The sequence below is a fragment of the Streptomyces sp. NPDC001137 genome, assembly GCF_040298885.1.
Taxonomy (GTDB): Bacteria; Actinomycetota; Actinomycetes; order Streptomycetales; family Streptomycetaceae; genus Streptomyces.
In genome coordinates, this window is record NZ_JBEPBA010000012.1 from 57,672 (window position 1) to 114,685 (window position 57,014).

Genomic DNA, 57,014 nt, shown 5'->3' on the forward strand with positions numbered 1-57,014 from the left:
AAGCCGTACGTCGACTGGCACTCCTCCGTCGTCCACCCCGACCTGAGGGACGGCGACACCCTGGTGACCGGCGAGGCCGGGACGCCGCCGGTCAAGGCGTACGACCGCCACGGCGGTGAGCTGACGACCGCGAAATACCCCTCGCTCGGCCCGGTCCTGGACGGTCTGCGGGAGAAGTACGGCAAGACCGCCGGCGGCAAGGCGGGCGTCGAGCTGGACGTGGTGCGGGGCAAGGCCTCACAGAAGGCCAAGCTGTCCGACAAGACGCTGCTGACGCTGACCAAGGGCACGCCGGGCAAGGTGAACACGACGCTGAGCCCGGTCTTCCAGGCCGCGGCCGAGAAGCAGGTCGCCGCCAAGGACCGGTCCTCGGTCGTCGTCATGCGCCCGTCGACCGGCGAGATCCTCGCCGTCGCGAACCACAACCCCAGCTTCAACGTGGCGTTCCAGGGCTCCCTGGCCCCCGGCTCCACGATGAAGATCGTGACCTCGACGATGCTGTTCGAGAAGGACCTCGTCCACCCCGACCAGTCGCACCCCTGCCCCAAGACGTACAAGCTCGCGGGCTGGACCTTCCACAACGACGACAACTCCGAGATCAAGCAGGGCTCGTTCAAGCTGGCCTTCGGGGCTTCCTGCAACAACGCCTTCATCGACTTCGCGCCGAAGCTGTCCAACAGCGACCTGACGCAGGAGGCCCAGCAGGTCTACGGCCTCGGAATGAACAACTGGTCCATCGGCGTCCCCACCTTCGACGGCTCCGTCCCCGTGATGAGCGGCGCGCAGATGGGCGCCTCGCTGATCGGGCAGGGCGGGGTGCGGATGAACCCGCTGAACATGGCGTCGGTCTCGTCGACGGTGGCGGACGGCACCTTCCACCAGCCGTACCTGGTCGCCCCGTCGGTGGACCACCGCACCCTGGCGAAGGCCTCCCGCACGATGTCCTCGAAGACCCAGGCCGAACTGAAGGAGGTCATGTCCTACACGGCCTCCTACGGTACGGCGGCCAAGGCGATGGCGGGCATGTCCGGCTGCGGCGCCAAGACGGGCTCGGCCGAGGTCGACGGCCAGAAGAAGCCCAACGGCTGGTTCACCGCCTACTGCGGCGACCTGGCGGCATCAGGCGTGGTCCAGGCAGGCGGCCACGGCGGCGACACGGCGGGCCCGATCGTGGCGGCACTGCTGAAAATGGGCGGCTGAGCGCCCGCGGGCGATCGAACTCATCGGGAGACAGGCGCCGCAGCCATATAGGTGCGGCGCAGAAACCGCAGCAGAGTCTTCGACTCGAACTGCACCACCGAGACACCCTCCGCCGAGTGGAACTCGACGACGGCCTGAACCCGCCCGCAGGGCCACACCCGCACCTCACCGCTGCCGGCAGGCGCCCGCAGCCCCTGTTCCAGCAGGGAACGCGAGAAGCTCCATTCGTCGGCCCCGGGCAACCCGACCCGCACCTCACGCGGGTCGACCTCGGGGTCGTAGCGCAGGACCACCGGCACCGTCTCGTCCTCCGGTACCGCCGCATCCGTGACCAGGTGGGCTCGTGCGTACTGCTCGACTACAGACATCGTGACGGCCCTCTCACGCTGCGTGTCCTGTGTGGAAGTCGTGCGTCCACCCCCTCCTAATGTCCCATATTTTCCCGATGACGCCCCTTGGCGTGGGACGACTCCCGTCACCACCCCCTCGCTCTTGCAAGTTGTTCGCAACAAGGCACTATTATCAAACGGTGCATGTGCCTGACGGATTCATCAACGCCCCCGTCTCCGCCGCGGCCGGAGTCGTCGCCGCGGGCGCCATCGCGGTGAGCCTGCGCGGCGCCCGCCGTGAGCTGGACGAGCGGACGGCGCCGCTGGCCGGGCTGGTCGCGGCGTTCATCTTCGCGGTGCAGATGCTGAACTTCCCCGTCGCGGCGGGGACCAGCGGCCATCTGCTCGGCGGTGCGCTCGCCGCGATCCTCGTCGGCCCCTTCACCGGCGTGCTGTGCGTGTCCGTCGTCCTGCTGATGCAGGGCATCCTCTTCGCGGACGGCGGTCTGACCGCGCTCGGCGTGAACATCACGGACATGGCGATCGTCACGACGGTCGTCGGGTACGCCGTCTTCCGCGGCCTGGTGAAGGTGCTCCCGCGGGGGCGCCGCTCGGTCACCGTGGCCGCCTTCGCCGCCGCGCTCCTCTCCGTCCCGGCCGCGGCGGTCGCCTTCACGCTGATCTACGCCGTCGGTGGCACCACGGACGTCTCCCTCGGCAAGGTCGCCACCGCGATGATCGGCGTGCATGTGCTGATCGGGATCGGCGAGGCGGCGATCACGGGACTGACCGTGGGCGCGGTGATCGCCGTACGCCCGGACCTCGTGTACGGCGCGCGCGGCCTGGAGCAGAAGCTCAAGCTGCGGGTGAACGGCGAACTCGTGGACGCTCCCGCCGCCCGCCCCGCGCCCGTGGCGGCGCGCACCTCCCGCCGCGCGCTGTGGGTCACCGGCCTGGTCACCTCCCTCGTCCTCGCGGGGTTCGTCAGCTTCTACGCCTCCTCGAGCCCCGACGGCCTGGAGAAGGTCGCCCATGACAAGGGCATCGACAGCAGGGCCCGGAAGCACGCCTCCGACGGCTCCCCGCTCGCCGGCTACGGCGTCAAGGACGTCGAGGACGCCCGCCTCTCCGGCGGTCTCGCGGGCGTGATCGGCGTCGGCGTGACCGTCGTCGCGGGCAGCACGGTCTTCTGGGCGGTGCGCAGGCGCCGTACGACCGACGCCTCTCCCGTCAGCACGGGCGTCTGACATGGGCGCCGGGCACGCGCACAGGCTCTACCGGCACGGGCACTCCCCCGTGCACGCCCTGCCGCCGCACACCAAGCTGGCCGCCGCGTTCGCCTTCGTGGTGGTCGTGGTGTCGTCACCGCGGGAGGCGGTGTGGGCCTTCGGTCTGTTCGCCGTGCTGCTCGCGGTCGTCGCGCGGCTCGCGCGTGTGCCCGCCGGGTTCCTGCTCAAGCGGCTGCTGATCGAGGTGCCGTTCGTCGCGTTCGCGGTGCTGATGCCGTTCGTGGCGGAGGGCGAGCGGGTGGACGTCCTCGGGCTGTCCCTGAGCGTGAACGGCCTGTGGGGCGCCTGGAACGTCCTCGCCAAGGGGACGCTGGGCGTCGCCGCCTCCGTCCTGCTGGCCTCCACCACCGAACTGCGTGAACTGCTCCTCGGCCTCCAGCGGTTGAAGCTCCCGCCGCTGCTCGTGCAGATCGCGTCCTTCATGATCCGCTACGGCGACGTCATCACGGACGAGATGCGCCGGATGCGGATCGCGCGCGAGTCCCGGGGCTTCGAGGCCCGGGGCGTGCGGCACTGGGGCGTGCTCGCCAAGTCGGCGGGCGCCCTGTTCATCCGCTCCTACGAGCGCGGGGAGCGCGTCCACCTGGCCATGGTCAGCCGCGGTTACGCAGGCTCGATGCCGGTGATCGACGAGGTGACCGCCTCGCGGGCGCAGTGGTCGTACGCCCTCACGCTCCCCTTCGCCGCCCTCGTCGTCTGCCTGCTGGGATGGACCCTGTGAGTACTGCTTCCCTGGAGGTCTCCGGCCTCGCCTTCGCCTACCCCGACGGCCACCAGGCCCTGTTCGGCGTGGACTTCTCCCTCGCGCGCGGCGAGCGGGTCGCGCTGCTCGGGCCGAACGGTGCCGGCAAGACGACGCTCGTGCTGCACCTCAACGGCATCCTGACCGGCGGTGCGGGCACCGTCACGGTTGCCGGACTGCCCGTCGGCAAGCAGCACATGGCTCAGATCCGCCGCAGGGTCGGCATCGTCTTCCAGGACCCGGACGACCAGTTGTTCATGCCGACGGTCCGCGAGGACGTGGCGTTCGGGCCCGCGGCGGCCGGGCTGAAGGGGCCGGAGCTGGAGGAGCGCGTCGACCGGGCGCTCGCGCGGGTCGGCATGGCGGAGTTCAAGGACCGGCCCCCGCACCACCTCTCCTTCGGGCAGCGGCGCCGGGTGGCCGTGGCGACCGTACTCGCCATGGAGCCGGAGATCCTTGTCCTGGACGAGCCGTCCTCCAACCTCGACCCGGCCTCCCGCCGCGAACTGGCCGACATCCTGCGCTCGTTGGACGTCACCGTCCTCATGGTCACCCACGACCTGCCGTACGCCCTGGAGCTGTGCCCCCGCTCGCTGATCCTCAGCGAGGGCGTGATCGCGGCGGACGGCAAGACGGCCGAGCTGCTCTCGGACGAGGACCTCATGCGCGCCCACCGCCTGGAGCTGCCCTTCGGTTTCGACCCGCGGTCCGTGATGGGGGTGCCCCCGCGCGAGCCGGGCGAAGCCGGTTCGAGCGTGGGGGAGGGCGCGTGACGAACGCGGACGACACTGCGGCCAGGACCGGCTCCGAGGGCTCGCTGCTGCTCGACGACCAGCTGTGCTTCGCGCTGTACGCGGCCCAGCGCGCGGTGACGTCCTCCTACCGCCCGCTCCTCGACGAACTCGGCCTCACCTACCCGCAGTACCTGGTGCTGCTCGTCCTGTGGGAGCGCGGCGAGATCCCGGTCAAGGAACTGGCGACCGCGCTGCGGCTCGACTACGGCACGGTCTCGCCGCTGCTGAAGCGGCTGGAGGCGGCAGGGCTGGTGCGCCGGGAGCGCGCGGCGCACGACGAGCGCTCGGTGCTGGTCGCGTGCACGGGGCGCGGCGAGGAACTGCGGGAGCGCGCGGCCTGCGTACCGGGCGCGCTGCTCGCGGCGACGGGGCTGGACGCGCCGGAGGTCGCACGGCTGCGCGAGGAGCTCTGGCGGCTGGCGGCGCGGGCCGAAGCGGCCGCGCACCCCTGATCTCGGGTTACCCCCGGTTGCCGCCCCCAGGCACCGACTGCTGACCTACCAGCCAGTATCTTGTGCACGATGTACTTGCGCGCACTTGTTATGGGGGGCCAGCCATGAGCGCCATGAGTGACGACCTGAACGACCTCGACGACCTCAACGCCATCGACACCCGACCGACGAAAATCATGTACGTCGCCGAGGCGACCGCACACGGCGGCCGGGACGGCTATGTCACCAGCCAGGACGGGCAGATCGAGGTCAGGGTCGCGATGCCGCCGGAGCTCGGCGGGGACGGCAACGGCACCAATCCCGAGCAGCTGTTCGCGGCCGGCTACAGCTCGTGCTTCCACAACGCGCTGGTGCTGGTGGGCCGCCGGTCCGGCTTCGATCTCACCGGTTCCACGGTCGCCGCGAAGGTCGGCATCGGCCCCAACAAACAGCGCGGTTACGGTCTCGCGGTCGCCCTCAGCGTTTCGCTGCCGGTCCTTGACCAGGACGTCGCGGCGAAGCTGGTGGACGCGGCGCACGAGGTGTGCCCGTACTCGAACGCGACCCGCGGGAACATCGACGTGACGATTCTGCTTGGGTGAGTAGGGAGTACCCACGGGCAGGAGGAGCACGGGCGTGGATGTGAACGGCACAGTGGCCGAGGGCTTCGAGCCGGTCAGGGAAGCGTTCGTACGGAACTTCGAGGCGCTGGGGGAGCGGGGCGCGGCCGTCACCGTCTACCGGGACGGGCGCAAGGTCGTCGACCTGTGGGGCGGTACGAAGGACGTCGACGGCACCGAACCGTGGCAGCGGGGCACCGCCCAGGTCGTGCGCTCGGCGACCAAGGGGGTCGCCGCCGCCGTACTCCTGTTGCTCCAGCAGCGCGGGGAACTGGACCTGGACGCTCCGGTCGGCGAGTACTGGCCGGAGTTCAAGGCGCACGGCAAGGAGCGGCTGCTGGTGCAGCACGTACTGAGCCACCGGGCCGGGCTGCCCGTGCTCGACCATCCGCTCACGCCGTCCGACGCGCTGGACCCGCACCGCGGCCCCGAGGCGGTCGCCGCGCAGGCGCCCGCGTGGGAGCCGGGCACCGATCACGGGTATCACGCGCTGACGTACGGCTGGCTGCTCGACGAACTGGTACGGCGCGTCACGGGCCGGTGGGCCGGGGAGTGGCTCGCGGCGGAGGTCACCGGGCCGCTGGGGCTCGACCTGTGGCTGGGCCTGCCGGAGTCGGAGGCGGGCCGGGTGGGCCGCGTCGGCCGCGTGGAGGCGCCCGAGCCCGTCGGTGGTCTGCACCTGCGCCCGAAGCGCTCGGTCACCGAGGCCTACGAGAACCCGGACTCCCTCACCCGCCGGGCCTTCGCCGCAATCAGCCCCTTCCCGGACCAGAACGACCCCTCCTACCGCGCCGCCGCGCTCCCGGCCACCAACGGCATCGCCACGGCGGAGGGACTCGCGCGTTTCTACGCGTCGCTGATCGGCGAAGTCGACGGCGGCACAAGGCTGTTCACCCCGGAGACCGTGGAGCTGGCCCGCACCGAACGCAGCGCGGGACCGGACCGCGTCCTGGTGGTGGGCACACGGTTCGGCCTCGGCTACATGCTGCACGGAGCGGCGTCCCCGCTCCTGTCCCCCACCTCCTTCGGCCACCCGGGCCGCGGCGGCGCCCTGGGCTTCGCCGACCCGGACTCGGGTATCGCCTTCGGCTATGTCACCAACGGCTTCCGCAAGTCGGTGACGGCGGACCCGCGTGCCCAGGCGCTGGTACGGGCGGTGCGCACCGCGCCCCGATAGGGGCGCGGTGCTGTGTCGATTTGCGGCTCCGCCGCGTGGGCGCGACCAGCCACGAAGGCGCAGCAGACAACCGACGTCAAACGTTGATGGAATGTGACGTCCGCCCAGACGCCGAGTCGATCTCCCCATGCGCCTTGGTGAGCAGCTGCATGGCGAGTTCGTTCAGGGCCCGCGCCCCCGCGATCTCCTCCCCCACCCTCGGCTGATTCGCGTCGGTGTGGTGGCGGCTCGCGTGACCGTGGGCCTTGACCTCGGTCCCGTCGGACAGCCGTACCAGCGCGACCGCACGCGTGTGCGTCTCGTCCTCCTGGAACTCCAGCTCGACGTGCCATCCCACTGCGGTGTGCATCATGACGATCACCTCCGGAAGACCTGCTTCCAGAGTGCTCCTACAGGCCCGCGGATGCACGCAGACCCCGGGCCGGTGTGACGTCGGCCCGGGGTCCGCGGCGCGCTGGGCGGGTGTCAGCCGTCGTTCTCGGCCGACGGCAGATAGGCGCCCGGCACGTCGGCGGGCGCGTACACCTTCTTGTCGCCGGGGTACGGCTTGGTCCAGTTGTGGGTCTGGTACCAGGTGTAGCGGTTCATCTGCTCGTTGTTGGCGTAGTCGGGCACGGCGTGCGGGCCGGTCAGCCGCTGGTGCGAGGCCCAGGTCTTCCACTGAGCGGCGAGCTGCCGCTGGGCCTGCGGCACCGCGGCGGAGGTAGGGGCGAGCGCCGCCTTGGTGTCCTGCGGGGCCGGGGTGTCCGAGCCGCAGGACGGCTGCGGGCTCACGCCGAGGGTCAGCGAGGTCCGGTTGGGCTCGGCCGTGAACGGGGTGTTGTCCGGCTTCAGGGAGAACGCCCCGTACATCGGGGTGGCCGCGCTGTCGAGCTGGTTCATCGGGTGGATCCCGAGGATCTGCTCGATGGTGCGGACCATCGTGATCTGTGAGTAGTAGTGGCTGTCGACGGTGTCGTGCCTGGCCCAGGGGCTGATGATCTGGACCGGCGCGCGGTGGCCGTCGACGTGGTCGAGGCCGTTCTGGGAGTCGTCCTCGACGACGAAGATCGCCGAGTCCTTCCAGTACTTGCTGTGGGAGATCTCGTCGACCATCCGGCCGACCGCGAGGTCGTTGTCGGCGACCTCGGCCGCCGCGTTGGCCGGGCCGCCGGTGTGGTCATTGGAGAACCAAAACATGTTCAGGTTCGCCGGGCCGTTCTTCTCGAAGTCCTGCTTCCAGATCTGTTCCTTGTAGATGTCCGGGACGTCGAGGTCGAACATCGGGAAGCCCTGCACGGACACCTTGTTGAGCGAGGGGATCGCCGAACCCGTCTGGATCGGGTACTGGGTCTGCGCCCCGGTCGCCTCCATGTTCTTGCTGTCGCAGTACAGGTTCTGCCAGGTCGCCCCGGCCGGCTTGGTCTCCAGCGACTGGAACTCGCCGAAGTCCTTGACCGACCTGCCGGCCGCCTGCGCGCCGCTCCAGATGAAGCCGGTCTTCTGGTGGCCGAGGGCGTCGTTCTCGGTGTCGTAGCTGCGCTGGTACTCGCCGGCGGAGGACTCGGTGTACTCCGGGTTGTCCGACTGCATCAGCCAGTTGTGGCCCTCGGCGGAATTCGTGCCGACGTCGTAGAAGTTGTCGTAGAGGCCGAACTGCTCGGCCAGGGCGTGCTGGTTGGGCGTGACGTTCTCGCCGAACGTGGTGAGCGACGGGTTTCCGTCGCCCTGCGGGAGGTCGCCGAAGACCTGGTCGTAGGTCCGGTTCTCCTTGACGAGCAGGAAGACGTGCTTGATCGTCGAGGGGTCGCCGAGCCGCAGCGGGACCGGGAGCGCCTTGCCGGAGGTCTTGCCGCCGGCCGTGGTGACCGAGCCGGGCGTCCAGCCGTTCTGCCTGAAGACCTTGGCGGTCTGGGCCTTGACGGTCTTGTCGTCCGGCAGCGTGAACTGCGTCAGGCTCGACGTCGTGTCGTGGGTGCCGTGGCCGGAGGCGGCGGTGGGGCGGCGGGCGTCGATGCCGCGGGTGTTGGAGACGACGACCGTCTTGCCGACGGTGGCGATCCCGGAGGGGAAGTAGTCGGTCGGGAGCAGGCCGACGTAACGGGCGGGCTCCTGCGGGGACTTGTAGCGGTAGACGGCGACCGCGTTGGCGCGGCCGAGCGTCACCAGCAGCCGGCCGTCGTCGGTGAGCGTCACGGCGTTCGGCTCGTAGCCGACCTTCGCCTCCGGCCAGGGCTGGGTGGCGATGGTCTGTACGACCTTGTCCTTGGCCGTGTCGATGACCGAGACGCTGTTGTCGGCGGTGTTGGTGACGAACACCGCGCCCTTGCCGGCGTACACCGCGGTCGGGTGCAGTCCTACGTCGATGCCGGCGACGGCGGCGGACGGGTCCGCCGTGTCGATGACGCTGACGGTGCCGGTGGTGGTGGCGCCGGTGTCCGGGTTGGCGGGCACCTGGGTGCCGTAGGAGTTGATGGTGGTGTCGCCGTCCTTGGCCGGGCGGCCGCCCTCGTTGCTGACGTACAGCTTGCCGCCGACCAGGGCGATGCCCCGGGGGGCGTTGCCGACGGTCCAGCTCTGCTTGACGGTTCCGGTCGCCGCGTCGATGGCGACGACCCGGTTCTGGCCGTTGACCGCCGAGTACACGGTGGAGCCGTCGGGCGAGAACACCGCGGCACCCACGAGCGCGTGCTTGGTGCCGTCGGCCGGGATCGGGACGGCCACCGGGTTGGAGAGGGTGCCGTCGGCGCCGACCGTGAACCTGGTGTAGCCGTCGGTCTGGCCGAGCCACAGCTGCTTGCCGTCCGGCGAGTACGTCGGGCCCTCCTGGCCGACCGAGCCGCTCTTGATGCGCAGGTCGTCCGCCACGTTGGTGCCGACCTTCTGGATCACCTGACCGGTGCTCAGGTCCGTGATCACCAGCGACGCGTCGCCGTCGGCGACCGAGGCCGCGAGCCGGCTGCCGTCGGGGCTGACCGCCGACGACATGATCTTGCCGTCGTTGATGACGGAGCGGGTGCCGTACGGCTTGATGTACTGGTCGCTGGAGATGACCTGGCCGTTCGCGGTCTCCTCGGCGACCTGCTGGGTGCCGAACTGCCACGTCGAGGCCACCGCGGTGCCCGTGACGCCGAGGGCGACCGCGATGCCCGCCGTGACCAGCACGGCGCGGCGGCCGACACGTCTGCCGAAGAGGTTGACCTGATTCTTCTCGTTGATCCGACGCTGGCGTGTTACCTGCACGGGTTGTCCCTTCAGTGGACCCTTCGCTGGAACCTTCAGTGGGGGGTGAGCAGCTCGACGTTGCCGTCGAACTGCCAAAGCGGATTCGGTGCGTCCCCGGTCGAGGTCCGCAGCAGGAAGTAGCCGTTGACTTCCTTCGGACCGTCGCCGTCGGCCACGAACCGCCCGTCCGAGGTGATGTCGAGCTGGTAGATCGCCGTGCCCGGGACCGGAACCCCGGGCAGATGCCAGGTCACGACGCACCGCCAGTCGTTGCCCGCGCCCTCCTGGTCCGACTGGCCGTCGCTCTTGGTGCACGCCGCCGAGACCCGCAGCTGCGCCTCGGTGACGGCGGGACGGTGCAGCTCCTGCGTCTGCATGCGGTAGAGATGGGCGAACGCCGTGGCCACCGACCGCTGGACCTTGTCCTGATCGATGCCGGATCCCATGGAGGGGGTCGCCACGGCGACCACGCCGACGGTGAGCGCGGTCAGCCCGGCCAGCGGCAGCGCGCCGACGGTGAGCGCCCGGCGCCCGGCACCGTCGTAGGCGAGGTTGGTGAAGTCGCGCCGCAGGAACAGGAGATACGCAAGCGCCGTCGCGAGCACGGCCCACAGCAGGCCGACCGCGATGCCGATCAGGAGCGGGCCGAGCTGGGCGGGGCTGGTGAACAGGCCGTTCCAGGCGATGAAGGCGTAGCCGGGCAGGGCGAGGCGCACGGCGACGGGCAGCGGCAGCATCTGTGCGACCGCCATCGCGAGCGCGACGAGCGGGGGCAGCAGCAGCCCCATCGGGGACCGGCCCAGCGCGACCGACCCGAGCAGTCCGATCGCGGCGAGGGCCAGGGTCGGCGCCAGGGCCGCCGTCCAGGCGAGCAGGACCCGCAGGGCGGCATCCCCCGGTGCCAGCAGATGGCCGTCGAGGCCGACCAGCGGCTGGTTGCCGACCGACACCAGCCCGCCGACCGCGCTGGACACGGCGAGACCGGCGACCAGCAGCAGGATGACGGTGAGGCCGGCGAGCGACTTCGCCACGAAGATCCGTCGCGGCGACCGTACGGCGACCAGCAGATGCCGCCAGGTGCCGAGCCGGTCCTCGGCGGCGAACACGTCACCGGCGACCACCGAGGTCAGCAGCGGCAGCGCCCAGGTCCCCGCGAACCCGAGCATGACCAGCGGTCCGGCCCACCCGGTGGCGTGCATCCAGCGCCCGAAGAGGGTGTCGGAGGGCAGCGTGCTCTGCCGGCTCACACCGGCGACGAAGAGGGCGGGAGCGATCCAGCAGGCGAGCACCAGCATCCGGATCCGCCACTGCGAGACCAGCTTGACCAGTTCGAAGCGGTAGCCGCGCGAGACGGGGACCCGGCGGGCCCTGACAACCTTGTCGGCGGTGACGGTCGCGGTCATCGGCCGGCCTCCTGCTGCTGCTCGGTGAGCGCGAGGAACGCGGCCTCCAGCGGCGATACGACGGGCGCGAGTTCGCGCACCGCGACGCCCGCCCGCACGAGGCCCGCCACCAGTCCGTCGAGGGCGGGCACCAGGGCGCGCACGAAGAGCAGTTCGTCGTCCTGCCGTATCCCGGCGTCGTCGACGACCCGGATTCCGGCCGAGGCCTCGGCCAGCCGTCGCGCGGCCCGCGGGTCGGAGGTCCGCACCCGGTAGTCGAGTTCACGGTTCTCGGCGGCCAGCTTGCCGAGCGGGCCGGAGAACACGACCCGTCCGGTGGCGAGGATGGTGACCTCCGAGCACAGGGCTTCGAGGTCGTCCATACGGTGGCTGGACAGCACCACGCTGGTGCCGTCCGCGGCGAGCCGGGTGAGGACGCGGTGCACGTGCCGTTTCCCCGCCGGGTCGAGGCCGTTGGAGGGTTCGTCGAGCACGAGCAGCCGGGGCCTGGTGAGCAGGGCGGCGGCGAGCCCGAGCCGCTGCCGCATACCGAGCGAGAAACCGCGGGCCTTGTCGTCGGCGACGGCGGTGAGCCCGACCTGGTCGAGCACGTCGTCGATGCCCGCGGAGCCCGCGTCGAGCCCGCGGAGCCGGGCCAGCGCGGCGAGGTTCTGCCGGGCGGTGAGCGAGGGATAGAGACCGGGGCCGTCGACGAAGCCAGCGACACCCTCGGGAGCGTCGAACGCCCGCCCCACCGGCGTCCCCAGGACCTCCAGCCGCCCGCTGTCGGCGACGGCGAGCCCCAGCAGCAGACCGAGCAGCGTCGTCTTGCCGGCGCCGTTCGGACCGACCAGACCATGGATCTGACCCTGCGTCACATCCAGGTCGACACCGTCGAGTGCGACGACGTCGCCGAAGCACTTGGTGACCCCGCGAGCCACCACCGTGTGGAGTGTCCCCATGGGCCCCCCTTCTCCCGATGTCCGCAGGGACCATAGGGACAACACACAACCCAGGCACAAACGCCGAGTTGAACTCCGGCAGAACGGATCGTCAAGGCGTAGGCAAATCGCGCGCGCGAACACCGACGTGAATCGGACAAGGGCAACGCAGGGTGCGCGAATGCCGCCGCGACGCGGGCAGCGCCCCGAAGGGGCGCGGGGCTGCATCGATATGCGGCTCCGCCGCGCGGGCGCGACAAGCCACGACGGCGTCGCACACGACCACGGCGGCGGAGCACCCCAAAGGGGCGCGGGGCTGCATCGATATGCGGCTCCGCCGCGCGGGCGCGACAAGCCACAGCGGCGCCGCAGACGACCACGGCGGCGGAGCACCCCAAAGGGGCGCGGGGCTGCATCGGCATGCGGCTCCGCCGCGCGGGCGCGACAAGCCACAGCGGCGCCGCAGACGACCATGGCGCCGCACGCGATACGGCCAAGCCCGGGCGCTCAGCCCGCCCGCAGCATCAGACCGATCCCCGCCACCAACAACACCGCCGCCGCGATCCGCGGCGCCCCGAACCGTTCCTTGAAGAAGACGGCTCCGATGGCCGCCCCCACGATGATCGACGACTCGCGCAGGGCGGCGATCGGGGCCAGTTCGGCCCTGGTCTGGGCCCACAGGACCAGGCCGTACGCGGCGACGGACATGGCGCCGCCCAGCAGGCCCACGCCCGCGAACGGGCGGAGAACGGCGAGGAATTCACCCCGCCAGCGGGTCAGCGCGTACACCGGGATCGCGAACCCCTCCACCGCCATCAGCCAGGCGATGTACCCGAGCGACGAGCCGGAAGCCCGCACTCCCAGCCCGTCGACGACCGTGTACGCGGCGATGGTCAGCCCGGTGGCGAGGGCCGCGCCGATGGCCGCCCAGTTGGGCCGGCTGCCGCGCAGTCCCCACAGGGCGACGCCGGTCAGGCCCGCGCAGGACAGCGCGATCCCGGCGGCCGCCCAGCCGTTCGGCACCTCGTGCGCGAAGAGGGCGGCGAGCACCGTGACGACCAGGGGCGCGGTGCCGCGGGCGATCGGGTAGGCCTGCCCGAAGTCGCCGAGCCGGAAGGACCGCATGAGCAGCACGTAGTACGCGAGGTGGATGACCGCGGAGGCGGCGAGGTACGGCCACGCCCCCGCCGCCGGGAGGGGGACGAACGGCACCATCGCAAGCCCGATCAGCATCCCGCCGCCCGCGATCAGCGTGAACCCGACCAGCTTGTCCGTGATGCGGTGGGCGATCGCGTTCCAGCCGGCGTGGGTGACTGCGGCGCACAGGACGGCCGTGGCGACCAGCGGCGTCACGAGTTGCGCTCGCGCACGTCCACGAGCGTGGCTCCGGCGCGGGTGACGAGCTCCTTGGGCTCCATGGGGAACACGGCGTGCGGATTCCCGGCGGCGGCCCACACGACGTCGTGCTCCAGCAGCGAACGGTCGGCCAGCACCCGGGTCTTCGTACGGTGCCCGAAGGGCGGCACACCCCCGATCGCGTACCCGGTGGTCTCCCTTACGACGTCCGCCTTGGCCCGCGTCACCTGCTCGGCGCCGAGTTCCTCCCGCACCCGCTCGACGTCCACCCGCGAGGCCCCGTCCATCAGCACCAGCACCGGGACCCCGTCCGCCGCGAAGATCAGCGACTTGCAGATCTCGCTCAGTTCGCACCCGATCGCGGCGGCCGCCTCGGCGGCGGTGCGGGTCGCGTCCGGGAAGCGGCGGACACGGCTGTGCAGGTCGTCGAGCCCCAGTTCGGCGAGGGCGGCGGCGAAACGGGGGCTGGCTCCGGAGCTGTCGGTGGCATCGGCGGTCGTCATGCACGGCACGCTAGCGCTGCGTGTACGTGGCACGCGACCGAGTTGTCCCCTGCGTGGGGTCAGTGTGCGGAGACGTGACCGAGGAAGTTCTCCCACGTGGTGGGCGTCACCGTGAGGTGGGCGGTGTCGGGGGTCTTGGAGTCGCGGATGTGGATGGTGGCGGGGGTGGTGGCCACCTCGACGCAGTCGCCGGGCTCGCTGCTGTCGCTGTAGCTGCTCTTGAACCAGCGGAGTTCTGCGCCGCTCATAATCTCCCCAGCACTTGCTCGACGAAGGCTTGCGACTCCCTTGGCGTGAGAGCCTGCGCCCGGATCATCCCATAGCGCAGTTCGAGGATCTGAAGATCACGCGGACTTGAAACCGGACGTCCGTTGAACGCGCCATCGGTTCCAGCGTCACCTGTTCCTGGACAAAGCCGAGCGTCGGCGCAGGGTCCCGGTCGAAGATCGCCTTACGGGACATGCGGGCAGCAGTCTCCCGTTCGACGATGTCGGGCGACAGCGCGGGCTGATGGGTCTCGAACAGCGCCTTCGCGTACTCCGGCGTCTGCAACAGGCCGTGGATGTTGTGGTTGCGGTAAAGGAGCACCTCGATTGCCCGCTCCTCCAAGTCCGCCAGCTCCCGAACCTTCTTGGGATGCCGGGCCTTCCGCATGTCCTCCATGAACGCCTTGAGATGACCGCCCGTGCGCAGCACGTCATCGGCCCTGTCCAGGAACTCCGGCCTGGGAATCCGCTGCCCGCGCTCCGTCTTCCGGATCATGTCCTCGCCGTAGCGCATGACCTCGGCGAAGTCGGCCACCCGCATCCCGGCTGCCTCCCGGCACAGCCTGAGCAGCCGCCCCACGGCCTCCACCAATGGTGCGATCTCGTCCCCCGGCTGAACGTCCCAACCCGCCTCATCCGCAGCCTCGTTCATGCCCCACCTCCACCGCGCTCCCGTACCCGATCAACCCCTGAGACAGCCAAGACAGCACGAGACAAAGCCGAGGCTGTCACGCTACGCACAGGCCACATCACTCACTCAGGGAAGCAGAACCGGCCACGCTGAGTGACATGAGTCAAGAAGCCGCCGAGCTCCGCCCCCACCTCGACAACCCCGTCCGCAACTTCAGCGTCCGCCTGCCCCCCCCACCCCTCGGCGCCCGCCTCGCCCGCCTCCTCGCGGAGGAGCAACTACGCACCTGGGGCCTCCCGTTCGAGAGCGCGACGCACATCGTCGCCGAGCTGGCGGCCAACGCCGCGACACACGGCCGCGTACCGGGGAGGGACTTCCGCCTGACCCTCTACGTCGTCGGGGAAGACCCTCCGTATCGAGGCGGCGGACACCCGTCCCGACCGGCTCCCCCGCCCCGCACCGGCGGACCCCGCGTCCGAGTCGGGCCGCGGCCTGCTCCTGGTGGACGCGCTTGCGGACCGGTGGGGCGTCGCTCCGGGGCCATATCCACGCAAAACAGTCTGGGCGGAGCTGCGCGTGCCGCTCTGATAAAAGTGTCGGATGGCGGTGAGCACGATAAACCCGAGAAAACTGCTGGGCAGGATGCCGGTGACGGCCGTTGCGAGGATCGCGGGGTTCCCGGCCGCGCTGCTCGGGCTGTTCTTGGCCGCGGTGGTGCCCAGCGGCTGGGCGTTCGCCGTGTTCGCGGCCGCGGACTACCTCGCCGAGCCCAAGGCACTGCGCCGGATCGCGGGCTCCATGCAGCCGCTCGGTCAGGTGTGCCTGAGCCTCACGGCGGGGTCGCTGCTGCGGGGCGCGGCGGCGCTCGTGCTGCTGGCACGGCTGGGGGACGCCGAGTCGGGCGCCTTCGTCCTGACCGCCCTCGGCTTCCTGGCGCTGCATGCGCTGCGCGGCGGTTGTGCGGGACTGCTGCTGTTCGCCTGGTGGTGCCGGCGGCTGCCGGTGGTGACCCGGAACGTGGATCTGTCCGCGCTGCGGATCCCCGACGCGCCGCCGCGGCTGCTGATGGACCTCCATCGGGGGCCGCTCGCGCTGGTGGACCTTCCGCTGGTCGTCGGTGTGGCCGTCGCTGCGGAGGCCGGGGCGAAGTGGGCGGCGATCGGCGCCGGGGTCGCGGTGCTCGCCGCCCTGGTCGCGGCCGGGTGGCTGGCCCTGCACGCCTGGCGGGGCCGGCACCTGGCCGCGAAGGGCAAGGTGCTTCAGGCGGTGAACGAGCAGGTGGAGGCGTACCGTCCCGAGGTCGTCGTGTACTTCTCCGGCGCCCTGGAATCGGCATACCAGCTCAACGGCTGGCTGCCGGTCCTCGACCGGCTGCGCCGGCGGGTGGTCGTCGTGCTGCGCGAGCGCGAGATACTCACCCGGCTCGATCCGACGTCCCGGCCCGTGGTGTGCCTGCCGCTCGGCAAGGACCTGACCGCTTTCCGGCTGCCCGAGGCGCACGTGGCGCTGTTCGTGGCCAACGCCGCCAACAACACCCACCTGCTGCGGCTGCCGCAGTTCCGCAGCGTCTACCTCGGTCACGGCGACAGCGACAAGCCCACCAGCTCCAATCCGTTCACCAAGGTGTACGACGAGGTGTGGGTGGCGGGGCCCGCCGGACGCGAGCGTTACGCGCGCTCGGGGTCCGGCGTGGCCGACGCGGACGTCGTCGAGGTCGGCCGCCCGTCGCTGGGGCGGCTGAACGCCACCGGCAGCCCCTCCTCCTCGCCGATGCCGACCGTGCTCTACGCGCCCACCTGGGAGGGCTTCCACGGCGACCCGGGTGCGGCGACGTCACTGACCGGTATGGGACCGCGGCTCGTGAAGACCCTGCTGGAGCACGAGCCGCCGGTCCGCCTGCTGTACCGTCCGCACCCGCTGACCGGCACCCTGGACCCCCGGGCGCGCGCGGCGCACGCCGAGATCCTGGCGCTGATCGACGAGGCGAACACCGCCCGGGACGCCCGCGAGGAGTTCCGGCGGCAGGACACACGGGAACAGGCCGCGCAGGCGGCCAGGCTCCCGGAGCTCGCCCACCGCCTCGACGAGCTGCGCCGGCCCGCACGCGGGGACGAGGCGCAGGCCGCGCGGGACGCCGGGGTGTCCGAAGAGCCGCCGTCGGCCGCCTGGGAGGCGGCACTGGCGGAGTGGAACGAGGCGTACTGGGCGGCCGAGGGCTGGTGGCGCCACCGCGTCACGGGCGGCTCGCGACCGGGCCTGTACGACTGCTTCGACCACGCCGACCTGCTCATCGCCGACGTGTCCGGCGTCGTCACCGACTACCTGGCCAGCGACAAGCCGTACGCCGTCACCAACCCCGCAGACCTCGCCCCCGACACCTTCCGCACCCGCTACCCGGCCGCCCGAGCCGCCCACCTCATCCCCCCGGACCTGACCGGCCTCACCGCCCTCCTCGCTGGCACCGACCCCCTGGCTGACGAGCGGAAACGCCTGCGCACCCACCTGCTGGGCCCGGTCACACCCGACCCCCTGGCCCCCTTCGAACGGGCCCTGGACGATCTCTTGGCCCGAGCCAAACGCGCCCTGTAGACGAAAGATCAGGGCTTCTCGCCGAGAAACACCCGCCGAACCACCCGCTCAGCCGCCCGCCCGTCATCAAACGCGCAGAACCGCCGCCGAAACGCGGCCCGAGCCTCGTCCGCCGCGCCGGAGGCGACCGCACCGGAGCGGAACACCTCGATCAGCTCCTCCTCGCTCTCCGCGACAGCGCCCGGCGGCTCGGCCAGCAGGTCGAACGTCACGCCCCGGGCGGCCCGGTACGTCTCCCAGTCCGGGGCGTAGATGACGATCGGACGGTCGAGGCAGGCGTAGTCGAACATGATCGACGAGTAGTCGGTCACCAGCACATCGGCCGCCAGGCACAGGTCCTCGACGACCGGGTACGACGAGACGTCGACGACCCGCGCGGCGCCCTCGGCCCGCCGCTCGGCCTCCGTCTGCGCGCCTTCGGCGTCGTAGTAGTGGGAGCGCAGCATCAGCACATGATCCGGTCCGAGGGCGGCCGCCAGGCGGGACGGATCCGGCAGCGGACCGTCGCCCCCGTACTCCCGGAACGTCGGGGCGTACAGCACGGCCCTCTGGCCGGGCTCGATGCCCAGGCGGGCCCGGATGGCGGCGATCTCCTCCGGGCCGGTGCGGAAGTAGCGGTCGTTGCGCGGGTAGCCGGTCTCCAGCAGCTCGTAGCTGCCGGGGTAGACGCGCGGCCACACCTCGGAGGAGTGCGGGTTGGCCGACAGCAGGAAGTCCCAGCGGGCGGAGTGCTCGCGCAGCCGCGCGAAGTTCATCCCCTGCGCACCGACCGGATAGCGCTGCTGGTCCAGGCCCATGGCCTTCAGCGGGGTCCCGTGCAGTGTCTGGACATGCACCGAGCCGCGCCGCTTGGACACCGTGTGCGGGAAGTTGACGTTGTTGACCAGGTATTTCGCCCGCGCCAGTACGCGCAGGGAGCGCAGCGAGCCCTCCACGGCATGGTCCACTCCGGGGGGCAGCGAGGCGACCGCGTCCTTGCGTACGATCCACACCCCGTGGATGTCCGGGGCGAGTTCGCGGGCCGCCTCGTAGACGGCGCGGGGGTTGCACGAGTAGCTGCGGTACCAGTACGCCGCGTAGACGGCGAGCCTGTCGTCGACGGGGAGGCGCTTGTACGCCTCGTAGTAGAGGACGGCGGGCAGGGCGCGGGCCCGCCGCGTCGCCGTCCGTGCCGCGCCGACCGCTCCGCGCACGCCCCGACGGGCGTTCAGGCGCAGCCGGTTGACCGGGCGCATCGCGGCGAACAGCCGGTAGTCGCCCCGCTCGACCAGGCGGAACTTCACGCCTCGCGCGCCGGGCGGGTAGGTGTGGTCCGCGGGCCGGAAGCGGGCGAAGTGCTCGGCCATCCGGCGGAAGAACTCCCGCTGCCGGGCCGCCGGGACCCGGCCGGGTTCGTCGATGATGGTCGTGTAGTGCCAGATCGCCCGGTCGAACAGCTGGGCCCGGAACTCCTCGGCCGCCGCGCCCCGCTCGTCCAGGAAGGCGAAGACCTTCTCGTACTGGCCGAACACATCGAAGTGGCGGTCGCTGACGGTGGTGGTGATCGCGCCGGTACGCCGCTCGCGGTACTGGTAGCAGACCCGGTCGAGGAGCGATATTCGCTCGGCGGCCACCAGGATCGGGTAGGTGACCGGCAGGTCCTCGTACAGCCCCTGCCCGAAGCGCACACCCAGACCGGTCAAGAAGTCACGGCGGATCGCCTTGTTCCACGCGGTCATCATCAGCTCGAGCACACTGGGCCGGCTCCGCAGGTCGAACGCCTCGGACGGCAGCGGCTCACGCAGCAGGTGAGAGCGGGGAGCGGGCTCGACCCCGCCCTCGGGGAGCAGTCGGGCGTAGTCGAAGAAGAGCACGTCAGGTCGGGTCGCGGTCAGTCTGTCGGCTATCGCGGCCAGCGATTCCTCGGCTATGAGGTCGTCGCTGTCGACGAACCAGACATACTCCCCGCGGGCATGTTCCAGCCCGGCGTTACGGGCCTCGCCGAGCCCGCCGTTGCGTTCCAGATGCACGACCCGGATCCGCGGATCCCTGCTCGCGTACTCGTCGAGGATGGCCCCGCACCCGTCGGGCGAGGCATCGTCCACGGCGATCACCTCGAAGGAGGTGAACGACTGGCCGAGCATCGAATCCAGACAAGGACGCAGATAGTCCTCCACCGCGTACACCGGGAGAACAAGGCTGATCAGCAACTGAGACGGGTTCACGCCCCACAGAGTAACGTCGCCTTCTCGGGCCCCGCCCTTTCCCCAGCGGTCGTCAGCTCCCGAACTCCACCTGCTTCGCCTCCTTCACCGCCGCCGTCCGCCCCGGTGCCGAGTGGTACTGCCAGTACAGGTTCGTGTGGGCGATGACCTGGTCCGGCGGCGGGGCGCCCCACTTGCTGTTGTCGTTCGTGGTGTGCGCGTCGGCGACCAGCGTCACGTCGTAGCCCCGTACGAACGCGCCGTGGATCGTGGAGCGTATGCAGGCGTCCGTCTCCGCACCCGCCACGACGAGGTGGCCGACGCCGGCCGCGGCGAGGACCTGCTCCAGGTCCGTGCCCTCGAAGGAGTCGCCGTAGTTCTTGTGCACCAGGGCTTCGGCGCCTTGGCGCGCCAGCTCGGGGACGTACTCCCACCCCTCGCTGCCCTTCTCCAGATGAGGGTCGGAGTGCTGCACCCAGACGACCGGCACGTCCGCGGCGCGAGCCTTGTCGACGAGGGCGGCGATGTTGGCGACGACGGCGTCCCGCTCGTGCGCGGACGCCACGACGTCCCGCTGGACGTCGATCACCAGCAGGGCGGTGTGGGGGCGTTCCTGAAGAGTGGTCATGCCGGCCACGTTAGACGGCGCCACTGACAATCGCCCGGCGCCTGCGGCGCCCGGCGACCGGACCGCCCGCCGCACGCAGGCGGACCAGGCCGCACGCCGCCGGCCGGAGGCTCAGGTCCGTACCAGCTCCCGGTCCTCGTCCGGGTCGCTGTCCTTCGCGTCGCCGTCGCCGAGGGTCTTCAGGCCCTCGCCCTCGACGTCCACGTTCGGCACCGCGCGGTCCAGCCACTTCGGCAGCCACCAGGCCTTCTTGCCGAGGAGGCCGAGGACCGCCGGGACGATCGCCATCCGCACCACGAACGCGTCGAAGAAGACGGCGATCGCGAGGCCGAAACCGATCATCTTGATCATGGACTCGCTGGAGGTGATGAAGCCTCCGAAGACCGCGATCATGATGGCCGCTGCGGCCGCCACGACCCGCGCGCTGTGCCGGAAGCCGGTCACCACGGCCTGGCCCGGCGTCTCGCCGTGGACGTACGCCTCGCGCATGCGGGTCACGAGGAACACCTCGTAGTCCATGGCGAGACCGAAGACCACGCCCACCATGAAGATCGGCATCATCGACATGATCGGGCCGGTCTGCTCGACGCCCAGCAGGCCGCCGAGCCAGCCCCACTGGAAGACCGCGACCACGGCACCGAGCGCGGCGAGCACGCTCAGCAGGAAGCCGAGTGCCGCCTTCAGCGGGACCAGGATGGAGCGGAAGACCGCGATCAGGAGCAGGAACGCGAGGCCGACCACCAGGGCCAGGTACGGGATCAGGGCGTCATTGAGCTTCTGCGAGAAGTCGATGTTCATCGCGGTGGTGCCGGTGACCAGCACCTTCGCGCCTGTGTCGGCCTTGATCTCGCCGCCCTGGTCACGGATGGCGTGCACCAGGTCCTCGGTCTGCACCGAGGAGGGCTTGGAGCCGGGGATGACGGTGATCGTGGCGGTGTCGCCGGCCTTGTTGAACACCGCCGGGGTCACCGTGGCGACATCCCCCAGGCCCTTGATCCCGTCGGTCACTCTGTCGGCAGCCGCCTTCGGGGCGTCGCTGTCCTTGGCATCGACCACGATCATCAACGGGCCGTTGAAGCCGGGGCCGAAGCCCTCCGAGAGGAGGTCGTAGGCGCGCCGCTGCGTCGTGGAGGTCGGCTGTGAACCGTCGTCGGGCAGGCCCAGCTCCAGCTGCGTGGCCGGGACGGCGATCGTGCCGAGGCCGACCACGCCGAGCAGCAGCACGGCGGCCGGGCGGCGGATGACGAAGCTGGCCCAGCGGGCGCCCAGACCGGGCTTGTCGGGGGTGCGGGCCGCGCTCCCCCGCCGCTTCTCGCCCGCCGCCCTGACCTTCCCGCCCGCATATCCGAGCAGGGCCGGGACCATGGTCAGCGCGATCAGGACGGCCACGACGACCGTGCCCGCCGCCGCGAGGCCCATCTTGGTCAGCATCGGGACGTTGACGACCGAGAGACCCGCCAGTGCGATCACGACCGTGAGGCCCGCGAAGACCACCGCCGAGCCCGCGGTCCCGGCGGCCCGTCCGACGGCCTCCTCGCGCTCGCGGCCCTCGGCCAGTTCGCCGCGGTAGCGGGAGACGATGAACAGCGCGTAGTCGATGCCGACCGCGAGACCGATCATCAGGGCGAGGGTGGAGGTGGTGTCGCCCAGGTCGAGCGTCTTGGCCAGGACGGTGATGGTGGAGACGCCGATCCCGACGCCGATGATCGCCGTCAGGAGTGGCAGTCCGGCCGCCACCAGTGAGCCCAGGGTGATGACGAGGACGACCGCGGCGATGGCGAGGCCCACGACCTCACCGGCTGCTCCCGGCTCGGCCCCGGCCTGCAGGGCGTCACCGCCGATCTCGACGGTCAGCCCGGCGTGGCGCGCGTCCTGCGCGGCCTCCTTCAGGGCGTCCCGGGAGGCGTCCTTGAGCTCCATGCCGGAGACCTTGTACTTCACGGACGCGTAGGCGACCGTGCCGTTCTTGCTGACGGCGTGCGCCTGGTAGGGGTCGGCGACGGAGACCACCTCGGAGCCGTCGGCCAGCTCCTTCACCGTCTTCTCGACGGTCGCCTTGTTGGCGGGGTCGGTCATCTTCTCGCCCGCGGGCGCCTTGAAGACGACGCGTCCGGTCGCGCCGTCGGCACTCATGCCGGGGAAGCGCTGTTCCAGCAGGTCGAAGGCCTTCTGCGCCTCGGTGCCGGGTATCGAGAAGGAGGTGGAGCCCGCGGCGGGGGCGTTGGCGGCGCCGACTCCCGCGAGGGTCAGCAGCGCCACCCAGAACAGGGCGACGAAGTGCCGTCGCCTGAAGGCGAACCGGCCGAGTTTGTAGAGGAACGTGGCCACGGAGGCGTACTCCCGGTCAGGTCGTGGGGTCAATCAGGGCAGGGGTGATCGCCCGGCGCGGAGGCAGGGGTGATCGTCCCGACGACTTGAGCGGTGACGTCAGGCAGTGGGGAGGGGGTGGGGAGGTGTCAGGCGCGGAGGGCGGGGAGGACCACCGCGTCGATGTACGAGAGGAGGAAGGCCTGGTTCGGCGGCCGCTCGTCGATCAGCGTTCGGGCGGTGAACCCGCCGATCATCATGTGGATCATGTAGTCGACCGCAGGGTTGTCCGCGCGGACCTCGCCCCGGTCGATCGCCCGCTGCACGACACGGCGGAACTCCGCCATCTCCGGCTCGATCAGATGTTCCTTGAACGCCTTCAGGAGATCCGGATTGCTGTGGATCGCCATGGCCAGACCCCGCATCAACGCGGAGTTCTGCTCCATCTCGCAGTCGTCCGACCGCATCGTGAGGGCATGCAGATCGCCCCGGAGGGACCCGGTGTCGATCTCGCCGAGGGCCAGAGCGCCCGGCTTGGTGTGCCGCACCGCCTTCGCGACCAGCTCGGCCTTGCCGCCCCACTGGCGGTAGAGCGTCGCCTTGCTGGACTTGGTGCGGGCCGCCACGGCGTCCATGGTGACCGCGTCGTAGCCCACCTCCCGGAGCAGGTCGAGCACGGCCTCGTACAACTCGGCCTCACGCTCGGGCGTGATCCGACTGCGACGCGCCGTTGCGACCTCAGTCATGCCACTCACCTTCCCGCTCGGGATGCGCCACCTCGGCGCCTGCTTCGTACGTTCACGAAGATACCCTGAACGCCTGCGAAACGAAACCGTTTCGTACGTGCGGTGGCTCACGTAGGTGAAGGACCCGTAAGTTCCCACGAGTTGCCCGGGCCCATCCGGCGGAAAAGCATGGGGAGGTGAGCTATCTGCGCCTGCCCCATCTCAGTGGTGACCTGTTGTGCTTCGTGGCCGAGGACGACCTCTGGCTCTCCCCCCTGGACGGCCCGGGCCGCGCCTGGCGCCTCACCGTCGACCGCACGAAGCTGGGCCACCCCCGCTTCTCGCCGGACGGGAGCACCATCGCGTACACGAGCTGGCGCAGTCTGGTCCCCGAGATCCACACCGTCCCGGTGGACGGGGGCCCGGGCCGGCAGCTCACCTACTGGGGCTCCGCGGACACCCAGGTCTGCGGATGGACACCCTTCCAAGGGGAGAGCGGGGGCACGATTCTCGCCGTCGCCTCCCACGGTGAGCCCTTCTCGTACTTCACCTGGGCCTACAAGGTCTCCCCCGACGGCGACCCCGGTCGCAAGCTGCCCTGGGGCCCGGTCTCCGACATCCAGGTCGCCGACATCGAAGGGGAGCGCAAGACCCTTCTCCTGACCGGGACCCCGCCCCACGAGCCCGCCGCCTGGAAGCGCTACCGCGGCGGCGCCATGGGCCGCCTCTGGCTGCACGGCGAACGCCTCCTTGCCGATCTGGAGGGGCATCTGCACTCCCCGATGTTCGTCGGCGGCCGGATCGCCTTCCTCTCCGACCACGAAGGCATCGGCAACCTCTACTCCTGCGCCTACGACGGCTCCGACCTGCGCCGCCACACCGACCACGACGCCTTCTACGCCCGGCACGCGTCGAGCGACGGCACCCGCGTGGTGTACCAGTGCGCCGGCGACCTGTGGATCGTCGACGACCTGGCCGCCGGCTCCGGGCCGCGCCGCCTGGACGTACGGCTGAGCGGTCCGCGCGCGGGCCGGCGCACCTACCAGGTCCCGGCCGCCCAGCACATCGACGGCATCTCGGTCGACGAGACGGGCCGCGCGAGCGCGGTCGTCGTACGCGGCAGCCTGTACTGGCTCACCCACCGGGACGGCCCGGCCCGCACGATCACCGACACCCCGGGCGTACGGGTCCGCCTCCCGGAGATGCTCGGTTCGACCGGCAGGGTCGCCTATGTGACGGACGCGGAGGGCGAGGACGCGGTCGAGATCGCCCACCTGCCGCGCGCGACCGGCGACCGCGAGCCGCGCCGACTGGCCTCCGGCGCACTGGGCCGCGTACAGGAACTCGTCTCCGACCCGCAGGGCGAGCGCCTCGCCCTCGCCTCGCACGACGGGCGGCTGCTGCTTCTCGATGTGACGGAGGATTCCGGGGACACCTCCCGGACGGAGTCCGGGGGAGGCGAGGTGACCGAGCTGATCCACTCGGTCAACGGCCCGGTGCGTGACCTCGCCTTCTCCCCGGACGGCGCCTGGCTGACCTGGTCCCACCCGGGGATCGGCCGGTCCCTCCGGCAGATCAAGATGGCGCGAATCTCCCCGAAGGGAGAAGGGGCCCGCCTGATCGTCGACGTGACCAACGGCCGCTTCGAGGACGAGAACCCGGTGTTCACGAGGGACGGCCGCTATCTCGCCTTCCTGTCCTGGCGCGGCTTCGACCCGGTGTACGACGTCCACACCGGGGACCTGTCCTTCCCGCTCGGCTGCCGCCCCTACCTGGTCCCGCTGTCCTCCGCTACCCCCTCCCCCTTCGCCCTGACACCGGAGGGCCGGCCGGCCGCCGGGGGCCTGGACCCGGTGGAGGACGAGGAGGAGGGCGGCGACGGCGCGGTCACCGTCGAGATCGAGGGACTGGAGAACCGGGTCACCCCCTTCCCGGTCACCGCCTCCAAGTACTCGGCGCTGTACCCCGTGGCGGGCGGCGGTCTGGTCTGGCTGCGCTGGCCGATCTCGGGGGCGCTCGGCGAGACCTTCGCCAACCCGGACGACACCACCGGCCGCCCGACCCTCGAACACTTCAACATCAGCAAGGCGAAGAAGTCCGAACTCCTGGAGCACCTGGACTGGTTCGCGCTCAGCGGCGACGGCACCCGTCTGGTCGTGGTCGACGAGGGCGACCTGCGGGCCGTCCCCTCCTCCGAGTCCGGCGACGGCGACACGACGGTCTGGATCGACCTGCGCCGCATCCTGCACCAGGTCGACCCGGCCGCCGAGTGGCGCCAGTCGTACGAGGAGGCCGGGCGTCTCATCCGCGCGTACTTCTGGGACCCGGGGATGTGCGGCATCGACTGGGACGCGGTGCTCGACCAGTACCGTCCGCTGGTCGAACGGGTCGCGTCCCCCGACGAGTTCGCGGACCTCCTGCGCGAGGTGCTCGGCGAACTGGGCACCTCCCACGCCTACGTCACCGCCGCCCGCCGCAACGAGGGCCCGCCCCACTACCAGCGCCTCCAGGGCCTGCTCGGCGCCAACCTCGTCCGCAGGCAGGAGGGTTGGGTGGTCAAGCGGATCCTGCCGGGCGAGTCGTCCGACTCCAAGGCCCGCTCACCGCTGGCGGGCACGGGCATCAGGGAGGGCGCCGTACTGACCCATGTCGACGGCCGCCCGGTGGACCCGCTGACCGGGCCGTACCCGCTGCTGGCGGGCGCGGGCGGCACGACCGTCGAGCTCACCTTTACCGCGGCGGAGGGCCAGGCGGGCCGCTCGCGCCGGGTCGCGGTCGTCCCCCTGATCGACGAACGCCCCCTGCGCTACCAGGACTGGGTGGCCAAACGCCGCGCCGTCGTACGGGAGTTGAGCGGCGGCCGCTGCGGCTATCTGCACATCCCGGACATGGGCGGCTCGGGCTGGGCCCAGTTCAACAGGGACCTGCGGATGGAGGTGTCGCGGCCCGCCCTGATCGTCGACGTGCGCGGCAACGCGGGCGGTCACATCAGCGAACTGGTCGTCGAGAAACTGTCCCGCACGATCCTGGGCTGGGACCTCACCCGGGACGCCCAGCCGGTCTCCTACGCCTCCAACGCGCCCCGCGGCCCGGTGGTGGCCCTGGCCGACGAGGCGACCTCCTCCGACGGCGACATGATCACGGCCGCCATCAAGCTCCTCGAGCTGGGCCCCGTCATCGGCCAGCGCACCTGGGGCGGAGTGGTCGGCATGACCGGCCGCCACCGCCTCGGCGACGGCACGATCATCACCGTCCCGATGAACGCGGCCTGGTTCGACGCCTACGGCTGGAGTGTGGAGAACAAGGGCGTCACCCCGGACCTGGAGATCCTCCGCACCCCCCTGGACTGGGCGGAGGGCCGCCACGCCCAACTGGACGACGCGGTCCAACTGGCGGTGCAGCTACTGGAATCCAACCCTCCGGCGACACCGCCGGATTACAGCAATGTCCCGGACCGTTCACGGCCGAAGCTGCCGCCCAGGACGAAGTGAGAAAGGGTGCCCCTCGTCAGGGGCACCCTTTCCATTCAGTGCAGGACGTCGACGTCAGACGTCGTAGTCCTGGTCGAAGCGGTCCTGCTCCTCGCGCTGCAACCGCTCCGTCTCCTCGTCACGCATGCGCTCGCCCGGCTTGCCGCGCTGCGGCTGCTGGCCGCGCTGCTGACCGTGCTCGCGGGCCTGCTGGGCCTTCTGCTTGGCCTGCTCCTGCCACTGCTGCGACTGGTCCTGGAACTTGTCCTTCATACCCATGTGGGTTCACTCCCGTAGTGGGTGGGGGGAAGGCCCTTGACCGGGCCTCGACCAGATTCACACGGCCCACCACGGAACGCATTTCGATCAACTACGGTGCGTAGCGCGGGCTTCCTCGTCGGCCGCCCCACCTGCACCGACGAGCCCCGACCGCATGCCCTCCAACCGTGACCCGAACCGCCGCATCTCCCGCTGCCCCACCGTCCCGATGAGGCCCGGCAGATACCCCCGCACGCCCTGCATCCCGCGCAGCCACCACTGCCCGTAGACATGGCTCGAACGCCGCTCGATCCCGGCGACGATCCGGTCGACGGCAGGACCCAGCGGATACGTCTTGTTGGACGGCCACGGCAGCCGCTGCCGCAGCTCCCGCATCACCTCGTCCTGGTCGGCGCCCCGCACCATGTCGGTGTCGGTCCACGACAGATACCCGACCCCGACCCGGACGCCCTTGTAGCCGACCTCGGCCCGCAGACTGTGGGCGTACGCCTCCACACCGGACTTGGAGGCGCAGTACGCGGTCATCATCGGCGCCGGAGTGATCGCCGCGAGGGACGCGATCTGCAGCAGATAGCCGCGGCTCTCCATCAGAACCGGCAGGAAGGCACGGGCAGTCACCGCGGACCCGATGAGGTTCACCTCGATCACCCGCCGCCAGGCCTCGGGGTCGGAGTCGACGAAGGGACCGCCGGTGGCGACACCGGCGTTCGCCACGACGATGTCGACCTTCCCGAACCGCTCCTTGACCTCCCGCGCCACCCGCGCCATCGCCTCATGGTCCGTCACATCGGCGTACCAGTGGTCGCTGTCGCTGTGCAGCCGCTCGGAGACCTGCTTGAGGGCGTCCGGCTCAAGTCCGACCAGCGCCACCTTGGCGCCCCGGGCCGACAACTTCCGGGCGAGCAGCTCGCCGACACCGCGCGCGGCGCCCGTGACGACGGCGACCTGTCCTTCGAGGCTGACCTTGCTCATGCGCCCTCCTTGATCGTTGCGTACGTCGTCACAAGCTCCCGGATATGGCCGCTGACCAGCTCCGGCGCCTCCACCGGGGTCATATGGCCGAGCCCCGGCAGCTCGGTGCTGCCCACGCAGTTCGGCAGCGCGGCCACCAGCGCCCGCGCCTGCACGGGCGGGGTGAGCCGGTCCGCCGTCCCGACGACGACGGCGGTCGGCACGTTCAACTCCCGTACGCCGTGGTCGAGATCGAGCAGGGTGAGCACCTGCGACCAGGCGTGACGCACCTTGCGCGGGCACGCGTGCACGATCCGTGCGCACGCCTCCACCATGTGCGGTGCCGAAGCGGGGCCCATCGTCCCGTACTTGAGGATCCGGCGCGCGAGAGGCGTGACCGGTCCGAGCGGTGCCCGCGCACCGAGGATGTGCCTGGTGAGCCAGGTCCGCAGCCGCCCGGGCCCGATGGGTACGACGGTCGACTCGGCGACCAGCCGCGAGGAGCCGGTGCTGCACAGCAGTACGGCCGCCGCATGCTCGCGGAAGCTCTTCCTCGTGGCCGCCGCCATCACCGTCATACCGCCCATGGAGTGCCCGGCGATCACGGCCTTCTCACCCGGCGCGAGGGTCGCCTCCAGTACGGCTTCGAGGTCGTCGGCGAGGGCGTCCGGACTGCACGCCGGGCTCGCCGGACTGCGTCCGTGGCCGCGCTGGTCGTAGGCGATGACGCGGTGGTCGGCGGCGAGGTCCCGTATCTGCGCGGCCCAGAAGGCGGTGGAGCAGGTCCAGCCGTGGGCGAGGACGACGGCGGGCGCGTTCTCGGGCCCGTGCACCTCCACGTGCAGCCGGGCGCCGTCGGCGGAGACGGCGACGAGTTCGCGGACGGGGGTGGGCGGGGCGTACGGCCCCGACTTGACGTGCATCAGCCGGCTCACGCGTCCACCTCCGTCTTCTGCCGGGCGGGAGCCCGGAGCAGTTCGAACTCGGCGAGGTCCACCTGGCGCGTGGCCCGCCGGAACTCGGTCGTCGTCCCCGGCCAGATGGTGGTGTTGCGGCCGCTCGGGTCGAGGTACCAGCTGGTGCAGCCGCCGGTGTTCCACACCGTGCGCCTCATGCGTTCCTGCACGCGCCGGTTCCAGGCGGCGACGGCGCCCGGCCGGGCGTCGAGGGCGGCACGGCCGCCGAGAACGTCCAACTGCCGCAGGAAATCGGCCATGTAGTTGAGCTGCGACTCGATCATCAGGATCATCGACGAGTTCCCGAGGCCGGTGTTGGGCCCGATGATCGTCATCCAGTTGGGGAATCCGGCGGCACAGGCGCCCCGCAGTGACTCCATCCCGCCCTTCCAGGTCTCGGCGAGGGTCTTGCCCTCCGCCCCGACCACCCGCTCGGCGATCGGCATGTCGGTGACATGGAACCCCGTACCGAAGATGATCGCGTCGACCTCGGCCTCGCTGCCGTCGGCGGCGACGACGGTGGAGCCGCGGATCTCGCTCAGCCCACTCGCCACGACGTCGACATTGGGCCGGGTGAGCGCCGGATAGTAGGTGCTGCTCAGCAGGATCCGCTTGCAGCCGATGCGGTAGTCGGGGGTGAGCTTGGCGCGCAGGGCCGGGTCCTTGATGGCCCGCATCATGTTCCGCTTGGCCAACTGTTCCACGAACCCGAGCTCATTGGGATGTTTGGTGAACGCCTGGACCTGCAGCTCGCGGATCCCCCACAGCAGTCCGCGGCGGGCCTGCGTGGTGAAGGGCAGCGTGCGGTGCAGGGCCCGCTCGGCGCCGCTGATGGCGCGGTCGACACGCGGCATGACCCAGGGCGGGGTGCGCTGGAAGAGGGTGAGCCGGCCGACCTCGGGCTGGATGGCGGGCACGATCTGGATCGCGGAGGCGCCCGTACCGACCATCGCGACACGCTTGCCGCGCAGGTCGTAGTCGTGGTCCCAGCGGGCGGAGTGGAAGACCTTGCCGGGGAAGGAGTCGAGGCCCGGGATGTCGGGCACCTTCGGGTCGGACAGCGGCCCGGTCGCGGACACGACCACGTCCGCGGACAGCGACCCGCTCGTGGTCTCGATCTCCCAGCGCAGCTTCTCGCCGTCCCAGGTCATCATTTTCACTTCGGAGTCGAAGCGGATATGGGGCCTGAGATGGAAGACGTCCGTGACGTGCTCCAGGTAGGCACGGATGTGCTCCTGGCCGGAGAAGGTGCGCGGCCAGTCGGGGTTGGGCGCGAAGGAGAAGGAGTAGAGGTGGGAGGGCACGTCGCAGGCGCACCCCGGGTAACTGTTGTCGCGCCAGGTGCCGCCCACGCTGTCGGCCCGTTCCAGGACGACGAAGTCGGTGACGCCCTCGCGCCGCAGCCGCACGGCGGCCCCGAGCCCGCCGAACCCGGACCCGATCACCGCCACCCGCACGTGCTCCCGCTCAGCCATGCCGTGCCCTTCCTCACGCGACTCCGCCAGTGAACACTGGCGCAATGGGACTGTAGAGCAGCTCCGTACCGATGGGTAGGGGTGGGAGGACAGGAATGTTACTGGCGGTACAACATAGGCTGCGCTCGTGACCGAGAAGCGCGAGTACCGCATGGAGGAACTGGCCCGCCTGGCCGGCATCACCGTACGCACCCTGCGCTTCTACCGAGAACGCAAGCTGATACCGCCACCCCGCCGCGAAGGCCGTATCGCCTGGTACGACGACCACCACCTGGCCCGGCTGCACACGATCGCGGCACTGCTGGAACGCGGCCACACCCTCACCGGCATCGCGGAACTGGCGGAGGCCCTCGACCACGGCCGGGACGTAGCCGACCTCCTGGGCGTCGAGCCGACCGAGGAGGAACCGGTCCGCCTCACCCCCGAGGAGCTCGCCGCCCGCTTCGAGGGCCAGGTCACCCCCGAGAACCTCGCCGCCGCCCTCGACCTCGGCTACCTCGGCACCGACGGTGACGAGATCGTCCACATCAGCCGCCGCCTCCTGGACGTCTCCTCCGCCCTGGTCGGCGAGGGCATCCCGCTCGCGGAGGTCCTGGCGGCGGGCAAACAGGTCCGCGAACACGTGGACGACCTGGCGGAGATGTTCGCCGAACTGGTCCTGCGCCACGTCGGCGAGGAGGACCTGCAACGCCTGCGCCCCCTGGCCCGGAGCGTGGTGGAGGCGGAACTTTCACTGGCGCTCGACCGCCGGCTGCGCAAGCGGGGATAAGGCCCCCTCGGGATCTCACTCGGCATACGACCGCCAGCTATACACACCGCGTATAGACGCCATGTATAGTCGTGCCCATGACGCTCAGCACAGCCATCCATCCGATCCTCGGGCCGGACCGGTGGTGGATATCCGCGCCACTGGCAGGAGTCGGCCTCGGCATTCTCACCAACCTCGCCCAGGGCGTGCTGCCGGGCGCCTCGAACCAGATCGCCAACTCCGGCGCGGTGTGGTGCGTCCCGGCATTCGCCGTCGGCGCACTGGTGGCGGGCGGACATCCGGCGCTGCGCAAGCCGGCGGGTGCCGGCCTGTACACGACGATCGGCCTGGTCGTCGGCTACTACGGCTACGCCGAATTCGGCCGCGGCGGCATGGGCAGTCCGTTCTGGCCGCTGGTGTGGCTGGCGATGGCGCTCCTCAGCGGCCCGCTGTTCGGTGCCGCCGGGGCGTGGTGGCGGCGCGGGCACACGGCACTTCGTCGGGTCGCCGGACTGGCCTCACTGGCGGCCGTGTTCGGCATGGAGGCCGTCCTGTACGTGCGGGTGCTCCATTACGCCGAACAGGCCTGGGCCTGCGCGGCACTCCTCGTCCTCACCCCGCTGCTGATGGGACGCGGGCACAGGGAGCGCGCACTGGCACTGCTCGTGGCACTGCCCCTGTCGGTGATCGCCTACGCCGTCGTCGAACTGCCGTTGCAGCACCTGTCGGCGTGAGACCGCCGCGGCCTCACCTCTCGAAGGTCACCGTCACGGGAGCATGGTCCGACCACCGCTCCTCATGCGTGGCCGCCCGCTCCACGACCGCCTTGACGGCCCGCGCGGCCAGCCCGGGGGTCGCGACGGCGAGGTCGATGCGCCAACCCGAATCGTTGTCGAAGGCCCGCCCCCGGTAGGACCACCAGGTGTACGGCCCCTCCACATCGGGATGCAGGGCGCGCACGACATCGACGTAACCGCCGTCCTCGGCGTCGAAGACCCGGCCGAGCCACTCCCGCTCCTCCGGCAGGAACCCGGAGTTCTTCTGGTTCCCGCGCCAGTTCTTGAGGTCGGCCGGCCGGTGGGCGATGTTCCAGTCGCCGCAGACGACGACTTCACGTCCGCCGGCGGCGGCGCGCTCCCGCAGGGCCTTCAGATAGGCGAGGAACTCGCCCATGAAGCGGATCTTCTCGTCCTGGCGCTCGGTGCCGACCTCGCCGGAGGGGAGGTAGAGGGAGGCGACCGTGACACCCGGCAGGTCGACCTCGACATAGCGGCCGCTGGTCTCGAACTCCGCCGCCCCGAAGCCGACCTGGATACGGTCGGGCTCGCGGCGGGTGTACAGGGAGACGCCGGCGCGGCCCTTGGCGGCGGCAGGGGCATGGACGACATGCCAGCCGTCCGGTGTGCGCACATGCTCCGGCAGCTGCTGCGGCTCGGCGCGCACCTCCTGAAGGCAGAGCACATCGGCACTGGTGCCGGCGAGCCACTCCACGAAGCCCTTCTTCGCGGCGGCGCGCAGTCCATTGACGTTGACGGAGGTCACAGTGAGCACGCGGGAACGATACCGGCACACTGGATCGCGACCGGACCCCCTCGATGCATAGGTGTACGATCCCCAACATGATTATTCGTCGCGTCTCCTTCGACCACCCGGACGCCGTCAAGCTGAACGACGAGGTCCAGGCGGAGTACCACGCGCGCTACGGCGACGGCGGGGACGCCACGGCCCTGGACCCGGCGGACTTCGAGCCCCCGAACGGCGTGTACTTCATCGCGTACGACGAGAACGACACCCCCGTGGCCACAGGCGGCTGGCGCGCCCAGGACACCAACGGCGAGGGCAACCTCGACGGCGACGCCGAGGTCAAGCGGATGTACGTGGTGGAGTCGGCGCGCGGCCTCGGACTCGCCCGGCGCGTCCTGGCCGCCCTGGAGGAGGACGCCCGCGCGGCGGGCCGGCTGCGGATGGTCCTGGAGACGGGCACGAAGCAGCCGGAGGCCATCGCCCTGTACACGTCCAGCGGGTACGAGCCGTGCGAGAAGTTCGGCTACTACCGGCATTACGAGAGCAGCCGGTGCTTCGCGAAGGAGCTGTGACAGGCGTGCCTGACAGGACGTCAGGCACAGCGTCAGGCACAACAAAGATCCCGCCCGATCTTCCGATCGGACGGGATCTCATCAACTGCCTCAGGTTTCCCTGACCAGTTGTTGCGGTGGACCTGAGGGGATTTGAACCCCTGGCCCCCTCGATGCGAACGAGGTGCGCTACCGGACTGCGCCACAGGCCCTTGCAACGAGTGAAACTCTAGCACCCCGATCGGCGTGCTTGGAAATCCGTTCCCGCACCGCCGCCGGGGGCAGCCGCACAGGTCGGGGGGCTACTCGTTGGCGGCGCGCGGCCGCTCGCCGTCCTCGTACTGGTCGAACAGCGGCGTGCGCCCCCGCTCCCGGGCCCGCCGTGCGGAAGCCGCCCGGCGGGCGTCACTGCGCCCGTCGTCGTCCGCCTTGTCCTCCGCGGGGGTGGCCGTGGCCGGTTCCACTGCGTCGGCGGCCGGCGTCTCCTGGCCCCGGGCCACGGAGCCCGACCGCGCCGAGCTCCAGGTGTCCGGCGCCCCGAGGTCGACGTCCGCGGTGGCGCGCGGAGCGACCGGCGCGGTCACATACGTCGGCAACGGCACCGGCACCGGGTCCCAGCTGTCCCCGTGTCCGGGCCGCCGCTGCCGCTCGCGCTGCTGGTCCACCCACTCGGCGTGGTCGGTCTGCTCGACGAGGGCGCGCCGGTCGGCGGCGAGCGCGGACAGCCCGGGGTCGGTGCCCTGGGCCGGTCCCTCGTCCGATTCGTCGGTGTCCGCCTCGGTGGCGGCCGTGCGGCGGCGCGGCTGGCGGGCGCGCTCGCGGAGCCGCTCGGCGGCGTCCTCGGCACGGCGCCGGTCCATCTGGTAGGCGAAACGGCGTCTCTCCTGCGAGCGGAGATACGCGATGTACGCGCTGAGCAGCACCGCGGGCACGCCGGGCGCCCAGAGGAACGCGAGCCCCCCGACCGCGGCGACGATCGCGCCGAGCGTGAACGCGATGAAGAGCATCACGGTGGTGCGCCTGCGCCGCGCGAGTGCCTTCATACGGCGGGCGCGCGCCAGGGCCGCTTCCTCCGAGGGGGACCGCCGCGCCGCGGGCACCCGCTTTCGCGCGGGGGCGGGGGCGGGGGCCGGTGCGGGCGCCGGGGCTTCCGCCTGTTCCCGCGCCGGTTGTGCCCGCCCGGGCGCCTGTGCCTGTGCCGGTACCTCCGCGCGCGCCTGGGGGCGGGTCGGAGGCATGGCGAAGGCCCGGACGTCCACCGAGTCGGTGACGACGTCCGGACGACCGGCGCTGGACTCCCCCTCTTCGGTGGAGCGCGCCTGCAGGTCCTTGGCGTACCGGCGCTCCATTCCCGCCCGTCCGGACAGCAGCCGGATGGCGGTGCTGAAGCGTTCCGTCGGACGGGCCTCGTTCAGCTCGTCCTGCCTACGGAGCCACATCGGCACCAAGTAGGCGGCCCAGGCCCCGACAATGACTGCGTAGATGAGGCCGCTGCTGCTCACGCCTCACACGGTAGAGGGGTTTGCGTGAGGCCATCTGCCAATTGAGCCGGTGTGTCGCACGATCTGGCTGATATTTCGAACTTTTTTTGTGACCGATGCGATCAGCACCCCACCGAGGGCGTGAATTTAGCGCCTTGAGGCGGTCACCGCTCGATCAATTTCGAACACATATTCAATTTTCGGGCTTCCCGGCTTCCTGGGCTTCCGCGCTATGCGGGATTCCCCCGAGTACGTGCCCGCTGCCAGCGGCGTAGCAACCCGTCGGGGACCTCTTCCGCCGTGAGGGCGAAGACGAGGTGGTCGCGCCAGGCTCCGTCGATGTGGAGATAACGCGGCCTGAGGCCCTCCTCGCGGAATCCGAGTTTCTCCACGACCCGGCGGCTCGGCCCGTTCTCCGGGCGAATGCAGACCTCGATGCGGTGCAGTCCGACGGTGCGGAAACAGTGGTCCACGACAAGCGCCACGGCGGTCGGCATCACTCCGCGTCCGGCCACCGACTCGTCCACCCAGTAACCGATGTGGCCCGAGCACATGGAGCCCCAGGTGATTCCGGCGACCGTCAACTGCCCGACCAGACGCCCCTGGTACTCGATGACGAACGGCAGCATCCGGCCGGAGTTCGCTTCGGACCGCAGATGCCGGACCATCTGGCGATAGGTCGGCCGGTGCGCTATCGGCCCGCTCGGAGTGGGCGGCGGAATGGTCGCCTCCCAGGGGCGCAGCCAGTCCCGGTTGCGCCGGTTGACCTCGCGCCAGGCCCGCTGGTCGCGCAGCTTTATCGGCCTCAGGACGATGTCGCCGTCCGTCAGCACGACGGGCCAGGATGGGCTGTTCAGCTCGCACCCCCACTGGTGGAGCCGGGTCTGGGGTGGTCGCCGCCGCGGATCTGGTCGACGGCGTGGACCAGGACGGGTTCCAGGACGGCGAGTCCGTCCTTCACCCCGCCGGTGGAGCCCGGCAGATTGACGATCAGTGTGCTTCCCGCCACTCCGGCCAGGCCCCGGGAGAGCGCGGCGGTGGGCACCTTGTCCCGTCCGAACGCCCTGATGGCCTCGGCGATGCCCGGCACCTCGTGGTCGATGACCGCGCGCGTGGCCTCGGGCGTGCGGTCGGTGGGCGAAAGGCCGGTGCCGCCGGTGGTGACGATCACGTCGTACCCGGCGTCGACGGCGGCGCGCAGGGCGGCCTGCACCGGATCGCCGTCGGGGACGACCTGCGGCCCGTCGACGGCGAAGCCGAAGCCCTTCAGGCCGTGGGCGATCAGCGGGCCGCCCTTGTCCTCGTAGATCCCGGCGGCCGCCCTGTTGGAGGCGGTGACGACCAGAGCGCGGTACGTCATGTCCGGCTCCAGTCGCCCGACTTGCCGCCCGTCTTCTCCTCCACCCGAACGTCCGTGATGACCGCTCCCTTGTCGACCGCCTTGACCATGTCGATCACGGTGAGCGCGGCGACGGAGACGGCGGTGAGGGCCTCCATCTCGACGCCTGTGCGGTCCGTGGTCTTGACAGTGGCCAGGATCTCGACGGCGTCGTCCGCGACCGACAGGTCCAGTTTCACACCGGACACCGACAACGGGTGACAGAGCGGGATCAGGTCCGGGGTGCGCTTGGCGCCCATGATGCCCGCGATGCGCGCGGTGGCGAGGGCGTCGCCCTTGGGGACCCCCTCGCCGCGCAGCAGCTCGACCACTCGGGGCGAGACAAGAACGCGTCCGCTGGCGCGGGCGGTGCGCGCGGTCACGTCCTTGCCGGACACGTCGACCATGCGGGCGGCGCCCGCGTCGTCGATGTGGGTCAGTCGATCGTCCGTACTCATTGGCTGTGTGGCGCTCCCGTCCGGGCCCTCGCGGTGCGGCGCGTGGGTCTGTTGTGCGCGACACGGTATCGCGGGCCGGGAGCACTCAGCCGAGCAGGACGACCTCGACCTCGGAGCCGGGCTCGACGGACTCCACGTCCTCGGGGACGACGATCAGCGCGTCCGCGTGCGCGAGGGCCGCGACCAGGTGGGATCCGGCGCCGCCGACCGGGGTCACCGAGCCCTCGGTGTACGTCCCGCGCAGGAACTGTCTGCGGCCCTTCGGCGAGGTCAGCGCCTTGCCGGCGGTGAGGGTCGCGCGGGTGCGCGGCCGGTGCACGTCGTCGAGTCCCATGAGGGTGCGGATGGCGGGGCGGACGAAGAGCTCGAAGGAGACGTACGACGACACCGGGTTGCCGGGGAGGGCCAGCAGCGGGGTGTGGTCGGGGCCGATGGAACCGAAGCCCTGGGGCTTGCCCGGCTGCATGGCCAGCTTGCGGAACTCGATGCCGCTGCCCGGCTCGTCCTCGTCGCCGACGTACGACAGGGCCTCCTTGACCACGTCGTACGCACCGACGCTCACGCCCCCCGTGGTGACCAGGAGGTCGGCGCGGACGAGCTGGTCCTCGATGGTGGAGCGGAGGGTCTCCGCGTCGTCGGCGACGGCGCCCACCCGGTAGGCGATGGCGCCGGCGTCGCGGGCGGCGGCGGTGAGGGCGAAGCTGTTGGAGTCGTAGATCTGGCCGCTGCCCAGTTTCTCGTCGGGCTGGACGAGTTCGCTGCCGGTGGACATGACGACCACGCGCGGGCGGGGGCGCACGCGTACCGTGCCCCGGCCGATCGCGGCGAGCAGGGCGATCTGCGGCGGCCCGAGGACCGTGCCGGCCTCGAGGGCGCGGTCGCCGGACTTCACGTCGCTGCCCTTCGCGCGAACGTGCGCGCGTGCCTCGGCCGGGCGGTACACGTGCACATGTCCCTCGGCGCCCTCCGGGGCCAGGGAACGGGCGCGCATACCGGTCGCCGGGCCCTCGCCAAGGCCGCCGTCGGTCCACTCGACGGGGACGACGGTCTCCGCGCCGGGCGGCAGCGGAGCGCCGGTCATGATGCGGGCGGCCTGGCCGGGGCCCACATGGAGCAGGTCGGCCTGGCCCGCCGCGACGTCACCGACGACGGCCAGGACGGCGGGGAACTCCGCGCTCGCGCCCGCGACATCCGAGACCCGCACCGCGTACCCGTCCATGGAGCTGTTGTCGAACGGCGGCAGGGAGACGGGCACCGTGACGTCCTCGACCAGGACGCAGCCCTGGGCGTCGAGGATTTGCAGCTCGATGGGTTCCAGGGGGCGGACGGTCGTGAGGATGTCCTCCAGGTGTTCGTCCACCGACCAGAGGTGGTCCCGGCCGGTGGTGCGGGGCGCGGCGCTGCTCAACGTTGCTACATCTCCTCGGCTACGTAACTGCGAAGCCAGGTCCGGAAGTCCGGGCCCAGGTCTTCACGTTCGCATGCGAGTCTGACAATGGCACGCAGGTAGTCCCCGCGGTCGCCGGTGTCATAGCGGCGGCCCTTGAAGACGACGCCGTGCACCGGGCCGCCGACCTTCTCGTCCGCGGCGAGCTGCTGGAGGGCGTCGGTGAGCTGGATCTCGCCGCCGCGGCCGGGCTCGGTCTTGCGCAGTATGTCGAAGATGTGCGGGTCGAGGACGTAGCGGCCGATGATCGCGTAGTTGGACGGGGCGTCGGCGGCGGCCGGCTTCTCGACCAGGTCGTGGACCTTGACCACGTCGGCGTCGTCGGTGGGGTCGACGGCCGCGCAGCCGTAGAGGTGGATCTGCTCGGGTGCGACCTCCATGAGCGCGATGACGCTGCCGCCGCGCTGCTCCTGGACCTCGACCATGCGCGCGAGGAGCGGGTCGCGCGGGTCGATCAGGTCGTCGCCGAGGAGAACGGCGAAGGGCTCGTGGCCGACGTGCGGGGCGGCGCACAGCACCGCGTGGCCGAGGCCCCTGGGGTCGCCCTGCCGCACGTAGTGCATGGTCGCGAGGTCGCTGGACTCCTGGACCTTGGCGAGCCGGCCCGCGTCGCCCTTCTTCTGGAGGGCGGACTCGAGCTCGTAGTTGCGGTCGAAGTGGTCCTCCAGGGGGCGCTTGTTGCGGCCCGTGATCATGAGGACGTCGTCGAGGCCGGCGGACACGGCCTCCTCGACCACGTACTGGATCGCCGGCTTGTCGACTACCGGCAGCATCTCCTTGGGAGTGGCCTTGGTGGCCGGCAGGAACCTGGTACCGAGGCCTGCTGCGGGGATGACAGCCTTGCTGATCCTGGGGTGCGACTGGGTCATGGCGGCAACCTTATCCGGTGCCTTTGCAGGGAATCTGAGGCTCCGGTTAATTGGCTCTCATATGAGCACATATGGAAGGGTACGGGTGCGACCTATGAGTCACATCGGGCGTGCTACCGAGGCTGACAAGCGAATGTTGCGGCGAGAGCTCCTCGCGGTGAGAAACAGATTGACGGCCGATGACGTGCGGGAATCCGCGGCCGCGCTGGCCGGTCGCGCTCTGGAGCTGCCGGAGCTGGCGCATGCGCGCACGGTGGCGGCGTACGTCTCCGTGGGGAGCGAGCCGGGGACGCTCGCGCTCCTGGACGCGCTGCGCGAGCGGGGCGTGCGCGTCCTGCTTCCCGCCCTTCTGGCGGACAACGATCTCGACTGGGGCGCCTACAGCGGGGAGGGCTCCCTCGCGCGCATCCAACACGGCGGGAAAATGGCCCTCTTCGAGCCCGCCGGCGAACGCCTGGGACCGGACGCGGTGACCGGCGCGGACGTCGTGCTGCTGCCCGGTCTCGCCGTCGACGCCCGCGGGATGCGGCTGGGGCGCGGCGGAGGGTCGTACGACCGCGTCCTCACGCGTCTGGAGCGTGCGGACGCCCACCCCGCGCTGGTGGTGCTGCTGTACGACTCGGAGGTCGTCGGGCATGTCCCGGAAGAGGCGCACGACCGGCCGGTGCATGCGGTGGTGACGCCGTCGGGGGTCCGGCGGTTCACATGAGAAGTGCCCTCCACGCGCGCGTGGAGGGCACTTTTCCGTGAGTGGGGCCGGTGGCTCAGGGCTTCAGGACCAGGGTGTCGCTCGTGTTGTCGTCGACGGCCTTTTCCGAGAAGTTCCAGTCGAGCAGTTCGCCCTTGACCCACTTGCTCGTCTGGTCGGTGTAGTGGGCGCTGTAGGCGTGTCCCGAGGCGCCGGTGAGGTTGATCCACTTCGACTTGTCGAGGTCGTCGAGGTTGACCACCATGCGCATCGACGGCACCCAGACGACGCCGTAGCCGCCCGCCGCGTTCCAGCCGGTGGCGTTGACCGTCGCCTCGCCGCCGCTGAGCTTCCAGGGGCCGCGGTTGAGGACGTACTTCACGAAGGCCGGGCCGTCGGTGCCGAGGGTCTGGTTCTTCAGGAACAGGCGGTGCAGCCGGCCCCAGCTCCAGGTGTCGATGTCCTTGCCCAGCTTGGCCGTCAGCTCCCAACGGGCGTCGATCATGGCGCGCTTGAACAGGTCGTCGCGGTTGTCGCTCGCCCCGGGCCGGGTGAGCGACTTGGGCGTGGACCACCAGTCGCTCTTCTGGTCGTCCAGGAGGTTGCGGACGACCTCGAACCAGCGGTCGCCGCCGTCCGGCTGCGCCTGGTCGGCGGCGCGCTCGCCGCACTCGCGCACCTTGTTCGTCTCGTCCGCGGGCCCGGTGCTGTTGACGGGATCGACCCACAGGCACTGGCCCTCGACCCGCAGTTCCTTGGGCAGCTTGTTGCCGAAGGCCAGCTTGAGGATGTTGCGCCAGACCGAGTTGAAGTAGGCGGCCGCCGCCGAGTCGGCGTCCTGGGTGTAGTCCCAGCCCTCCAGGAGGTCCTGCGCCTCACGGACGGCCTTCGCCCCGCGGACGTCCTTGTCCGTGATGTCGATCTTCAGCAGCTTGGGCACGAGCAGCTTGGCGATCTCGCTGCTGTTGTCCAGCTGCATCTGGCGCATGTCGTCGGTGGAGATCTTGCCGCCGCCCCTGATCTTCGACTCGATCAGGTCGGTGATGCGCTGGCTGCGCGTGCCGTAGCCCCAGTCCGTGGTGAGCGTGTAGGGGTACTTGTCCTTGTCGACCACCGCCTGGTTGGCGGTGACGATGTAGCCGCGCTGCGGGTTGAACTCGTAGGGCAGTGCGGCCTTGGGGATGTACCCGGTCCACTTGTAGCCGGAGTCCCAGCCCGGCGCCGGGATCGAACCGTCGTCCTTCTTCGCCCGCGTCGGGATCTTTCCGGGCAGTGTGTAGCCGATGTTGTTCCTGTCGGCGTAGACGAGGTTCTGCGAGGGCACGTCGAACAGGGCGGCCGCCGAGCGGAAGTCGCTCCAGTCCGCCGCCCTGTCCATGGCGAAGACGGCGTCCATGGACGTGCCGGGGTCGAGCGCGGTCCAGCGCAGCGCGATGCCGTAGCCGTCGCCGCGGTCGGGTGCGGCGGTGTTGACGGTGGCCTTCTTGCCGACCGTCACGAGCTCGTCGTCGCGGTCGGAGAGCAGGGGCATCCCGTCGGCGGTCTGGCGCACGACGATCGTCTTGGACTTGCCGCCGGCGACCTTGATGGTCTCCTCGCGGGTCTTGAACGGCCGCACCGTGCCGTCGTAGAGGTAGCCGTCGCCGGAGACCTTCTCCAGGTACAGGTCGGTGACGTCGACACCGGAGTTGGTCATGCCCCAGGCGATGTTCTGGTTGTGGCCGATGACCACGCCGGGCATGCCCGCGAAGGTGTAACCGGTCACGTCGTACTGGCACTTGCTGGAGACCGTGCGGCAGTGCAGGCCCATCTGGTACCAGACGGACGGCAGCGAGGCCGACAGGTGCGGGTCGTTGGCCAGCAGCGGCTTGCCGGTGATGGTGTGGCTCCCGGCGACGACCCAGGAGTTGGAGCCGATGCCCTGGCCGTTCACGCCGACGGCCGTGGGCACGTTGTCCAGGACCTTGTAGAGACCCGACAGCTGGCTCGTCAGGGCCGAGCCGGTCGCGCTGCTCGTGGAGGCACCGGACGTGCCGGACGCACCGCTCGTGGAGGAGCCGCCGTTCTGCTCGAACGTCTTGGTGAGCGCGTTGTACTGGCCCTCCTGGACGATCGCCTTGTTGCGGCTGTACGGGTAGTCCGGGTACAGGTCGGCGATCTGCTTGGGGCCGAGGCGGCTGGTCATCAGGGCGCGGTCGATCTCGTCCTGCATGTTGCCGCGCAGGTCCCAGGCCATCGCCTTCAGCCAGGAGATCGAGTCGACCGGGGTCCACTGCGCCGGCTTGTAGTCGTTGACGAAGCCCAGGGCCGCGTACTCCAGGGAGATGTCCTCGCCGTCCTTGCCCTTCAGGTAGGCGTTGACTCCCTTGGCGTACGCCTGGAGGTACTTCTTGGTGGAGTCCGACAGCTTGGTGTCGTACTCCTTCTTCGCCACCCGGTCCCAGCCCAGGGTGCGCAGGAATTCGTCGTTCTTGACCTGGTCCTTGCCGAACATCTCCGACAGCCGGCCGGAGGTCATGTGGCGGCGCACGTCCATCTCGTAGAACCGGTCCTGCGCCTGGACGTAGCCCTGCGCCATGAACAGATCCTCGTCGGAGGAGGCGTAGATCTGCGGGATGCCGTTGCCGTCGCGCTTCACGTCGACGGGTCCTGACAGGCCGTCGAGCGTGATCGATCCCTTGGTCTGCGGGAACGACGCGCGGACGGTGCTGATGGACCAGTACGCCCCGTAGGCGATGCCTCCGATGATGGCCAGGACCAGTACCAGCACGACCAATCGGGCTTTGCGCCCCTTCTTCCTGCCGGACTTGCCGGGCTTGTCACCCGTTGTGGCGGTGATGTTGGGGGGCATCGCTGTCCTTGCTGTCCTAACGCGAGCGGCAGGCGGGCTGTGACGTTGAATGAGCGCTGGAGCAACCATAGGCGCAGGGCCCCGCGCCCCTTGACGCGGAGTCTGGAACGAGACGGGGCGGGCGTTCGATCTTGCCTCGGCGAGCGTCAAGAAATCGTCAAGAGTTAGGTAAGGTAACGAAGTACTTGGGTGCGGAGTTTCTCGGCTTCGTGTCCTATGTACGTGAGCTCCCGCGCGGGATGCGCGTGAGCCAGGGAAGGGAACGGCCGCTGACTGTCCACCACCTCAACCAGCTTCTGCTCGTCTGCTCGCTCGTCCTGCTCGTCGCCGTGGCAGCGGTCCGGATCTCCTCGCGCAGCGGGCTCCCCAGCCTGCTCGTGTACCTGGGGATCGGGGTCCTCATGGGCCAGGACGGGATCGGCAACATCCACTTCAACAATGCCGAGCTGACCCAGGTCATCGGATACGCGGCCCTCGTCGTGATCCTGGCCGAGGGCGGTCTGGGCACGAAGTGGAAGGAGATCAAGCCGGCCCTGCCGGCCGCCTCCGCGCTGGCACTGGGCGGGGTCGCGGTGAGCGTCGGGGTCACGGCATCGGCCGCGCACTTCCTGATCGGGCTGGAGTGGCGGCAGGCGCTGATCGTCGGGGCGGTGGTCTCCTCCACGGACGCGGCGGCGGTCTTCTCGGTGCTGCGGAAGATCCCCCTGCCCGCGCGCGTGACGGGCACGCTGGAGGCCGAGTCCGGCTTCAACGACGCCCCGGTGGTCATCCTGGTGGTCGCCTTCTCCACGGCCGGCCCGGTCGACCACTGGTATGTGCTGCTGGGCGAGATAGCGCTGGAGCTCGCCATCGGCGCGGCCATCGGTCTCGCGGTGGGCTGGCTCGGCTCCTGGGGGCTTCGGCACGTGGCGCTGCCCGCCTCGGGCCTCTACCCGATCGCGGTGATGGCGATCGCCGTCACCGCGTACGCGGGCGGCGCGCTCGCGCACGGCAGCGGCTTCCTGGGCGTCTATCTCGCCTCGATGCTGATGGGCAACGCGAAACTGCCCCACTGGCCCGCCACCCGCGGTTTCGCCGACGGACTCGGCTGGATCGCCCAGATCGGCATGTTCGTCCTGCTCGGCCTGCTGGTCACCCCGCACGAGCTCGGCGACGACGTGGTGCCCGCGCTCGTCATCGGCCTGGTGCTGACCATGGTGGCGCGCCCGCTGAGCGTGGTGCTGTGCCTGACGCCGTTCCGGGTGCCGTGGCAGGAGCAGACCCTGATGTCCTGGGCCGGGCTGCGCGGCGCGGTCCCCATCATCCTGGCGACGATCCCGATGGTGCAGGGCGTGGACGCCAGCCGTCGCATCTTCAACATCGTCTTCGTGCTGGTCGTGGTGTACACCCTGGTCCAGGGGCCGACGCTGCCCTGGCTCGCCGGCAAGCTGCGGCTGGGCGAGGACGCCGAGGCCGCCGACCTCGGCATCGAGTCCGCCCCTCTGGAGCGGCTGCGCGGGCATCTGCTGTCCGTCGCGATCCCCGAGGGATCGAAGATGCACGGCGTCGAGGTGGCCGAGCTGCGGCTGCCGGCCGGCGCCGCCGTCACCCTGGTCGTCCGCGAAGGAAAATCGTTTGTCCCCCTGCCCACGACGGTGCTGCGGCGCGGCGACGAACTGCTCGTCGTCGCCACGGACCCGGTGCGCGACGCGGCCGAGCGGCGACTGCGCTCGGTCGGCCACGGCGGCAAGCTGGCCGGATGGCTCGGGACGAACGGGGCGGGAGCGGGGTCCGGGCGTTAATGGCGTGTTTCGTACGATTCACACCCTGAGTAATCGCAGGTGAACCTCCCCCATGGTGCTCGTATTCACAGGCACAGCAACCAATGATCCCTGTAGGATGAAGGCGCACCCAGATCGAACCAACTCTGCCTGACGCAGAGCTGGCGCGACCGTATGGCGGCCGCGACGTCCCTAGGCAGTGGACGCCGGTATCTACCGCAGTTCCGCGCAAGAGGACAGCTCTCGGCGCCGCCCGAAAAAAGGGGCCGCGCTACCAGGCGGCAGAAAGGCACGGGCCGTGGCATCCACGGTCACCTCCCGCCCGGGCTACGGACAGCTGCTGCGCACCCGCGGCGCCTGGACGTTCCTGCTCCCCGGCTTCGCGGCACGCCAGCCGTTCGCGATGCTCACCATCTCCATCGTGCTGCTCGTGCAGCACACCACAGGCTCCTACGGCGCGGCGGGCGCCGCGGCGGCCGTCACCGGCGTCTCCATGGCCCTGTTCGCGCCCTACAGCGGCCGTCTCGCGGACCGCTACGGACAGCGCGCCGTGCTGCTCCCCGGCGTGCTGCTGCACGCCCTGTCGGGCCTGACCCTCACCGCGCTGGCGCTGGCCCACGCGCCCCTGTGGGCACTGTTCGCGGCGGCCGTGCCGACCGGCGCCTCGGTGCCCCAGGTAGGCCCCATGGTCCGCGCCCGCTGGGGCGTGAGGCTCCAGGGCTCGCCCCTGATGACCACCGCGGCCGCCTTCGAGTCCGTCACGGACGAGCTGACCTTCGTCTTCGGGCCACTGCTCGCCACCGCCCTGTGCACCGCCGTCACCCCGGCCGCCGGCCTGGTGACCGAGGCCTCGCTGACGCTCGTCGGCGGTCTGCTGTTCGCCGCGCAGAAGAGCACGCAGCCCGAGGTCGGCGCGACCGGGCACGCGCGCGTGGAGCACGCCTCCGCGCTGCGCGTCCCCGGTGTGCGCGTTCTGATCGTGGCCTTCCTGGGCATCGGTTCCGTCTTCGGCGGCATGCAGGTCTCGCTGGCCGCGTTCACCGAGTCGATCGGCGAGCCCGGCCTGAACGGCGTCCTCTACGGCGTCTTCGCGGCGGGCAACATGCTCTCCGGCATCGTCTGCGGCGCGGTCGCCTGGAAGGTGGCCCCGCAGCGGCGGCTCGTCCTCGGGTACGGCGCCCTCGCCCTGGCGGCCTCCGGCCTGTGGGCCGCCCACTCGGTGCTCGTGCTGGCCGGCCTCGGCCTGCTCGTCGGCATGTGCATCGCGCCCGCCCTGATCACCGGCTACACGCTGGTCGAGGGCCTGGTCCCGGCCGGCGCCCGCACGGAGGCCTTCACCTGGCTGACCGGCGCGGTGGCACTCGGCCAGGCGGCGGCCGTCACGGTCGCCGGACAGCTGGAGGACCGCTTCTGGGGCGGGGCCGGATTCCTGGTGCCGATGGCCGGTACCGTACTGGCGCTGACGACCCTCCTGGCCCTTCGGTCACGGCTCGTGGCACGCCCCCGCAGCCTGACCGTCGCACGTGGCGTCGGTCACCGAGTGCCGGTGACGGTGGACTGATCCTCAGGAATACGTCACTATAGACGCTCGTTAGCACTCATTGAGTGAGAGTGCCAGGAGGAAGACAGTGCCCACCTACCAGTACCAGTGCACCGAGTGCGGCGAGGGCCTCGAGGCGGTGCAGAAGTTCACCGACGACGCTCTGACCGAGTGCCCCAACTGCGGTGGCCGCCTGAAGAAGGTGTTCTCCGCGGTCGGCATTGTCTTCAAGGGCTCCGGTTTCTACCGGAACGACAGCCGCGGCTCCTCTTCGAGCAGCTCGCCGGCGTCGAAGTCGTCGACGTCCACCTCGTCGTCGGCCCCGTCCTCGTCGTCCTCGGACTCGAAGCCGTCGAGCACCGGGACGACCTCCAGCAGCAGCTCCGCCGCCTAGGACCCGCTCACGGGACCCTGTCGTCGTCCGACGGCAGGGTTCTCGTCGTCTCCGGATCCCCCTCTCCGCACGCCGTCCGCGCCCGATACTGTGCGGCCATGGCGAACGCAGAGATCGGTGTAATCGGCGGCTCGGGCTTCTACTCGTTCCTCGACGACGTGACCGAGGTCCAGGTGGACACCCCTTACGGGCCGCCCAGCGACTCCCTCTTCCTCGGCGAGATCGCCGGCCGGCGGGTCGCCTTCCTGCCCCGCCACGGACGCGGCCACCATCTGCCGCCGCACCGGATCAACTACCGCGCGAACCTGTGGGCGCTGCGGTCGCTCGGCGTGCGCCAGGTGCTCGGCCCCTGCGCGGTGGGCGGGCTGCGCCCCGAGTACGGGCCGGGGACGCTGCTCGTGCCGGACCAGCTGGTCGACCGTACGAAGTCCCGGGTGGGGACGTACTTCGACGGGCTGCCGCTGCCCGGCGGCACCATCCCCAACGTGGTGCACGTGTCCCTCGCCGACCCCTACTGCCCCGTCGGACGAGCTGCCGCCCTGAAGGCCGCGCGCAGCCGGGACTGGGAGCCGGTGGACGGCGGCACGCTGGTCGTGGTCGAGGGGCCGCGCTTCTCCACCCGCGCAGAATCGTTGTGGCATCAGGCGCAGGGCTGGTCGGTGGTCGGTATGACGGGCCATCCCGAGGCGGCGCTCGCCCGTGAACTGGAGCTGTGCTACTCGACGATGACGCTGGTCACCGACCTCGACGCGGGCGCCGAGACCGGTGAGGGCGTCTCGCACGACGAGGTGCTGCGGGTGTTCGCGGCCAATGTGGACCGGCTGCGGGGCGTGCTGTTCGACGCGGTGGCCGCGCTGCCGTCGGACGAGGACCGGGACTGCCTGTGCACGAGCGCGCTGGGCGGGATGGACCCGGGGTTCGAGCTGCCGTAGCGGGAGCCGGGGGAGCCTCGGGCGGTTCGGGATTTCGGAACTCCCCGTTCCGGTGAGGGAGTTGTCCACAACCCGTCGGTAGTCCACCGGCGTCGGCGGAGATCGCCGCGAGGCCTCATCGTGGGCCTGCAAGGCGATTCCTCGACGACTCCTCGATGCAGGTGGTGATTGGCATGTCCCTCCCTCCCCCGCCGTTCTTCCCCTCCCCTTCCGCCCCGCGCCCGCCCGGCACCGACACCCCTGCCACCTGCGAGGTCCCGCACTTCGCTCCCGTGCGGGTGCGCGGCGGACGGTATCGGCTACGACGGCTCGTACGGCACCGGAGGCGGGCCGTGGCCGCGGGCCTCGCGGTGACCGCGGCCGCGCTGGTGGCGGCGGGGCCACGCACCTCCGGCCCGGCGCGCGGGCATCCGGTGGCGGATCCCCTGCGGAAGCACCGCGCCGTCGAGATGGTGGCCGCACCGGTGCGGATCGCCGACGGAGCCACGGTCCGGCTGCTGCGGCCCGGCGACCGGGTGGACGTCGTCGCCGCCCGGGAGACGGCGACGGGAGGCGACGCCCGCGTGGTCGCGCGCGGGGCGCGGGTGACCAGGGTGCCCGAGCCCGTGGACGAGGGGGCCGACCGCGGGGCGCTGGTCGTGCTCTCGGTTCCCCGTTCCACCGCGGCGCACCTCGCCGGCGCGAGCGCGACGGCGCGGCTGGCGGTGACGGTGTGCTGATCCACCCACCCGGACGGGCAGGGCGGTCCCGCGGTGCCGTAGGTTGCGGAACTGTTTGTTCCCCAACCTGTGCGTGCGAGAAGAGGACCCGAGGTGAGCGAGAAGAAGGAGCCGAGCATCTGGCAGGGCTTCAAGGCCTTCCTGATGCGCGGGAACGTCGTCGATCTGGCGGTGGCGGTGGTGATCGGCGCCGCGTTCACCAACATCGTGAACTCGGTGGTGAAGGGGCTCATCAACCCGCTGGTCGGGGCGATCGGCACCACGAACCTCGACAACTACAAGTCGTGCCTGAGCGAGTCGTGCCCGGGCGACCACGGGATCCAGCTCATGTGGGGCTCGGTCCTCGGCGCCACCCTCAGCTTCGTGATCACGGCGGCCGTCGTCTACTTCCTGATGGTGCTGCCCATGGCGAAGTACCTCGCCCGCGTGGAGGCCCGCCGCAAGGCGCGGGAGGGCACCCACGAGGTGATCGAGGTGACCGAGCTGGAAGTGCTGAAGGAGATCCGCGACGAGCTGGTCGCACAGCGCGGGGCCGGGCGCAACGGGCAGTAGCGGCGGCGGCCCGCGCGGTTCAGAGGTGGTGGGGCGGCTTCTCGTCGAGGAAGCGCTTCAGGTCGGCCGCGGAGTCCCCGTCGGAGCGCGGCCGCTCGCCCCAGCCGCGGTCGGTGTCGTCCGAGGACTGCTGGTCCAGTGGGTCGTCGAAGATCAGCGCGGGCTTCGGAGCGCGCGGCTCGGGGGCGGGGGCGGAGGTCATGCGTCCAGGGTACGGCCCCGGGGGCGCCCGCCGGCCGGGTCGCGTCGGTGGCCCGGCCGGTGTGCGGGCCGTGCGGGGTGAGGGCGGGTACGTGGCTGCCGCCGAGGAATTCCCGCCGGTTATCTGCTGTGCTTGGTCCCATGACGACCAGCTCGACTCCGCCGCCCGCGTCCTCCGGCACGCCGGCGGACCGCCGACCACTGCGCAGGCTCGCGGCCCGGGGCCGCGGGGAGACGCACCGCGTCGCCTCGCCGCTGGAGCTCTTCTTCGACCTGTGTTTCGTCGTGGCCGTCGCCCAGGCAGGCGTCGAGCTGGTGCACGCCCTCGCCACGCGGCACGCGGGCGAGGGGATCCTCAACTACGGGATGGTGTTCTTCGCCATCTGGTGGGCGTGGATGAACTTCACCTGGTTCGCCTCGGCCTACGACAACGACGACGTGCTCTACCGGGTCGTCACCCTGATCCAGATCGCCGGGGTGCTGGTACTGGCGGCAGGGATCTCCCGGGCGTTCGAGAAGCACGAGTTCCTGGTGGTCTGGCTGGGCTATGTGATCATGCGGGCCGCCATGACGACCCAGTGGCTGCGTGCGGCACGGTCGGCCGAGGGCGCCGAGCGGACCATGGGGCTGCGCTATGCCGCGGGTGTGTCGCTGTGCATGGTCGGCTGGCTCGGGCTGGTGGTGCTGCCGGTGGACGCCCGGGTGTGGGTCTTCGTGGTGATGGCGGTCCTGGAGATGTGTGTGCCGCCGTACGCGGAGAAGGACCACCCCACGTCCTGGCATCCGCACCACATCTCCGAGCGGTACGGGCTGTTCACGATCATCGTGCTCGGCGAGACCATCGCGGCGGCCACCGTCGCGGTGAAGTCGGGCATCGACGAGAACGACGCCCTGGGCGATCTGCTGCCCATCGCGACGGGCGGGCTGCTGATCATCTTCGCCGCCTGGTGGATCTACTTCGCGGTGCCGATCCACGGTCATCTGCGCACCAACGGACAGGCGTTCCTGTGGGGGTACGGCCACTACCTGATCTTCGCCTCGGCGGCCGCCGTCGGGGCGGGCCTGGAGGTGGCGGTGGAGCAGGCCGTCGGCACGGCGCACATCTCCACGCTGGAGGCGTCGGCGGCGGTGACCCTCCCGACGGCGCTGTATCTGCTCACCGTGTGGGCGCTGCACTCCCGTTACTACAAGGTGGGCATCGCCCAGCAACTGGTGCTGCCGAGCACGGCGTTGCTCGTCATCGTCTGCACGTTCCTGGGGCACTGGGCGGTGCTCGCGGCGGGCCTGGTGTCGGCGCTGGCGGTGGCGGCCGGGGTGGCGCTGGCGGCGCGCAGGGGCGCCGGGGAGCCCGGGGCGAGCGGAACGAGCGGATCGAGCGGGGAGCACGCGACGAGTCCGGTCGGCTGACGGGGCGCTGTCGTGCCGGGCCGGGCGAGACTGGCTCCATGACAGTTGACGCATTGACGGACGTCACCGGAGTGCGGGTGGGACACGCGACGCGCACCGGCGGCGGCTGGCTCACCGGCACGACGGTCGTCCTCGCCCCGGAAGGCGGCGCCGTCGCCGCCGTGGACGTGCGCGGTGGCGGTCCCGGCACCAAGGAGACCGACGCGCTCGACCCGCGCAACCTCGTGCAGAAGGTCGAGGCGATCGTGCTGACCGGCGGCAGCGCGTACGGGCTCGACGCGGCGTCGGGGGTGATGGCCTGGCTGGAGGAGCGGGGGCGCGGGGTGCGTGTGGGGGTGGATCCCGCGCACGTGGTGCCGGTGGTGCCCGCCGCCTGCGTCTTCGACCTCGGGCGGGGCGGCGACTTCCGGGCCAGGCCCGATGCCGCCACCGGCCGGGCGGCGGTCGAGGCGGCCGCGGCGAGCGAGGCCGGCGCGCGGGTGCGGGAAGGGTGCGTGGGCGCCGGCACCGGGGCGGCCGTGGGGCCGCTGAAGGGCGGGGTCGGCACCGCGAGCACGGTGCTCGGCTCCGGGATCACGGTGGCCGCCCTGGTGGTGGCCAACGCGGCCGGATCGGCGATGGATCCGGAAACGGGGGTTCTGTACGGGGAGTTGTTCCAGGGGCGCGTGAGCCGTCCCGAGCCGCAGGTCCACGAGGCGGCGCGCGGCCGCATCGCCGAGAGCGCCGCGAAGAACGCCCTCCCCCCGCTGAACACCACGCTCGCCGTGGTCGCCACCGACGCGGACCTGTCGAAGGCGCAGGCGCAGAAGCTCGCCGGTACGGCGCACGACGGCATCGCGCGCGCCGTGCGGCCGGTGCACCTGCTCAACGACGGCGACACGGTGTTCGCCCTGGCGACCGGAGCGCGCCCGCTCGACACCGGGCACCCCCTCGCGCTGAACGAGATCCTCGCGGCGGGCGCGGACGTGGTGACACGGGCGATCGTGCGGGCCGTGCGCGCCGCCGAGCCGGTGGACGGGCCCGGCGGGCTGTGGCCCTCGTACGAGGAGTTGTACGGGGGTCGGTAACAACAGGGCTGCGTTCGCACGCGATTGTCCCGGTTCTGTCACGTGATCGCGTTGATCGCGGACGGAGGGAACCCCACCGTCCGTCGAATCCCTCCTTTCACACGCACTGGAGCGGACAACGCACATCACACGAAACTGGAGCAGCCCGTGAGAACGCCGGACATTGCAGCGCGGCGCGTACGCGTACTGGGAGCCTGTGCCGCCCTGATGGTCGGCGCCCTCACCCTGACCGCCTGCGGTGGCGACGCCAACGCCAACTCCTCGGGCTCCTCGGGCGACGGCAAGGGCGGCGAGAGCTCGTCCAGGACGTCGACGGCGAAGATCGTCATCTCGGCGAAGGACGGCTCGACCGACGCGTCGATCAACACGACCGGCGTGAAGGTCAGCGACGGCAGGCTGACCGACGTGAAGATGACGGTGGCCGGGTCGGGGCAGGCGGTTGCGGGGTCGATATCCGCGGACGGCGGGGTCTGGAAGCCCAAGGAGCAGCTGGAGCGCGGGACGAAATACCAGATCTCGGCTACCGCGAAGGACGGCAGCGGCCGTACGGCGGCCGCCAACTCGATCTTCACCACCGTCACTTCGGCCAACAGCTTCATCGGGACGTACACGCCGGACAACGGGACGACGGTCGGCGTGGGCATGCCGGTGTCGTTCAACTTCGACAAGGTGATCAGCGACAAGAAGGCCGTGCAGTCGCACATCACGGTCACGTCGACCAGCGGGCAGAAGGTGGTCGGGCACTGGTTCGGGGCGCAGCGGCTCGACTTCCGGCCCCAGGAGTACTGGAAGGCCGGCTCCAAGGTCACGATGAAGATCGACCTCGACGGCGTCCAGGGCGCGAACGGCGTCTACGGGGTGCAGAAGAAGACCGTCACCTTCACCATCGGGCGTTCGCAGGTCTCCACGGTGGATGTGAACACGCAGACGATGACGGTCGTGCGGGACGGTCAGACCCTCAAGTCGGTGCCGATCTCCTCGGGCAGCCCGGAGCACACGACGTACAACGGGCAGATGGTGATCTCCGAGAAGTTCGTGCAGACGCGTATGAACAGCGAGTCGGTGGACCTGGGCAGCGAGTACGACATCCCGGATGTGCCGCACGCGATGCGTCTGACCCGGTCCGGCACCTTCATCCACGGCAACTACTGGTACAACAGGGGCAATCCGCCCTTCGGTCGCCAGGGCACCAGCCATGGCTGCGTCGGACTGGCGGACGTGCAGGGCGCTCAGGGCGCCACGAACGCCAAGTGGTTCTACGACAACTCGCTGATCGGGGACGTCGTGATCGTCAAGAACTCCCCCGACAAGACGGTCGCCCCCGACAACGGGCTCAACGGCTGGAACGTGCCGTGGAGCGAGTGGGTGGCGGGGAGCGCCGCGTAATCGCCGCCTGATCAGCACTTTCTGACAGATCGTCGGGCCGTGTGGGAACGTCTCACACGGCCCGCGCGTTTTCTGTGCGTACGTTTTCTCGGTTCCCGGACATGATGTCCGACCGAGGGGCTACGGTATGCACCCACAAGGTGACATGCAGCAACGCCGGGAGAAACCTTGAGCGTTCCGTACGAGACGGCAGCGTACGAACCCGCCGAGTCGCCCGAGTCTCCGGAGGAGCATCTCGAGCGACTCCTCGGCCGTGCCCTGAACTCCTTCGAACTGCCGGACGAGACGATACGGCAGCTGGACTGCGCGCTGGCGTACGACAGCTCACTGCACTCCGCGCACCACAGCGCGGGGCTGCACCGCGAGACGTACCGGCACACCTGGCTGCTGGTCGACGGCTCGGCGCTCACGCTGTGGGAGCTCGTGCACAACACCGCGCCGGGCAGCCTCGCGCAGCACGAGGTGTATGTCGACGAGGAGGAGCTGCGTGCGGCCACCGCGCGGCTGCCGCTGCCCGCGGACGCACCGGACTTCGAGCTGCCGGTGACGGTACAGCTGTCGCCGGTCCCGGCGCCGAGGCACGCGTATGTGCCGGACGATTCCGCGGACCATGCGCGCCGGCTGCTGCGCCGCGCGGAGAACCCGGACCGGCCGGGCGCGGAGACGGCCGCGCTGCTCGCGACGGCGTTCGCGCACCAGATCACACAGGCCTTCGGGCGCCCGTGCCGCGCGGGGCGGGCCGGGCTGTGCTTCTCGCTCTACGAGCACGCGTTCCTGCTGCGTGACGGCGTGGAGGTCTCCCTCTGGGAGGTCGAGCACACGGCGACGCCCGACGGACGGCACATGTGCGAGGTGTACGTCAGCGAGGACGCGGCCCGGGATGCGATGGAGCGGCGGGCGGCGCGGGTCTCCTGACCCGCCGGCCGCGGATCAGTGGCCGTCGCTGAGCTGCCGTACCAGGCCCGCGAAGGCGTCCCGCTCCGTCGGCGTCAGTTCGACGTACTCCAGACGGGGAGGGGACTGCCGCTGGTGCGGGAGGGAGCGCAGGGGGGTGCGGCCGGTGTACCAGAGGGTGCGCAAGGCGATCCGCAGGCTGTCGGCACCGGAGCGGCGGCGGCGCACCAGGCCGATCAGGCCGAGCGTCCAGACGACGGCCGCGAAGGCGAGGACGGCCACGCCCAGCGACTGGAGGATCGAGAGGTGCTCATCGGGCATGCGCCCCAGTAGACATCACGGTCCGGGGCTTTGACCCCGGACCGTGACGTATCTCGCAGTCTTCGCAGGCAAGGCACATGCCCCTCAGCCGCACTGATCGACTCACAGTGCACCAAAGGGGCATGCGGGCCTCGATGTCAGGCGGCCACCGGCTGCTTCGCCTGGGCCGTCGACGTCGACGTGTCGTCCGCCGTGCCGGGGCTCACGGCTCCCGGGGCCGGCTTGCGCATGCCCTTCAGGAAGACCACGAGACCAGTGGTGACGCACACGCCGACCGCGATGGCGATCAGGTAGAGGAAGGCGTTGCCGATCAGCGGGACCACGAAGATGCCGCCGTGCGGGGCGCGCAGGGTGGCGCCGAAGGCCATCGACAGGGAGCCGGTGATGGCGCCACCCACCATGGCGGAGGGGATGACCCGCAGCGGGTCGGCCGCGGCGAACGGGATCGCGCCCTCGGAGATGAAGGAGGCACCCAGCACCCAGGCGGCCTTGCCGTTCTCACGCTCGGTCTCGGTGAAGAGCTTCCCGCGGACCGTGGTGGCCAGCGCCATCGCGAGCGGCGGGACCATGCCGGCGGCCATCACCGCGGCCATGATCTTCATCGCGGAGTCGCTCGGGTTGGAGACCGCGATGCCGGCGGTGGCGAAGGTGTACGCGACCTTGTTGACGGGACCACCGAGGTCGAAGCACATCATCAGGCCGAGCAGGGCGCCGAGCAGGATGGCGTTGGAGCCGGAGAGACCGTTCAGCCAGTCGGTCATGCCCTTCTGGGCGGAGGCGATGGGCTTGCCGACCACGACGAACATCAGGAACCCGACGATCGCCGAGGAGATCAGCGGGATCACCACCACCGGCATGATGCCGCGCAGCACCGCCGGGATGTTGATCTTCTGGATCGCCATCACCACACCACCGGCGAGCAGACCGGCGACCAAGCCGCCGAGGAAGCCCGCGTTGATCGTGGAGGCGATCATGCCGCCGACGAAGCCGGGGACCAGGCCCGGCCGGTCCGCCATGCCGTACGCGATGTAGCCGGCCAGGACCGGGACCAGGAAGCCGAAGGCCACGGCGCCGATCTGGAACATCAGCGCGGCCCAGCTGTCGGTCTGCGTCCACACGAAGTGGTCCATCACCGAGGGCGCCGACTTGATCTTGTAGCCGCCGATCGCGAAGCCGAGGGCGATCAGCAGACCGCCGGCAGCGACGAACGGGACCATGTAGCTCACGCCGGACATCAGCCACTTGCGCAGCTTGGTGCCGTAGCCCTCGCCGGACTCACCGGCGCGCTCGACCGGGGTGCCGGGCGCGGCCCCCGCGGTCACCTCACCGCGCTCGGCCTTGCCGCGCACCTCGGTGATCAGCTCGCCGGGGCGGTTGATGCCGGCTTTCACACCGACGTCGACGGTGGGCTTGCCGGCGAAGCGTTCCTTCTCCCGTACGGGCACGTCGTGGGCGAAGATCACGGCGTCCGCCGCGGCGATGACGGCCGGGTCGAGCCGGGTGAAGCCCGCCGAGCCCTGGGTCTCGACGGTGACCTCGACGCCCGCCTCGCGGCCCGCGTTCTCCAGGGACTCGGCCGCCATGTACGTGTGCGCGATACCGGTCGGGCAGGACGTGACGGCGACGATACGGAAGGGGCGCTCGTCAGCGGCGGGGGCGCCCGACGCCGGGGCGGACGCGTCCTCGACGCTCGCACCCGGCGCCGGGGCCGTGCTGCCCGCTGCGGCGTCGGCGGAGGCCGCCCCCGACGCCGCAGCGGAGTCTTCGGAGCCGGCCGCGGCCGGCTCGTCCCCGCGGATCAGTGCGGCCGCGGCCGCCGCGTCGCCCGCCGACCGCAGCGCGTCGGTGAACTCGGCGTTCATCAGCTGCCGGGCCAGCGACGAAAGGATCGTCAGGTGGGCGTCGTCGGCGCCGGCGGGGGCCGCGATCAGGAAGATCAGGTCGGCGGGGCCGTCCGCCGCGCCGAAGTCGATACCGGCGGCGCTGCGCCCGAAGGCCAGCGTCGGCTCGGTGACGTGCTCGCTGCGGCAGTGCGGGATGCCGATGCCGCCGTCGAGGCCGGTGGGCATCTGTGCCTCACGGGCGGCCACGTCGGCGAGGAAGCCGTCCAGGTCGGTCACCCGGCCCAGGGCCACCATGCGCTCGGCGAGGGCACGCGCCGCCGCTTCCTTCGTATCGGCGGACAGGTCGAGGTCGACCAGGTCCGCGGTGATCATGTCGCTCATCGCGGGCTCCTTCGCACGCGTATCGCCCGGGGGGTGGGGTGGGCGGGGGTGGGGACGGGGGTGCTGCGGGGGGTGGGATCGGTGGGGGTGGAGACGGGGCCGGGGAAACCCCGCCTCCACGGGGCGGCAGGGCGGCTCGGGGGGCCCTGCCGCCGGTTGGCCGTGGCGAGTAACGGGGAGCCTCGCCGCTTCGGAGCCGGTCCGCAGGGCCTGGGTCCGTACACGGGACACGTCATGACACCGGCTCCTTCAGCACACGATCCACCGGCACGTCGGCCGTCACCGTCACCGCCGCCGGATCCAGGTCACGCGGGGTCGGCATCACGCTGCCGGGCAGCTGGACGGCCGCCGCGCCGTGTGCGACCGCCGAGGCGAGGGCCTCCGGGCCGCTGCCTCCGGCGATCAGGAAACCGGCCAGCGAGGAGTCGCCGGCACCCACATTGCTGCGTACGACGTCCACGTGCGCGCTGCCGAACCAGGCGCCCGAGGCGTCCACGAGCAGCTGTCCGTCGGCGCCCAGGCTGGCGAGGACGGCGCGCGCGCCCATCTCGCGCAGCTCCTCGGCCGCCTTCACCGCGTCGCCCACGGTGAACAGGGGGCGCCCGACGGCCTCCGCGAGCTCCTCGGCGTTCGGCTTCACCACGTCGGGCCGCTCGCGCAGCGCCTCGAGCAGGGCGGGCCCGGAGGTGTCCAGGGCGATCCGCGCGCCCCCGGCGTGCACCCGGGCCACGACATCGGCGTACCACGCCGGCGCGAGCCCCCGCGGCAGGCTCCCGCAGCAGGCGATCCAGTCCGCGTCGGGCGACTGCCGGTGCACGGTGTTCAGCAGCAGCTCCTGCTCCTGGGCCGAGAGCTCGGGACCGGGCGCGTTGATCTTCGTGAGCACCCCGTCCGCCTCGGCGAGCGCGATGTTCGAGCGGGTGGCCCCGGCGACCGGGACCGGCGCGACCTCGATGCCCTGCGCGTCGAGCAGCTCGGCGACGAGCGCGCCCGGCGCGCCACCGAGGGGCAGCACCGCGACCGTGCGCCGCCCGGCGGCCGCGACCGCACGCGAGACGTTCACACCCTTGCCACCCGGGTCCATGCGCTCACCGGTGGCTCGGATGACCTCGCCCCGGTCGAGCGAGGGGACCTCGTACGTACGGTCCAGGGACGGGTTCGGGGTGACGGTGAGGATCATGCGCACTCGTTTT

General features: G+C 70.9%; 51 protein-coding genes, 1 tRNA gene and 2 pseudogenes (1 of these 54 only partly in view). 24 read left to right on the forward strand and 30 right to left on the reverse strand.

Annotation, left to right across the window (positions count from 1 at the left end):
* Positions 1–1,200 carry the 3' portion of a penicillin-binding transpeptidase domain-containing protein gene (locus ABT254_RS24240; protein WP_351473710.1) on the forward strand. 474 nt of this gene lie to the left of the window's left edge, so only the last 1,200 of its 1,674 coding nucleotides appear in the window; its start codon lies off the left edge, out of view; its stop codon occupies positions 1,198–1,200.
* 20 nt (positions 1,201–1,220) lie between these two features.
* Here ABT254_RS24240 and ABT254_RS24245 read toward each other — a convergent pair whose 3' ends face one another.
* Positions 1,221–1,568 (reverse strand): SsgA family sporulation/cell division regulator, encoded by a 348-nt coding sequence (locus ABT254_RS24245; RefSeq protein WP_351473712.1) that lies wholly within the window; start codon positions 1,566–1,568, stop codon positions 1,221–1,223.
* A gap of 161 nt (positions 1,569–1,729) precedes the next feature.
* Between ABT254_RS24245 and ABT254_RS24250 the strand changes: the two genes are divergently transcribed.
* The 6 genes from ABT254_RS24250 to ABT254_RS24275 all read left to right on the forward strand — a co-directional run bounded on the left by ABT254_RS24250 (position 1,730) and on the right by ABT254_RS24275 (position 6,582).
* A complete protein-coding gene (locus tag ABT254_RS24250) occupies positions 1,730–2,776 on the forward strand; it encodes an energy-coupling factor ABC transporter permease (RefSeq protein ID WP_351473714.1) in 1,047 nt (348 codons plus the stop codon).
* A 1-nt stretch (position 2,777) separates the two neighbouring features.
* A complete protein-coding gene (cbiQ, locus tag ABT254_RS24255) occupies positions 2,778–3,539 on the forward strand; it encodes a cobalt ECF transporter T component CbiQ (RefSeq protein WP_351473717.1) in 762 nt (253 codons plus the stop codon).
* On the forward strand, positions 3,527–4,333 hold the full coding sequence (locus ABT254_RS24260) for an energy-coupling factor ABC transporter ATP-binding protein (protein WP_351473720.1): 807 nt from the start codon (positions 3,527–3,529) through the stop codon (positions 4,331–4,333). The genes cbiQ and ABT254_RS24260 overlap by 13 nt, the downstream gene beginning before the upstream one ends.
* Positions 4,330–4,806, forward strand: a complete 477-nt coding sequence (locus tag ABT254_RS24265; protein WP_351473723.1) for a MarR family winged helix-turn-helix transcriptional regulator — start codon at positions 4,330–4,332, stop codon at positions 4,804–4,806. The genes ABT254_RS24260 and ABT254_RS24265 overlap by 4 nt, the downstream gene beginning before the upstream one ends.
* Positions 4,807–4,919: 113 nt before the next feature.
* Positions 4,920–5,387, forward strand: a complete 468-nt coding sequence (locus tag ABT254_RS24270; protein ID WP_351474112.1) for an organic hydroperoxide resistance protein — start codon at positions 4,920–4,922, stop codon at positions 5,385–5,387.
* A 34-nt stretch (positions 5,388–5,421) separates the two neighbouring features.
* Complete coding sequence (locus tag ABT254_RS24275; RefSeq protein WP_351473726.1) at positions 5,422–6,582, forward strand: serine hydrolase domain-containing protein; 1,161 nt, start codon at positions 5,422–5,424, stop codon at positions 6,580–6,582.
* Positions 6,583–6,658: 76 nt separating this feature from the next.
* Here the strand turns inward: ABT254_RS24275 and ABT254_RS24280 are convergent, their stop codons facing one another.
* From ABT254_RS24280 to ABT254_RS24315, 8 genes and pseudogenes are all read right to left on the reverse strand, one after another.
* Positions 6,659–6,934 carry a dsRBD fold-containing protein gene (locus ABT254_RS24280; protein WP_099934194.1) on the reverse strand — a complete coding sequence of 92 codons (276 nt, stop codon included), beginning with the start codon at positions 6,932–6,934 and terminating at the stop codon, positions 6,659–6,661.
* Between the two features lie 113 nt (positions 6,935–7,047).
* On the reverse strand, positions 7,048–9,804 hold the full coding sequence (locus tag ABT254_RS24285) for a phosphoesterase (protein WP_351473729.1): 2,757 nt from the start codon (positions 9,802–9,804) through the stop codon (positions 7,048–7,050).
* Between the two features lie 35 nt (positions 9,805–9,839).
* Positions 9,840–11,189 carry an ABC-2 transporter permease family protein gene (locus ABT254_RS24290; protein ID WP_351473732.1) on the reverse strand — a complete coding sequence of 450 codons (1,350 nt, stop codon included), beginning with the start codon at positions 11,187–11,189 and terminating at the stop codon, positions 9,840–9,842.
* A complete protein-coding gene (locus ABT254_RS24295; RefSeq protein WP_351473735.1) occupies positions 11,186–12,130 on the reverse strand; it encodes an ABC transporter ATP-binding protein in 945 nt (314 codons plus the stop codon). Before ABT254_RS24295 ends, ABT254_RS24290 begins: the two co-directional genes overlap by 4 nt.
* Before the next feature lie 486 nt (positions 12,131–12,616).
* A complete protein-coding gene (locus ABT254_RS24300) occupies positions 12,617–13,462 on the reverse strand; it encodes an EamA family transporter (RefSeq protein ID WP_351473738.1) in 846 nt (281 codons plus the stop codon).
* Positions 13,459–13,968 (reverse strand): YbaK/EbsC family protein, encoded by a 510-nt coding sequence (locus ABT254_RS24305; RefSeq protein ID WP_351473741.1) that lies wholly within the window; start codon positions 13,966–13,968, stop codon positions 13,459–13,461. Before ABT254_RS24305 ends, ABT254_RS24300 begins: the two co-directional genes overlap by 4 nt.
* Before the next feature lie 59 nt (positions 13,969–14,027).
* Positions 14,028–14,216: a DUF397 domain-containing protein gene (locus tag ABT254_RS24310; RefSeq protein ID WP_351473744.1), complete on the reverse strand. Its 189-nt coding sequence runs from the start codon at positions 14,214–14,216 to the stop codon at positions 14,028–14,030.
* Positions 14,213–14,886 (reverse strand): annotated as a pseudogene (locus ABT254_RS24315) (Scr1 family TA system antitoxin-like transcriptional regulator). The gene ABT254_RS24310 and the pseudogene ABT254_RS24315 overlap by 4 nt, the downstream one beginning before the upstream one ends.
* 137 nt (positions 14,887–15,023) lie before the next feature.
* On the opposite strand from ABT254_RS24315, the pseudogene ABT254_RS24320 reads away from it, so the two are divergent.
* A pseudogene (locus tag ABT254_RS24320) lies at positions 15,024–15,453 on the forward strand (ATP-binding protein).
* Between the two features lie 18 nt (positions 15,454–15,471).
* Positions 15,472–17,454 carry a hypothetical protein gene (locus ABT254_RS24325; protein WP_351473747.1) on the forward strand — a complete coding sequence of 661 codons (1,983 nt, stop codon included), beginning with the start codon at positions 15,472–15,474 and terminating at the stop codon, positions 17,452–17,454.
* A gap of 8 nt (positions 17,455–17,462) precedes the next feature.
* Here ABT254_RS24325 and ABT254_RS24330 read toward each other — a convergent pair whose 3' ends face one another.
* The 4 genes from ABT254_RS24330 to ABT254_RS24345 form a co-directional block, all read right to left on the reverse strand.
* Positions 17,463–19,658: a bifunctional glycosyltransferase/CDP-glycerol:glycerophosphate glycerophosphotransferase gene (locus ABT254_RS24330; RefSeq protein WP_351473749.1), complete on the reverse strand. Its 2,196-nt coding sequence runs from the start codon at positions 19,656–19,658 to the stop codon at positions 17,463–17,465.
* 52 nt (positions 19,659–19,710) lie between these two features.
* Entirely contained in the window at positions 19,711–20,265 is a 555-nt protein-coding gene (locus ABT254_RS24335) for a cysteine hydrolase family protein (protein ID WP_351473751.1), read from the reverse strand.
* Between the two features lie 111 nt (positions 20,266–20,376).
* Positions 20,377–22,593: an MMPL family transporter gene (locus tag ABT254_RS24340; protein WP_351473754.1), complete on the reverse strand. Its 2,217-nt coding sequence runs from the start codon at positions 22,591–22,593 to the stop codon at positions 20,377–20,379.
* Between the two features lie 128 nt (positions 22,594–22,721).
* Positions 22,722–23,318: a TetR/AcrR family transcriptional regulator gene (locus ABT254_RS24345; RefSeq protein WP_351473757.1), complete on the reverse strand. Its 597-nt coding sequence runs from the start codon at positions 23,316–23,318 to the stop codon at positions 22,722–22,724.
* Between the two features lie 176 nt (positions 23,319–23,494).
* On the opposite strand from ABT254_RS24345, the gene ABT254_RS24350 reads away from it, so the two are divergent.
* Complete coding sequence (locus tag ABT254_RS24350; protein WP_351473760.1) at positions 23,495–26,788, forward strand: S41 family peptidase; 3,294 nt, start codon at positions 23,495–23,497, stop codon at positions 26,786–26,788.
* A gap of 54 nt (positions 26,789–26,842) precedes the next feature.
* Here ABT254_RS24350 and ABT254_RS24355 read toward each other — a convergent pair whose 3' ends face one another.
* From ABT254_RS24355 to ABT254_RS24370, 4 genes are all read right to left on the reverse strand, one after another.
* The gene (locus ABT254_RS24355; RefSeq protein WP_099929434.1) at positions 26,843–27,046 is read right to left on the reverse strand and encodes a hypothetical protein; all 204 of its coding nucleotides are present in this window, start codon (positions 27,044–27,046) and stop codon (positions 26,843–26,845) included.
* Positions 27,047–27,133: 87 nt separating this feature from the next.
* A complete protein-coding gene (locus ABT254_RS24360) occupies positions 27,134–28,018 on the reverse strand; it encodes an SDR family oxidoreductase (protein ID WP_351473763.1) in 885 nt (294 codons plus the stop codon).
* Positions 28,015–28,932, reverse strand: a complete 918-nt coding sequence (locus ABT254_RS24365) for an alpha/beta fold hydrolase (RefSeq protein WP_351473766.1) — start codon at positions 28,930–28,932, stop codon at positions 28,015–28,017. The genes ABT254_RS24360 and ABT254_RS24365 overlap by 4 nt, the downstream gene beginning before the upstream one ends.
* A complete protein-coding gene (locus tag ABT254_RS24370; protein ID WP_351473769.1) occupies positions 28,929–30,428 on the reverse strand; it encodes a flavin-containing monooxygenase in 1,500 nt (499 codons plus the stop codon). The genes ABT254_RS24365 and ABT254_RS24370 overlap by 4 nt, the downstream gene beginning before the upstream one ends.
* Before the next feature lie 127 nt (positions 30,429–30,555).
* On the opposite strand from ABT254_RS24370, the gene ABT254_RS24375 reads away from it, so the two are divergent.
* Entirely contained in the window at positions 30,556–31,197 is a 642-nt protein-coding gene (locus tag ABT254_RS24375; protein ID WP_351473771.1) for a MerR family transcriptional regulator, read from the forward strand.
* A 77-nt stretch (positions 31,198–31,274) separates the two neighbouring features.
* On the forward strand, positions 31,275–31,910 hold the full coding sequence (locus ABT254_RS24380) for a DUF6518 family protein (RefSeq protein WP_351473774.1): 636 nt from the start codon (positions 31,275–31,277) through the stop codon (positions 31,908–31,910).
* 13 nt (positions 31,911–31,923) lie between these two features.
* On the opposite strand, the gene ABT254_RS24385 is transcribed toward ABT254_RS24380, so the two are convergent.
* Positions 31,924–32,748, reverse strand: a complete 825-nt coding sequence (locus tag ABT254_RS24385) for an exodeoxyribonuclease III (protein WP_351473778.1) — start codon at positions 32,746–32,748, stop codon at positions 31,924–31,926.
* Between the two features lie 47 nt (positions 32,749–32,795).
* Between ABT254_RS24385 and ABT254_RS24390 the strand changes: the two genes are divergently transcribed.
* Positions 32,796–33,272 (forward strand): GNAT family N-acetyltransferase, encoded by a 477-nt coding sequence (locus ABT254_RS24390; protein WP_351473781.1) that lies wholly within the window; start codon positions 32,796–32,798, stop codon positions 33,270–33,272.
* Positions 33,273–33,389: 117 nt separating this feature from the next.
* On the opposite strand, the gene ABT254_RS24395 is transcribed toward ABT254_RS24390, so the two are convergent.
* From ABT254_RS24395 to galU, 7 genes are all read right to left on the reverse strand, one after another.
* Positions 33,390–33,463, reverse strand: a tRNA-Ala gene (locus ABT254_RS24395).
* 90 nt (positions 33,464–33,553) lie between these two features.
* Complete coding sequence (gene sepX / locus ABT254_RS24400; RefSeq protein WP_351473784.1) at positions 33,554–34,753, reverse strand: divisome protein SepX/GlpR; 1,200 nt, start codon at positions 34,751–34,753, stop codon at positions 33,554–33,556.
* Positions 34,754–34,962: 209 nt separating this feature from the next.
* Positions 34,963–35,565, reverse strand: coding sequence for a GNAT family N-acetyltransferase (locus ABT254_RS24405; RefSeq protein ID WP_351473787.1), 603 nt, complete (start codon positions 35,563–35,565; stop codon positions 34,963–34,965).
* A 20-nt stretch (positions 35,566–35,585) separates the two neighbouring features.
* Entirely contained in the window at positions 35,586–36,092 is a 507-nt protein-coding gene (locus ABT254_RS24410) for a MogA/MoaB family molybdenum cofactor biosynthesis protein (RefSeq protein ID WP_351473790.1), read from the reverse strand.
* Complete coding sequence (gene moaC, locus ABT254_RS24415; RefSeq protein ID WP_030941990.1) at positions 36,089–36,568, reverse strand: cyclic pyranopterin monophosphate synthase MoaC; 480 nt, start codon at positions 36,566–36,568, stop codon at positions 36,089–36,091. Before moaC ends, ABT254_RS24410 begins: the two co-directional genes overlap by 4 nt.
* Positions 36,569–36,653: 85 nt before the next feature.
* Entirely contained in the window at positions 36,654–37,976 is a 1,323-nt protein-coding gene (gene glp / locus ABT254_RS24420) for a molybdotransferase-like divisome protein Glp (RefSeq protein ID WP_351473794.1), read from the reverse strand.
* 5 nt (positions 37,977–37,981) lie between these two features.
* The gene (gene galU, locus ABT254_RS24425) at positions 37,982–38,884 is read right to left on the reverse strand and encodes a UTP--glucose-1-phosphate uridylyltransferase GalU (RefSeq protein WP_351473797.1); all 903 of its coding nucleotides are present in this window, start codon (positions 38,882–38,884) and stop codon (positions 37,982–37,984) included.
* A 94-nt stretch (positions 38,885–38,978) separates the two neighbouring features.
* On the opposite strand from galU, the gene ABT254_RS24430 reads away from it, so the two are divergent.
* The gene (locus ABT254_RS24430; RefSeq protein ID WP_351473800.1) at positions 38,979–39,593 is read left to right on the forward strand and encodes a 5-formyltetrahydrofolate cyclo-ligase; all 615 of its coding nucleotides are present in this window, start codon (positions 38,979–38,981) and stop codon (positions 39,591–39,593) included.
* 55 nt (positions 39,594–39,648) lie between these two features.
* Here the strand turns inward: ABT254_RS24430 and ABT254_RS24435 are convergent, their stop codons facing one another.
* Entirely contained in the window at positions 39,649–42,423 is a 2,775-nt protein-coding gene (locus ABT254_RS24435; protein WP_351473803.1) for a penicillin acylase family protein, read from the reverse strand.
* 239 nt (positions 42,424–42,662) lie between these two features.
* On the opposite strand from ABT254_RS24435, the gene ABT254_RS24440 reads away from it, so the two are divergent.
* From ABT254_RS24440 to mscL, 6 genes are all read left to right on the forward strand, one after another.
* Positions 42,663–44,204: a potassium/proton antiporter gene (locus tag ABT254_RS24440; RefSeq protein ID WP_351474115.1), complete on the forward strand. Its 1,542-nt coding sequence runs from the start codon at positions 42,663–42,665 to the stop codon at positions 44,202–44,204.
* 277 nt (positions 44,205–44,481) lie between these two features.
* The gene (locus ABT254_RS24445) at positions 44,482–45,744 is read left to right on the forward strand and encodes an MFS transporter (protein WP_351473806.1); all 1,263 of its coding nucleotides are present in this window, start codon (positions 44,482–44,484) and stop codon (positions 45,742–45,744) included.
* 67 nt (positions 45,745–45,811) lie between these two features.
* Entirely contained in the window at positions 45,812–46,117 is a 306-nt protein-coding gene (locus ABT254_RS24450) for an FmdB family zinc ribbon protein (RefSeq protein ID WP_344402258.1), read from the forward strand.
* 98 nt (positions 46,118–46,215) lie between these two features.
* The gene (locus ABT254_RS24455) at positions 46,216–47,049 is read left to right on the forward strand and encodes an S-methyl-5'-thioadenosine phosphorylase (RefSeq protein ID WP_351473809.1); all 834 of its coding nucleotides are present in this window, start codon (positions 46,216–46,218) and stop codon (positions 47,047–47,049) included.
* A 173-nt stretch (positions 47,050–47,222) separates the two neighbouring features.
* Positions 47,223–47,768, forward strand: a complete 546-nt coding sequence (locus tag ABT254_RS24460) for a CpaB family protein (protein ID WP_351473811.1) — start codon at positions 47,223–47,225, stop codon at positions 47,766–47,768.
* A 93-nt stretch (positions 47,769–47,861) separates the two neighbouring features.
* Positions 47,862–48,320 carry a large conductance mechanosensitive channel protein MscL gene (mscL, locus tag ABT254_RS24465; RefSeq protein WP_351473814.1) on the forward strand — a complete coding sequence of 153 codons (459 nt, stop codon included), beginning with the start codon at positions 47,862–47,864 and terminating at the stop codon, positions 48,318–48,320.
* A gap of 19 nt (positions 48,321–48,339) precedes the next feature.
* Here mscL and ABT254_RS24470 read toward each other — a convergent pair whose 3' ends face one another.
* Positions 48,340–48,522, reverse strand: coding sequence for a hypothetical protein (locus tag ABT254_RS24470; RefSeq protein ID WP_351473816.1), 183 nt, complete (start codon positions 48,520–48,522; stop codon positions 48,340–48,342).
* A 140-nt stretch (positions 48,523–48,662) separates the two neighbouring features.
* On the opposite strand from ABT254_RS24470, the gene ABT254_RS24475 reads away from it, so the two are divergent.
* The 4 genes from ABT254_RS24475 to ABT254_RS24490 all read left to right on the forward strand — a co-directional run bounded on the left by ABT254_RS24475 (position 48,663) and on the right by ABT254_RS24490 (position 53,296).
* Entirely contained in the window at positions 48,663–49,928 is a 1,266-nt protein-coding gene (locus tag ABT254_RS24475; protein WP_351473819.1) for a low temperature requirement protein A, read from the forward strand.
* A 38-nt stretch (positions 49,929–49,966) separates the two neighbouring features.
* On the forward strand, positions 49,967–50,995 hold the full coding sequence (locus ABT254_RS24480; RefSeq protein ID WP_351473822.1) for a P1 family peptidase: 1,029 nt from the start codon (positions 49,967–49,969) through the stop codon (positions 50,993–50,995).
* A 147-nt stretch (positions 50,996–51,142) separates the two neighbouring features.
* The gene (locus tag ABT254_RS24485; protein WP_351473824.1) at positions 51,143–52,381 is read left to right on the forward strand and encodes a L,D-transpeptidase; all 1,239 of its coding nucleotides are present in this window, start codon (positions 51,143–51,145) and stop codon (positions 52,379–52,381) included.
* 168 nt (positions 52,382–52,549) lie between these two features.
* Positions 52,550–53,296 (forward strand): DUF6227 family protein, encoded by a 747-nt coding sequence (locus tag ABT254_RS24490; protein WP_351473827.1) that lies wholly within the window; start codon positions 52,550–52,552, stop codon positions 53,294–53,296.
* A 15-nt stretch (positions 53,297–53,311) separates the two neighbouring features.
* Here ABT254_RS24490 and ABT254_RS24495 read toward each other — a convergent pair whose 3' ends face one another.
* From ABT254_RS24495 to pfkB, 3 genes are all read right to left on the reverse strand, one after another.
* Positions 53,312–53,596 (reverse strand): hypothetical protein, encoded by a 285-nt coding sequence (locus ABT254_RS24495; protein WP_351473830.1) that lies wholly within the window; start codon positions 53,594–53,596, stop codon positions 53,312–53,314.
* Between the two features lie 137 nt (positions 53,597–53,733).
* A complete protein-coding gene (locus ABT254_RS24500) occupies positions 53,734–55,821 on the reverse strand; it encodes a PTS fructose transporter subunit IIABC (RefSeq protein WP_351473833.1) in 2,088 nt (695 codons plus the stop codon).
* Between the two features lie 232 nt (positions 55,822–56,053).
* A complete protein-coding gene (gene pfkB / locus ABT254_RS24505; protein ID WP_351473835.1) occupies positions 56,054–57,001 on the reverse strand; it encodes a 1-phosphofructokinase in 948 nt (315 codons plus the stop codon).
* Positions 57,002–57,014: the final 13 nt, after the last annotated feature.

Excerpts from the sequence above, each read along its gene's own strand:
- ABT254_RS24435 (WP_351473803.1), bottom strand. The coding sequence starts at position 42,423 with ATGCCCCCCAACATCACCGCCACAACGGGTGACAAGCCCGGCAAGTCC.
- ABT254_RS24440 (WP_351474115.1), top strand. The coding sequence starts at position 42,663 with ATGCGCGTGAGCCAGGGAAGGGAACGGCCGCTGACTGTCCACCACCTC.
- ABT254_RS24355 (WP_099929434.1), bottom strand. The coding sequence starts at position 27,046 with ATGGGTATGAAGGACAAGTTCCAGGACCAGTCGCAGCAGTGGCAGGAG.
- ABT254_RS24280 (WP_099934194.1), bottom strand. The coding sequence starts at position 6,934 with ATGATGCACACCGCAGTGGGATGGCACGTCGAGCTGGAGTTCCAGGAG.
- ABT254_RS24480 (WP_351473822.1), top strand. The coding sequence starts at position 49,967 with ATGACAGTTGACGCATTGACGGACGTCACCGGAGTGCGGGTGGGACAC.
- ABT254_RS24310 (WP_351473744.1), bottom strand. The coding sequence starts at position 14,216 with ATGAGCGGCGCAGAACTCCGCTGGTTCAAGAGCAGCTACAGCGACAGC.
- ABT254_RS24430 (WP_351473800.1), top strand. The coding sequence starts at position 38,979 with ATGAGTCACATCGGGCGTGCTACCGAGGCTGACAAGCGAATGTTGCGG.
- ABT254_RS24295 (WP_351473735.1), bottom strand. The coding sequence starts at position 12,130 with ATGGGGACACTCCACACGGTGGTGGCTCGCGGGGTCACCAAGTGCTTC.
- ABT254_RS24245 (WP_351473712.1), bottom strand. The coding sequence starts at position 1,568 with ATGTCTGTAGTCGAGCAGTACGCACGAGCCCACCTGGTCACGGATGCG.
- galU (WP_351473797.1), bottom strand. The coding sequence starts at position 38,884 with ATGACCCAGTCGCACCCCAGGATCAGCAAGGCTGTCATCCCCGCAGCA.
- ABT254_RS24390 (WP_351473781.1), top strand. The coding sequence starts at position 32,796 with ATGATTATTCGTCGCGTCTCCTTCGACCACCCGGACGCCGTCAAGCTG.
- ABT254_RS24500 (WP_351473833.1), bottom strand. The coding sequence starts at position 55,821 with ATGAGCGACATGATCACCGCGGACCTGGTCGACCTCGACCTGTCCGCC.
- ABT254_RS24290 (WP_351473732.1), bottom strand. The coding sequence starts at position 11,189 with ATGACCGCGACCGTCACCGCCGACAAGGTTGTCAGGGCCCGCCGGGTC.
- ABT254_RS24410 (WP_351473790.1), bottom strand. The coding sequence starts at position 36,092 with ATGACGTACCGCGCTCTGGTCGTCACCGCCTCCAACAGGGCGGCCGCC.
- ABT254_RS24270 (WP_351474112.1), top strand. The coding sequence starts at position 4,920 with ATGAGTGACGACCTGAACGACCTCGACGACCTCAACGCCATCGACACC.
- ABT254_RS24305 (WP_351473741.1), bottom strand. The coding sequence starts at position 13,968 with ATGACGACCGCCGATGCCACCGACAGCTCCGGAGCCAGCCCCCGTTTC.
- ABT254_RS24360 (WP_351473763.1), bottom strand. The coding sequence starts at position 28,018 with ATGAGCAAGGTCAGCCTCGAAGGACAGGTCGCCGTCGTCACGGGCGCC.
- moaC (WP_030941990.1), bottom strand. The coding sequence starts at position 36,568 with ATGAGTACGGACGATCGACTGACCCACATCGACGACGCGGGCGCCGCC.
- ABT254_RS24335 (WP_351473751.1), bottom strand. The coding sequence starts at position 20,265 with ATGACCACTCTTCAGGAACGCCCCCACACCGCCCTGCTGGTGATCGAC.
- ABT254_RS24470 (WP_351473816.1), bottom strand. The coding sequence starts at position 48,522 with ATGACCTCCGCCCCCGCCCCCGAGCCGCGCGCTCCGAAGCCCGCGCTG.
- ABT254_RS24380 (WP_351473774.1), top strand. The coding sequence starts at position 31,275 with ATGACGCTCAGCACAGCCATCCATCCGATCCTCGGGCCGGACCGGTGG.
- ABT254_RS24345 (WP_351473757.1), bottom strand. The coding sequence starts at position 23,318 with ATGACTGAGGTCGCAACGGCGCGTCGCAGTCGGATCACGCCCGAGCGT.
- ABT254_RS24455 (WP_351473809.1), top strand. The coding sequence starts at position 46,216 with ATGGCGAACGCAGAGATCGGTGTAATCGGCGGCTCGGGCTTCTACTCG.
- ABT254_RS24370 (WP_351473769.1), bottom strand. The coding sequence starts at position 30,428 with ATGGCTGAGCGGGAGCACGTGCGGGTGGCGGTGATCGGGTCCGGGTTC.
- ABT254_RS24495 (WP_351473830.1), bottom strand. The coding sequence starts at position 53,596 with ATGCCCGATGAGCACCTCTCGATCCTCCAGTCGCTGGGCGTGGCCGTC.
- cbiQ (WP_351473717.1), top strand. The coding sequence starts at position 2,778 with ATGGGCGCCGGGCACGCGCACAGGCTCTACCGGCACGGGCACTCCCCC.
- ABT254_RS24460 (WP_351473811.1), top strand. The coding sequence starts at position 47,223 with ATGTCCCTCCCTCCCCCGCCGTTCTTCCCCTCCCCTTCCGCCCCGCGC.
- ABT254_RS24260 (WP_351473720.1), top strand. The coding sequence starts at position 3,527 with ATGGACCCTGTGAGTACTGCTTCCCTGGAGGTCTCCGGCCTCGCCTTC.
- pfkB (WP_351473835.1), bottom strand. The coding sequence starts at position 57,001 with ATGATCCTCACCGTCACCCCGAACCCGTCCCTGGACCGTACGTACGAG.
- ABT254_RS24475 (WP_351473819.1), top strand. The coding sequence starts at position 48,663 with ATGACGACCAGCTCGACTCCGCCGCCCGCGTCCTCCGGCACGCCGGCG.